The sequence below is a fragment of the Streptococcus suis genome (genome assembly GCF_019856455.1).
GTDB lineage: Bacteria > Bacillota > Bacilli > Lactobacillales > Streptococcaceae > Streptococcus > Streptococcus suis_AE.
Window position 1 is genome coordinate 690,626 of record NZ_CP082205.1, and the last position, 57,671, is coordinate 748,296.

Sequence of the window (57,671 nt, forward strand, 5' to 3'; positions counted from 1 at the left end):
ACAATGGGATACTTTTCTTGGAAGGTAAATTGGAACTGCTGGGCCAATAGAAGGAGCATTAAAAGCATGAGGGCATAGATAGCAACTTGGAGGAGAAGAGCAAGTAAGGTCAGGCTAGAGGCATATTGACCAGGGGATAGTCCGTTGATAAAGAGGAGACCACGATGTTTGGAAAGGTCGGTCAGCAGGAGCCAGACTAAGAGACAGCAGATGACGAGAGGAATCATATAGTTACTAGCTGGGAGAACTTGTAACAAGGTCAGATAAACATCCTTGGGAGCAGTAGGATAGTGAAAGGTCAGATTTTGCTCTAAAACTTTTTTATAGACTGTGATACGTTCTGCCAGTTCGCTGTTTGTAAAATGATTGATATTGTGCCCGTTTGCCTCCCAGTTTTGCATGGTCTGGTAGAGTTCTAACTCCGTTTCCAAGACCTCCTGACTTTTTCCTTGGATATGTTCCTTTTCTAAGTAGGTGGTCGTCAGTTCCAAGAGTTTTTTATAATAATCCATGCTTTCCTGGTCTAAGGCTTGAGCTTCCTTATCGTCAGCATACAAGACAATTTCAGCTTCTTTTTTGACTTGTATGATACGGGTTCGATCCTCAAATCGCAGGTTTTCGGCCTCTAGAACATTCCGATAGGACATGGCAAATGGGATAAGGGCGATAGCGGTTATCAGGGATAGAAAAATAGCATTGCGTTTCAGTCGTAGAATGAAAAGGAGCAGTAGATTCATAGTCAGACCTCCCTATTCAAATAGTTCTTTATAGATTTCTTCGGACTGGTGCTCCTGAACGCTAATATCCAAAATTTCTACCTGACAAGCCATGAGCTGGTCTAGATAGAAATGCAGACTGTGAACACTCGTGTCTACCTGAATGCTATCATTGGCCAAAGTCAGTCCCTTCACTTGCCCAAGTTTCTGATACACTGTCTGATTGTCACTAGTCTGAATGGCATATTGTCGCCCAACCTGTTCCAGTTTCCACTCAATGATTTTTCCCTGTTTAAGAAAGAGCAGTTGGTCGGTTAGTTGGTCTACTTCGTTTAATTGGTGGGAAGACACGATAATGGTTGAACCATTTTTGGCTAGTTTCTGGAGCAATTTTCGGGTTTGAATGTAGCTGGTCGGGTCCAAGCCGTTCAAGGGTTCATCCAAGAGCATGACCTGGGGCTTGTTCATTATACCGATAGCCAGCAGGAGATGTTGCTTCATTCCCAGGGAATAATTTTTGACAGGGATATTCACATAATCACGGATACCGATTTCTTGGATGACTTCCTCAATCCGCTCTTTTGGTAAATCTTGGATAGTTTGGACCAATCGCAAATGCTCTAGCCCAGTCAATTCAGGGTAGAGGACCCGGTTGTCCTGAAGGTAGGCCAAGCTTCGATAGATAGTTGGATCAACGTGCTTTTTGCCATTTATAGAAATCTCTCCTGAATCAAAGGATTGCAGGTTGGCAATGCAGTCTAGGAGGGTTGTCTTTCCAGCTCCATTTGGTCCAATCAAGGCCCAAATTCCAGGTTCCACCAGTTCTAGGTTTAGCTGGTCTAGTATGTTCTTTTTCCCGTAGGATTTGCACAAATTGTGTATGGATAATCGCATGGTTAGACCTCACTTTTTCTTGTCAGGAGATAGAATTGCAGGCAATAGATGAGTAGGTTACTGATGAGCAGGACTGTGAAGACTTTTGGAATGCTGTATCCTGTCAATTGATGGTAGATGATAGCACTTCCGTCTGCCAGATTGCCTGCATTCCAAAGGCTGAATGGATTTAAGATATGGGGATAGAAGTTGGCACTGATAGCTATGCCTAGTGTGACAACCAGTCCAGCCAGTCCATTTTTTAAGACTCTAGCCAAGGTCTGTGCCACTCCCAGCAAAAATAGAAGGTAGAGATAGTGCATGCCACAGGCTAGCAAGATGACCTGGTAAATAGGTTTGATAGCTGTTTGGATCAGGCTGGAATCAATTCTCTTACTAATATAGGTGGTGACGGGATAAATCCAGCTACTATTGCCATTTAGTAAAAAAGCGATGAGCAAATGGCTCAGATAGAGGGTTAGAAAGAGGGCAGTATAGAGTGTTAGGAAGGCTAGGTATTTATTGGTTGTAATTCGGATTCTAGTCAGCCCTAGGGTCTGTAAAAGGCGAATCTGCCGGCTAGTTCCCTGCTGGTCTTTGATGAAAAAATTGGTGAAAGTTAAGAGAAAGAGAGGAAGAGTGATGACCAGGCCTAGCTGTTTTTGACCCTGCCAGATTTCATGACTGGTTCCTTTTAAGGCCTGCTGCCCCAGGCTCTTGACGATTTCTCTATCTGTTGGTGTTTTGGGATTCTCAAAGGCTGTCAGGTAAAGCTCAGTTGGAAAGGCAGAGGGTATCTCCTTTTCTAACAGATACTTGGACATCAAGAAGGTATTTTCGATGGTTTGTGGGGTAAAATCATAGCTTTGGTAGGAAAGGCTGATGTATTGACCATCCTGCTGATAGTGCTGGATATTTTTCTCATAAAAATAGGTCCAGTCCTCCTTCTTGACCGCCTCAATCTCCTTTTGGAAGTTGGCGATATAGTTTGTAAAGAATGTTTTTTCAGCCTGGTAATCCTCTTCACTGAGAGTTTGAGTCTGATACTGTGTTTCTAAATCTTGTATGATATTTTCAAAATTTTGGACAGACTGTTCATAGTGTTGGATGACCTTTAGCTTGGCCTGGCGATTGTGGTAGCCTGCTAGAAAGGAACTAGCTAGGATGGCAATCAGCATGACCAAGATAGCGAACAAGGTTTTCTTGCTACGGAAAAATAGCTTTCCTTCAATTTGAAACATAGATACCTCCAAAAGAGAAGAGATTGTAGGGGAAGATTTTAATTTTTATCTAGAGATAGTTCCTGAATAGTAGGCTAAGTAATAACCGTCACTAGTTTTTTGATAATCAGTTAAGCGTAAATAGCCATCGTACTTTACACCGTGTGGATATTCATCGTAGTATCTAGTTTGAGTTAGATTTTTAACTACGAATAATTTTCTGTCAATATAATAGGAACGAGGGATTGCTGCCACTCTTAGAGAGATTTCAGCATTTACAGATAGAGTTGTAGTTGTTGTTAGTATCGGGCTAATGATAGATAGTAGCAAGGCTGAACGCAAAATAATCTTTTTTATGTTATATTCTGCATTTATTTATAGAAAATATCTTCTCTGTATACTATTATATCAATATTTTTAAATGTAGTCAATATAAAAATGAAAATTTTAATATAAAAATGAATAAATTCATTTCGGAATAGTATATAATATTATTAAATAAATTTGGAGTATGTTATGAATAGTATAAGTGGTAGTCGTTTTAAGCAACGAAGAAAAGAACTTGGACTGACTCAGAGTGCCTTAGCTAAGGATATTTGTGAGCAGAGTTTGATTAGTAGAATTGAAAATACCAACCTTTCTCCCTCATCGGAAATTCTTTTCCTATTGTCTAATAGGCTGGGTGTGACCATGAATTATTTTTTTGAGGAATTTGTTCAAGAAAGTAGACATAGTATAGGAAAAATACGAACTATTTTCTCCCAACAATTGCTTCTCAGAAATTATGAAATTGTAGAGCAATTGTATGTGAAAGAGGTGGAAAGCAGGCACTTATTGAATGAGGAAGATAAGGCTTATTTAGATTATATTTTTATCTTGGTTCGATTTTACTTATACAATGAAAGGGATTTTGCGATAAAAGAGTTTGATAGACTAAATGCTATTATCGCTCCTCATTACTATTTTTATTTAGATTTTTTGAACAGTTACACTATTTTTCTAGGTGAAGTTGGTGAAGATGACAAATATATGGAGTTGGTCAGCAATGTAAAATCAGAGGTGAGTAAGCTTGATTTATCAATCAATGCTGACTTTCAAGCCTATATAAAGATTGGTTACAATTATGCTAGATTTCTTCTAAAACGAAAACAGACGAACGTAGCTTTAGATGAAGTGACAGAGCTGATCAACCAATTGAATGCCTACAACAGTAGTTTTTTATTGCCAGATTTACTATGTTTGTTGGGGAATATCAGCAAAGGCTTATTGAGAGAAGATGAAGTTTTAGATCTGTATGAGCAGGCACTAGTTTTATACAAGTTACAAGGAAATACAAAGTTATATTTGTCATTGAAGAATTTTTTAGTAACAATGGGTAAGGAAATATATTGAAAAATTAGTTATATCAAAAAGGAGGTATGTATGAAACGGATAGTTACAATGATTTGTCTGTTTCTCGCAATCGCAATAGTAATCATTCCCCTTAAACGAACCGTTACGAGAACTTCTGATGGATTTGATCCTGGGGGAATTAATGTTATGAAAAAGTAAGGGACTTGAATATTTTTGTTGAATTTGATATACTAAATTTATCAAAAACAAGGAGGGTCTTTTATGGAAAAGACACAGATTATTCAAGACGTTTTGGCTCTCATTCAAGACTTGAATCGGGCCTTCCAAGCAGATAAAGTAGGAACAGCTGATGAACAGCGATTGCAACATAATCTGACAGAGACGACACGCATATTATCGGAGGCCGAGTCTGTTACCAATTCTGAACTGATTGCGATTGAGAAATTTTATCGTTCGACCAGTTTTCTAGTTGGACTGGGCGACCTGCGATTGAGTGAAACTAGCAGGCAGGCTTGGCAGGCCTTCGATCGCTATTACTACCAAACGATCAGAGAAGAACTCAAACTCTATGGCGGCTCTGCCATTGCCCAAGTATAATAGATGTTAAGGGAGTGGGACAAAAATCGGTAACCCGCAGGGTTCGATGAGTCGTTAGCCCACCCCCGCACAGTTGAGTAGGGCTGTAAAAGCTGATAAAATCAGCTAATTAGAGCCCACTCAACCACTGCGTCAAGTTTAACTATTGAAAAAAACTAAGGAGGCCAGGACTTTTGTCCCAGCCTCTTTATGTTATAATATTACTAAGAAAAGCGAGGTGTACCATGTCCTATATCCAAGTAAAGAATTCTTCGAAATATTATCAGATGGGGGATGCGACCATTGTGGCAAATGACAGCGTGTCCTTTGAGATTGAGCAGGGTGAGTTGGTCATCATTCTTGGCTCATCTGGTGCGGGCAAATCCACTCTGCTCAATATCTTAGGTGGCATGGATAGCAACGATGAGGGGGAGGTTTGGATTGACGGTGTGGATATTGCCAAGCTTTCCAGTCATGAACTGACCAATTATCGTAGAGATGATGTAGGTTTTGTCTTTCAATTTTATAACTTGGTTGCCAATCTGACCGCCAAGGAAAATGTGGAATTAGCTGCAGAAATCGTCAAGGATTCCTTGGATGCCGAGGAAGTCTTGGAACAGGTCGGACTCGGTCACCGAATCAATAATTTCCCTGCTCAGCTTTCAGGTGGTGAGCAGCAACGTGTGGCCATTGCCCGTGCTGTTGCCAAAAAGCCTAAAATTTTGCTTTGCGATGAACCGACAGGCGCTCTGGACTACCAAACAGGTAAGCAGGTCTTACAAATCCTACAAGATATGTCCCGCACACAAGGGGCGACGGTGATCATCGTTACCCACAATAGTTCCCTAGCCCCTATTGCAGACAGGGTCATTCGAATGCGGGATGCCCGTGTGCATTCGGTCGAGCTGAACGCAGAACCGCAGGATATTGCTAGTCTAGAATATTAGTGGGTGAAACTATGAAAAAGAAAATCTACTGGAAGGATATGAGGCAATCTCTGCTTTCTTCCAAGGGGCGTTTTTTGTCCATATTTAGCCTGATGATGCTAGGAGCTCTAGCTTTGACAGGTCTGAAAGTAACAGCTCCAAATATGGAAAAGACGGCCCAAGCCTATATAGCCAGTCATCGAACGATGGATTTGGCAGTAATTTCAGGTCTGGGACTTAGTCAAGCTGACCTTGACGAATTAGAAACGATAGAAGGTGCTACTCTTGAAGCGGGCTACTTTAAAGATGTGGTTACTAATGAAGGACAGACTGCAATTCGGTTGTTTTCAGCACCCAAGACCCTATCGACCTATAAGCTAGTAGCAGGGGAAATGCCCAGCCAAAAGGGGCAAATAGCCCTATCAGCTTCTTTAAAAAATCGTTACAAATTGGACGATACATTTCAAGTAACCGAGCCTGACAAGGATGGCACCATCCTGACCCAAACCACCTTTAAAGTTGTGGGCTTTGTCGCATCAGCAGAAATTTGGGACAATGAAACCATGGGCATGGCTGCAAGTGGTGATGGGCAGTTAGGTGGCTATGGCCTTGTTAGTCAGGATACCTTCAAATCAGAAGTTTACACTATTGCCCGTATTCGCTATGATGATTTGGTTGATTTACTATATTACAGTCAGGCCTATCAAGACAGGTTGGACCAGCACCAAGAAGACTTAGAAAAGTTATTGGCTAACAATGATGAACAACGATTAGCAACTATTCAGTCAGATGGACAGACAGATATTTCAAAAGGGGAAGAGGAAATTGCTCAGGCTCAATCCCAACTTGACCAAGCAGAGGCAGATTTGGCGAAAGGTCAGGAACAAGTCGCAAGTGGTCGCAGTGAGTTTGCGCGTGGTAGAGCCAAACTAGTTCAATCGGAAATGGAATTGCGAACCGTCCTTGCTCAATTGTTGCAAACCAAGTTTCAATTGGATGAAAGTAAAAAAGAGTTGGACAACCAGAAGGATAAACTAGACCAAAACAAATCTTTTTTGGATGTAAGTCACGAGGGACTACTTGAAACTGCTCAACGCTTGGAAAGTGCCAAACAGCAACTGGATTCCCAAAATGCCCAACTGAGTCAAACTGCATCGGAAATTTCAACTGGTCGTGCTAACTGGTACCAAAACCAACAAAATTTGAACCAGCTGATTGCCAATCACTTGCAAGAAGGTCAAACCCTCTCAGACTATCCTGACTTGTTGGCTAGACAGGAAGCCTTGGACGCAGAAAAAGCTCGCTTAGATCAACTTGAAGCTGACTATGAGCAGGCCAACCAAGCCTATTTACAAGGTTATGATTACTATCAAACCCAACAAAATGAATACAATAGCAATCTAGCCCAGTACCAAACTTGGAATCAAGAATATCAGGCAGGTTTGGCCCGTTATCAAGCAGGTTTAAGTCAGTATGAACAAGGCATTGCAGCCTACAATAAAGGAGTAGAAGACTATGAATGGGGACTGAGTCAGTTAGAGTCTTCAAATCAACTGCTCCGTCAGGAAGAACTCCGTTTGGAGGAGGCTGATAAAGAGTTAAGTCAAGCTCAATCCCAATTTTCTGAGAAGAAAGCCACGGCCGATCAAGAAATTAGCCAAGCTCAAACTGAGATTGCTCAGGCTAAATCCGACTTAAGTAAGCTGGAAAAAGCGCCCTATCAGGTCTATACTCGATCAAGCCTACCAGGTGGGGATGGCTATACTACCTACAGCAATGCGACTAGGTCTATTGCTGCAGTGGGCAATGTCTTCCCAGTTGTTCTCTACCTTGTCGCAGCTCTAGTGACTTTTACCACCATGGCCCGTTTTGTCGATGAAGAGCGAACACAGTCAGGTCTCCTCAAGGCCCTTGGCTATACGAATAGACAGATTATGGCTAAGTTCATTCTCTATGGTTTGGCGGCAGGTCTGGTAGGAACAATAGTCGGTATAATAGCAGGCAATCTCCTCCTGTCTCCACTTATTTCTAACATTATTACGCAGACAACCGTGATTGGACCAGCTAAACTTCATTTTTATCCCCTTTGGACAGGTTTAGCCTTGCTCCTGTCTTTGGCTTCCTCGGTCCTGCCAGCTTACTTGGTGGCTCGTCGGGAGCTGACAGAAAAACCTGCTCAGCTACTTTTACCTAAGCCACCGGTTACAGGCTCCAGCATTTGGCTAGAAAAATGGCCAGCTATCTGGTCTCGCCTGAGCTTCACCCACAAGGTGACAGCCCGCAATATCTTCCGCTACAAGCTTCGTATGCTTATGACCATCTTTGGAGTAGCAGGGACCGTCGCCCTTCTTTTTGGAGGACTGGGTATCCGTTCCTCTATTTCAGGAGTTGTCCAACGACAGTTTGGGGAGCTGATCCATTATGATATGTTGGTGGTGGAAAATAGCAGAGCTACTGAGGAAGAGTTGGATAAGTTAACACATTTTCTTCAGTCAAATCAGGTTCGCCAATCCTTGCCAGTGGCTTTTGAACAGCTCAGTCAAACAGTGGAAACTAGTGGCCAGAGAAAAAATATTTCCATTGGACTGTATATTTCAGACCGTCAGGACTTGGGAAATCTAGTCAGTCTTGAAAATTCTTCTGGTAAAGCTATCCAGCTGAGTGGCAGGGGGATTGTTCTCACAGAAAAATTGGCGCAAATCTACGGGGTCTCTGTTGGTGATAAGCTATCACTGACCTTGGAAGATAAGGAAGTTTCAGTCAGGGTAGAGGCTGTGGCTGATATGTATGCAGGGCATTTTATCTATATGACAGATAGCTACTACGAACAAGTGACCAGCAAGCAGAAGACTGCCAATGCCTATTTGGTTCAGTTGAAAGACAGTCAGTTGGGGCATATTCAGACTCTTGCAAGTCAACTCCTAGCGATGCCAGCAGTCAGAAGTTTGGTTCAAAATACTTCTCTTATAGACATGCTTACCACGATTGCGGGCTCGCTTCAGACCATCATGACCATTCTAGTCATTCTATCCATCTTGCTTGGCTTGGTTATTCTTTACAACCTTACAATTATCAATATGTCCGAACGGATTCGTGAATTATCCACCATCAAGGTACTGGGCTTCCACAATAAAGAGGTGACCATGTACATCTATCGTGAAACCATTGCCCTTTCGCTGATCGGTATGTTGGTTGGACTGGTTGGCGGTATTTATCCCCATAAGCTCCTTCTTGCCATGATTGGTTCGGACAGTATCCGCTTTAATCCATCTGTCGGACTAGAGGTCTATCTCATTCCTATCTTAGCCATTAGTGGAATTTTGGCCGCTCTTGGTTGGTACGTCAATCACCATCTGAGAAAGGTGGATATGCTGGAGGCCTTGAAGTCAGTTGATTAGGGAGTGGGAAAGAACTCGAGTGGTCTAAAAAGAGTTCGTCTTCCCACCCCCGCACAGTTGATTAGGTTGGATTTGGAGTGTAAAACACGAACAAATCCGCCAATCAACCACTGCGCTGAGATGTTGACACGAACTCTAAGAAGTGGTGCTGGGCTTTTTGCCCAGCCTCTAACCCGAGCCTAAAAACACGAAAGCGAGGACAGTCTTGGTTTGGAAGGAATTTTAAAAAGAGAATGACAGTCTTGCGATTCAAAAATCCTAGTGTATCTAGGATTTTTCTGCAAATATAAGTCTAGAAATATGCTATAATCATCTCATGAAAAAAATAAGTGATTTAGGATTAACAGGTCGAAAATTAGTTGGAGAAGGTCTAATCTTAGTCTTCATCGGTATTGGATTTTTAATTGCTGGCTGGCAATTTCCGGGTTTGATTCTTCGGTTCATTCATGCAGGTCTATTCTTTTTAGCTTTATATGAATTGAGCATGATATTTTTCAGAAAGAAGAAATCGAGTGAAAGTGTCATTGCGCTAGTTGGGAAGGCTGTTCTTTTCGGGATTCTAGCCAGTCTCGATTTAGCTGTTCAAATTCCCCTCTATTTCGCGGCTATTTTTGTTGGGATTTACCAGCTTTTTACGGCAGTCATTAATTTCATTGCTTTTTATCTATATCGAAAAGATGGGGTACAGCCACGGATTCGCTATTTAATAGATGGAATTTGGTTATCCTTACTAGGTTCAGCTTCCCTATTTGTGTCAGGCACACAGCTGGTTGTTCAAACCATTGTCATCGGAGGTTATCTGGTCTTGTACGGACTAACTAATCTGCGTGATGGTTTCTTGTTTGAGGAGGCTATTGAGCAACAGAGTCTAAAGCGTCATGTCCGTTTGCCCCTACCTTTATTTTTAGCAGCTTTGATTCCTCGTATGACCCTGCAAAAAGTCAATGATTACTTGGCGGATAATAAGGGACAAACGGTTCAGTCTATCTACAACCGCCACAAAGAAATTGCGGAGCTTCCAGCATTAGAAGTCTTTGTACACGTTGGAGAAGAAGGGTTCGGAGCAGTTGGCCATGTTGATTTGAGTTACAAAGGGCAGGTCTACGGTTTTGGTTCATACGATGTCCTGTCAGAGCGTTTGGGTGGTGCGATTGGTGATGGAGTCTTGTTCAAAGCAGAGCGCCAAGCTTATATTGATTTCTGTAACCAGGAAGGTATGACCATGTTGGGTTATCAGCTAAGCCTGACACCTGAACAGGAAGAAGCAGTTGAGGCTCGATTGGCTGAAATTGATAATCTGCTCTTACCTTGGAATCCAAGTCCTGAAAAAGTATCGAAAACGGCAGACGGCCAGCCTATCGAAATGTATGCCTATCGAATGAAAGAGGCAATACATGCGGAATTATTCAAATTTAGAAAGTCTAAATTTAAAACCTACTTTGTCCTCTCAACCAACTGCGTCCTTTTGGCTGATTCTGTGATTGGACAGGCTGGAACTGACATACTTGGTATGCGTGGATTTATCGCACCTGGAACCTATCAATCTTACCTAGATCAAGAATACGAAAAACCTCATAGTTTAGTAGTCGCAAAGAACATTTATTATCGAAAAGAGAAATCCTAGTCACTGACTGGGATTTTCTGTTATTTCAGCTCTCTAAGTCCCACAAAACTCCCCCATCCATGCTATAATAGAGACATGAAAAAAAATAAATTACTACTCATCGATGGTTCTTCCGTAGCCTTCCGTGCCTTCTTTGCACTTTATAACCAAATTGACCGCTTCAAGAATGCCAACGGTCTGCATACCAATGCCATATACGGCTTCAATCTCATGTTGGACCACATGATGAAGCGGATTGAGCCGACCCACATTCTTGTGGCTTTTGATGCTGGAAAGACCACTTTCCGTACGGAGATGTATGCAGACTATAAGGCAGGTCGTGCCAAGACTCCAGACGAATTCCGTGAGCAGTTTCCTTTTATCCGTCAGATGTTGGATGCCATGGGAGTCAAGCATTACGAACTGGATCAGTATGAGGCAGATGACATTATCGGTACCTTGGACAAAATGGCAGAGCGGACAGACATCCCTTTCGATGTGACCATTGTTAGCGGTGATAAGGATTTGATCCAGCTGACTGATGAGAACACCGTAGTCGAAATTTCCAAGAAAGGCGTAGCCGAATTCGAAGAATTTACCCCAGCCTACCTCATGGAAAAAATGGGGATTACCCCCACTCAGTTTATTGACCTCAAGGCTTTGATGGGAGATAAGTCCGATAACATTCCTGGCGTGACCAAAATCGGTGAAAAAACAGGTCTAAAACTCCTGACAGAATTTGGTTCTTTGGATGGAATCTACGAAAACATCGACAGCATGAAGGCTTCAAAGATGAAGGAAAACTTGATTGCTGATAAGGAGAAGGCCTTCCTATCTCGTACACTTGCTACCATTGACACCAATGCTCCAATCGAAATTGGTCTGGATGACATTGTTTATCAAGGTCCAAAGCTAGAAGAACTAGGACAATTCTACGATGATATGGGCTTCAAGCAATTAAGGGCTCAGTTAGGTACGACCAGCTCGCAAGAGGAAGCGGTACTCGATTTCCAAATCGTAACGGAAATCAGCCCCGCTATGCTCAAACAAGACCAGTTTTTCTATTTTGAAATCTTGGGTGAAAATTATCACCGAGAGGATTTGGTTGGTTTAGCTTGGGGAGATAAGGATAAAATCTATGTCGGAGGGCCTGAGCTACTTGATAGTCCAGTCTTGCGTGACTTTTTAGAAAACCAAACCATAAAAACCTATGACTTTAAGCGTGGAAAAGTTCTTCTCGACCGAAAAGAGATTACGCTACCTCCAGCTACTTTCGATAGCCGTCTAGCCAAATACTTGCTTTCCACCGTTGAGGACAATTCCCTAACAACCATTGCCAATCTCTATGGTCAGACTAGTCTTGTTCCAGATGAGGCAGTTTATGGCAAGGGTGCTAAGTTAGACTTGCCAGAACGCGAGATCTTTTTCCCACACTTGGCACGTAAGGTTCAGGTTTTGATTGAGACAGAAGAGCCGATGTTGACCAAATTAGAAGAAAATCAGCAATTAGATCTTTTGTTTGACATGGAGTTGCCACTGGCAAATGTTTTAGCTAAGATGGAAATTGCTGGTATTAAAGTGGAAGCTGAGACTCTCAAAGCTATGCAATCTGAAAACGAAGTTTTGATTGACCAGTTGACCAAGGAAATCTATGAACTAGCTGGTCAGGAATTTAATATCAATTCGCCTAAGCAGCTTGGGACCATTCTCTTTGAAGAGATGGGACTACCATTGGAATATACCAAGAAAACCAAGACAGGCTATTCAACAGCAGTAGATGTCTTAGAACGATTAGCGCCAATTGCACCAGTTGTTTCAAAAATCTTGGAATACCGTCAGATTACCAAGCTTCAATCAACCTATGTAGTCGGCTTGCAGGATGCCATTTTAGAAGATGGTAAGATCCATACCCGCTATGTACAGGATTTGACACAAACAGGTCGTCTATCTTCGACGGACCCTAACTTGCAAAATATCCCTGTTCGTCTGGAACAAGGTCGCTTGATTCGCAAGGCCTTTATCCCATCGCTTGAGGATAGTGTCCTCTTGGCATCGGATTATTCCCAGATTGAATTGCGGGTCTTGGCCCACATTTCCCAGGACCAGCACTTAATCGAGGCCTTCCAGCAAGGTGCAGATATTCACACTTCGACAGCTATGCGGGTCTTCGGTATCGAAAAAGCTGAGGATGTGACACCAAATGACCGTCGGAATGCCAAGGCTGTAAACTTCGGTGTCGTCTATGGCATTTCAGATTTTGGTCTATCCAATAACTTGGGGATTACACGTAAGGAAGCTAAAGCCTATATCGATACCTATTTTGAACGCTTCCCAGGAATTAAGAATTACATGGAAACCATTGTTCGTGAGGCACGTGATAAGGGTTATGTAGAGACTATTTACAAACGCCGTCGTGAATTACCAGATATAAACTCTCGCAATTTCAATGTCCGTAATTTTGCGGAACGAACAGCCATCAACTCACCAATTCAAGGTTCGGCTGCAGATATTCTCAAAGTAGCCATGATTAATCTTGACAAGGCTTTGACTGAAGCAGGTCTTGCGACACGTATGTTATTGCAAGTACACGATGAGATTGTTTTGGAAGCCCCAGTGGCAGAGCTAGAAACGGTAAAAGCCATGGTAAAAGAGACCATGGAATCGGCGATTAGCCTGTCTGTACCATTGATTGCGGATGAAAATGAGGGACCGACATGGTATGAAGCTAAGTAAGAAAGGAAGAGTATGAAAAAGATAGTTCTTTGTATTGGTCTATGTAGTCTTCTGCTCGCAGGTTGCGGAAAAACAGCGCAGAAGGCAGAGAAAACACCAGCTTCCTCAGGGGAAGAGTTTTCAACCACTTTACCGATTTTGCAAGAAAAGCAGGATACTACGAACGAACAGTTCAATGTTCTAGCAAATGCAGAGCTTGTAGCTGTTAATAGTACACCACCTGCTGACGAAACGCAAAAAGGCCACAAGATTTATGCGGCCAATAATGGTGTTGCTGAAAAAGATGAAAATGGGAATATCAAGGAATATTTCCGTTATTATGATGTGCCATCTACTTGGACAATTAATGCAGAAAATACTCAGGATGAGACAGTCGCTGCAGTCTATGATGTTAAAGAAGGTTCCAGCAATTACATGGTCCAACTCTATAATATCAATGCTTTTAATCAGTCTCCATTGGAAGACGGTCGCAATATGACGCCGGAGGAATTAGAAGCACGGATGCTTGAAACAAATCATTCTTTCAGTGAAAAGACGGTTGTCACAATCAATGGTCAGGAATGGCAGGTTGGGCGACAGTTATTAACAGATCAAAAATTAGCTCGTCTGACTTTTTATCGGATGGAATCAACAGCTGCTTATGATGACTCCGTGGTTGTGGGTTCAATCTATTATTCCTTAGATCCAGGAACCGATAAAGATCGGACCAACCTTAAAAAGGTTATCGGGCAAGTTAAGGATGTCGTGTACCAAATTGCTAAAAAATAATCAAGGTAGACAAGCTATAATCAGTAACGAGTTAAAACTGACAAGATTGTGTTATAGCACACCTTATTCATTAAGCTTTTATTGAGTCTAACATTTAATATACATTAAAGGAGGTCTCTATGTCTTATTCCTTCCAAAATCCTAGTCAGGACATTATCTTTGACTATCTGAAAAATGCTAAGACCATTGCAGTGGTCGGTTTGTCTAGTCGAGAAGAGACAGCAGCCTACCGCGTTTCCAAGCTCATGCAGGAAGCGGGCTATAAAATTATTCCAGTTAATCCCAAGGCTGCTGGTGGGACTATTTTAGGCGAGTTGGTCTATGGTAGTCTAGCAGAGATTGACCAACCTATTGATATTGTAGATGTTTTCCGCAGAAGTGAATTTTTACCAGAGGTAGCACAGGAATTTATCCAGTCGAACGCCAAAGTTTTCTGGGCTCAACTTGGTTTAGAAAGTCAAGAAGCAGAAAAACTATTGCGTCAGGCAGGTCGTAACGATATTGTCATGAATAAATGTATCAAGATTGAATATCTTGAAATGAAAGAACAATACTAATAGAGGCTGGGCAGAAAGTCCATCCTCGCTTCTCAGAGTTCGTGTCAACATCTCAGCGCAGTGGTTGATTGGCAGATTTGTTCGTGTTTCACACTCCAAATCTGACCATTACGACTGATGCGAACAGAGTTCGCTTCATTTCCAACCTCCAACAGTCACTACTCTGACTGTTGGAGCTGTGCGGAGGTGGGAGTGAAACAGTCTGGGAATAGACTGTTTCAGCTCAACAACTAGAAATAAAGACTTGTTGACGAACTCTTTTTCTACCATTTGTCAAGCCTATCAAGGTATTTGATGAAAAATATATCGAGTTCAATAGTCAAAATAAAGAAATTGTTTTCTTTTGGACTAAAGTTACGTGTAAAAAAGGGTACACGAAATTAACACCTTATGTTGAAAATTTTTGATAAGGTGTTACAATAATATAGCATAAACAATTTTACTGATTTTGGGTTAAAATGTAATCGTAAAGTTTGTTATGCGTTATGAGGTAATACATTGTCCGAATGAGACGATGTATGGAGGCAATCGTGTGTGGCTTCGTAGAAGTCGTTTGCGATTGTCTTTTTCGTTTCTCATAAAAGTCGGCGATATGGCAAGGCTTGGTGTGACTGGCTGAAGCGATATTGTGAATACATTTGAACAGAATCTTTCTAGCGTAGGGATTGCCACGCTTGGTAATGTGTTCCTTAGCGAGGAAGTTGCCAGATTGTAACCGCCCAATAACAAGGTATCTATCCACCCACTCCCTCCTCCAGTATACTGTTAGAAAAACAAAACTGGAGGATTTATTATGTCACACCCCATCATTCCATTGACTGTTCCCCAATCTCGCCGCTTTGAGAAGCGAGGCAGAAACGATATTATGATGAAAATTCGTCTCGGAAAAGTGGAGCTCACAGTCTTTCACACTATCAATCAAGAAACACTAGAAACAATCTTAGATAAGGTACTGTTCTATGACCATCCAACTCAGTGATTTAGGTCAAGTTTACTTGGTCTGTGGAAAAACAGATATGCGTCAGGGAATTGATTCCCTGGCCTATCTTATCAAAAGTCAGTTCAACCTGGATCCCTTCTCCGGTCAGGTCTATCTCTTCTGCGGAGGTCGAAAAGACCGGTTCAAAGCTCTTTATTGGGATGGACAGGGATTTTGGTTATTGTATAAACGTTTTGAAAATGGGAAATTGACCTGGCCAAACAATGAAGAAGAGGTCAAGGCTCTAACTTCCGAGCAAGTCGACTGGCTCATGAAAGGATTTTCTATCATTCCAAAAATAAATGTTTCAAAAAGTCGTGATTTCTATTGAAATCATGGCTTTTCTTTGTGTATAATGAGATAAAAAGAAGGAGATTGGTTATGTCATCACTAGAAAAAATTATTGAAACACAGTCAAAAACGATAGAGATGATGGCTAATGAACTCACTCTCCTTCGAGAACAGGTTGACTATCTGAGACAGAAACTCTACGGAAAATCATCAGAGAAGGTCGTATATCAACCAGGTCAGCTGAGCTTGTTTGGGGAGGAAAGTCTCCCTGAAGAAGAAGCTGACTTACCCAGTTGAAACGGAGACCATCACCTATAAACGCAAGAAAGCTAAGGGAGTTCGTCAGGCTATTTTCAGCCAGTTCACTCCAGAGATTGTGCATCACGAATTGCAGGGCGAAGACTGCACTTGTCCAGACTGTCATGGTCAGCTGAAAGAGATTGGCTCAACTGTTCAACGACAAGAGTTGGTCTTCATTCCTGCACAATTAAAGCGGATTGACCATGTTCAACACGCATACAAGTGTCAGGCATGTAGTCAGAAGAATCTAAGCGATAAGATTATCAAGGCTCCTGTTCCTAAGGCACCTTTGGCACACAGCTTGGGTTCAGCCTCTATCATCGCTCACACCATTCACCAGAAATTCAATCTGAAGGTACCCAATTACCGTCAGGAAGAGGACTGGCATAAACTTGGCCTGCCCATCAGTCGGAAGGAAATAGCCAACTGGCACATCAAGTCTAGTCAGTATTATTTCGAGCCGATTTATAACCTGTTGCACGAGAAATTGTTGGAGCAGCCTATTCTTCATGCGGATGAGACTTCCTACAAGGTCTTAGAAAATGATAGCCAGTTGACCTACTACTGGACTTTCTTGTCTGGGAAACATGAGAAAAATGGAATTACCCTCTATCATCATGACAAACGACGGAGCGGCTTAGTTGTGGAGGAGTTTCTTGGGGACTATGCGGGCTACGTTCATTGTGACATGTGGAGTGCTTATCGTCAATTAGACAAGGCTCAGCTCGTTGGCTGTTGGGCTCATGTTAGACGAAAATTTTTTGAGGCGACTCCTAAGAAGACAGATAATACTTCTTTAGGAGCCAAGGGATTAGCCTATTGCGACCGCCTGTTTGCCTTGGAGAGTGACTGGGCTGACCTGTCTACTGAGGAACGGCTACATAAACGGCAGACAGAGTTAACTCCCTTGATGGACGAGTTCTTTGATTGGTGCCGTGAATAGGCTGTCTTGCCAGCTTCCAAATTGGGTACTGCAATAGAGTATAGCCTCAAATACGAAACCACCTTCCGAGCCGTTCTCTCGGACGGTGACCTAGTCCTGTCCAACAATATGGCTGAGAGGGCTATGAAGACCTTGGTGATGGGCAGAAAAAATTGGCTTTTTTCTCAGAGCTTTGAGGGAGCCAAGTCGACAGCTGTCATTTTGAGTCTTTTAGAAACAGCTAAGCGACACGGACTTGATGCAGAAAAATATATGACCTATCTTCTAGAACACTTACCTAATGAGGAGTCGCTCGCAAAAAAGGAGGTTTTAGAAGCCTATTTGCCATGGGATAAAAATATTAAGAGAGCTTGTAAATAGAAAAAGGTTCCAGAGTCGACAGGACTTTGGAGCCTTTTCAATATACCTTGTTATTGGGCGCTTACGCCAGATTCATAGTGTCTCAGATCAATACCGATAAAGGCATTGATTTGATTGGCAGACTGAAAACGGCGAATATCTCCCAGTTCACCAATAATACTTGTTGCAGTAGTCTCAGCTATTCCAGGAATAGAGAGCAGAATGTCATATTCAGGTAATGGCTGAGCTAGTTCCACCATTTGGTCTAGAACAGTTTGTCTCTGTTCAGAAAGTCTAAGCAATTCTTTTGCATAGTAACGAACCTCTTCCATGATCGGAGAGGTTTTCTTAACGGCACAATAAGATTGATTAGCTAGTGCTGTCAGCTTCTCAACTAAGTACGCCACACGCTTATCCGAAATCCGTTTTGAAGTGGACTGACGGATGCTCTCTGAGAGTTCATCCTTGCTTATACTGTTCAAAAAACAAAAACTAACGTATAATAGATTTATGAAACTTACTATCGAACAAACAAACGAATTAAAAACTTATTTGAAAGATAAAACCTATTCCCCATTTCATAGACGACTTCAAGTAATCCTGTTCAGAGCCGAAGGTCTCAGTTATAGAGAAATCACTAACCTTATCGGCTATTCAAAGTATACAATCTGGTCCTTACAAGGCAAGTATGAGCTTGGTGGGATTTCAGCTCTAGTAAGAGAAACGCGAGGTGGACGGAACCGTCAATATTTAACCCTTCAAGAAGAGGAAGCATTTCTAAAAGAACAGTTAACAGCTTCACTAAATGGCGAATTTGTGACCATAAACTCTCTCTACGAAACTTATCAGAAACGGGTTGGACACCCTACGACCAAGGAAGGATTCTATGCCCTTCTGAAACGCCATGGTTGGCGCAAAGTGACGCCAAGACCAGAACACCCTAAAAAAGCAGACGCCGAAACGATTCTAGCGTCTAAAAATAAAATCTTCATTCACGAAAATAGGAAAGCGCTTCAAGAATAGTCGTCGCTATCATAAAGTCAGACTAATGTATCAAGATGAGGCGGGTTTCGGTCGGATTAGTAAAATTGGAAAGGCCTGGGCACCAAAAGGGGTGAGACCGCATGTACATAGCCACTATATTCGTGAGTATCGCTATTGCTATGGTGCTATTGATGCCCATACAGGAGAGTCCTTCTTCATTATCGCTGGGGGTTGCAATACAGATTGGATGAATGTTTTTCTCAAACAACTATCTGAAGCTTATCCTGACGATTATATTTTATTAGTGATGGACAATGCCGTTTGGCATAAATCAAGTACCTTAGAGAAACCACATAATATTGGTTTTGAGTTTATTCCTCCCTATACTCCTGAAATGAATCCAATTGAACAAGTTTGGGCTGAGATTCGAAAGAGAGGGTTTAAGAATAAAGCTTTTAAAACACTAGATGATGTGATAAACAAGCTTCAAGAAGTGATACGAGAGTTAGATTGGTCTATTTTAAAACCAATTGTTAGTAGACGATGGTTAAAAAACACTTGATTGGTTTGATTTTGATTTTTGTTGAGTATTAACTCAAGCACGAAGTCCTTGCAAGGAAAATCTATGACTAGGTTCCAGTATTGTTGGCCAGATGGTGTTGATAAGATAGTTTCCAATTCAGGAAAAGTGACTTGTAAGACCTTGTGCAGACGGTTTTTAGCTCGAACGATGTCCTCAGTTAAGTTCTGATAGAAGCGACTTAAATCTCGCAGTTCTTGATAGACTTCTTCTTGGACATAAGTGGGTTTACGATTCAGCACAAATTGAGATTGAGCCAGTTTTTCAGCGTCAATTTGATCTGTTTTCCTCACACGCAAGCTATCCAGTTGCTTCTTAGCTTCTAAGGGATTAAGCCTTGTATAAGCATAGCCATTATCTTCTAGAAAAGTTTGGAGACGGCGAGAATAGACACCTGTTGCTTCAAAGATGATTTCTGGTTTATGGACGGTTCTCAAATCGCCAAGTAGCCGAGCAAAGCCTAAGGCGTCATTGGACATGGTATAGCCATGAACTTTCTCACCATTGACTAGAATGGCCACTTCTGAACTTGCCTTACTCACATCAATCCCAAAAACTGCACGCATGATATTACCTCTTTGTCTTGAATGATTCCTTGTTTTAGTGATGTCATTTTCAATACTCGACGTCTGGCGTCCCACATACTTTGATAACATTCTTTCTAAAACAGGTGTCTTGCCAGTTTTCGATGCGACGTCTAGCGTCAAAAGAGTTCTCGACTTAACAAGACACCTCTACTTTAACATAAAGAAAAAGTAGTGACTACTCTCTCCCGTCGGAGATTTCCTCACTACTAATCTTAGTATGTTTTAGACTGGTCGAGTTCTTTCCCACTCCCTTTTTCATCGAAAAAGCAGTTCAATGAACCATTGAACTGCCGGATGACTCTAAGGAGGAGCGCTTAGAATTGGAACAAATTACTACACATGGCGTAAAAAATAGAAAGGAAGAAATCTGCTCCAATACCAAGCAGGCTAAAATAGTCCTTTGTTGCTCCTCAGTCATAGTATAACACAATCCAAATGTTTTTACCAATTATTACTATATTTTTTTCTTAAATATAGACATAAAAGTGTATATAAAAATAAGAGCATATATCGCTCTTATTTTTATACGTAACTCATTTTCTTAGCCTGCTCATCTAAAATTTCTTCATGGAAGTGTATTTGTGCAGCATAGTGATACGGCCATACATATAAACCAGCCAGGCCAAATGTAATAATGACAAGAAGGAACCAGCCAATGAAGGATAAATCAAGTGTAAAGCGTTTAAACTTGTAGCCTTTCATCAACTTTCGACTAGACCGAATGATTGAAAAAGCGCCTGTATATTCTTCGCGTTCTAATTGATCAAACAAGATATATTCTACCTGTGAATAAGCATAGAATTGTGGAATATAAAGAGCAATTCCTAAAACCATAAGTAGGATACCTCCCATGGCCATTAGCCCTAGTATGGCAAGGATTTCCATAGGAAGTGCATCAGGGTCTAAGGATTGACTGGATGCAGCTATGATTGTAATCATCGTTCCAGCACCGATAAGTAAACCAATACCAAGGTAAAACAGTAGTCCCCAAAGGAAGAGCAAGAAACTTGTTAAAATGTAGGTTCGAAAGATTTTCCAGAAATCTTTATGATTGAAAATCATCAGCACATCGTTAAATGATGTGGAAGTTTTTACCCCTTTGATAAGATGAAATATAGTGCATATAATGGATAAGTGCAGTAGTCCTAATAGCAATCCGTAAAATATTGGAAACAAGGAGGTAGAAATAAAGTAGCTAGGACTGGCAAGTTCCTCAGCTGACACTCCAGCAAGGCTATTGCGAGAGAAAGAAATTAACTGAACGATAACAGAAATAGTGACGGGGATGACAGCCACTTGATAGATACCAGGTGTCTCGTTTAGTGTTTGGCGAGCCCGCTCACGTATATTAGAAATTGTAAACATCTACATAACCTCCTTGCTGAATATTGTAACATAATTCTAGATGACAAGCTAGGCTTTTTTTGATAGACTGGAAGGTGCTGTGGTAATTTGTCAGTTTGTTGTGATGCGCCTATCTATTTACTATTAAATAAGTAGAAGACAAGGTAAATATCGCTGAAATAAGCGAGAACATTTAAGACATTCTGATGGATTAGACCATGCAAGATTGAGAAACTGTATTTCCAGGTAAGGTACTTTTATGGATGATATGAAAGAGCTGAACTGTGAATCCAGAACTAATATCCTAGGACTGTTTTTCCTAGCGGGAGGTAAATAAAACATGACAGATGTTCCAATCAAGTATCGCTTGATTAAGAAAGAAAAGCACACAGGTGCACGTTTGGGCGAAATAATTACCCCACACGGGACCTTTCCAACCCCCATGTTTATGCCAGTTGGAACTCAGGCAACGGTAAAAACCATGTCACCTGAAGAATTGAAGGCGATGGGTTCAGGAATTATCCTATCTAATACCTATCATTTGTGGCTTCGTCCAGGTGACGAATTGGTGGCGCGTGCAGGTGGTTTGCACAAATTTATGAATTGGGATCAACCGATTTTGACTGACTCAGGTGGTTTCCAGGTTTATTCTTTGGCGGATAGTCGCAATATCTCAGAAGAAGGAGTGACCTTCAAAAACCATCTCAATGGTAGTAAGATGTTCCTGTCACCTGAAAAAGCTATTTCCATTCAGAACAATCTTGGCTCTGACATTATGATGAGCTTTGATGAGTGTCCGCAGTTCTACCAGCCTTATGACTATGTAAAAAAATCCATCGAAAGAACAAGTCGTTGGGCAGAACGTGGTCTCAAGGCTCACCGCCGTCCGCATGACCAAGGTTTATTTGGTATTGTCCAAGGTGCTGGTTTTGAAGATCTTCGTCGCCAATCAGCCCATGATTTGGTTAGTATGGATTTTCCAGGATACTCTATTGGAGGATTGGCTGTTGGTGAAACACACGATGAAATGAATGCTGTACTGGACTTCACGACCCCTCTTTTACCGGAGAATAAGCCACGCTATCTCATGGGTGTTGGAGCACCAGATAGCTTGATTGATGGCGTGATTCGTGGGGTTGATATGTTTGACTGTGTATTACCAACACGTATTGCGCGTAATGGAACCTGTATGACCAGTCGTGGACGTCTTGTGGTGAAAAATGCCCAGTTCGCTGAGGATTTTACACCGTTAGATCCAGAGTGCGATTGCTACACATGTAAAAACTATACACGTGCATATCTCCGCCATTTACTTAAGGCCGACGAGACGTTTGGTATTCGTTTGACAAGTTATCACAACCTCTACTTCCTAATCAACCTGATGAAAAATGTCCGTCAGGCCATTATGGATGATAATTTATTGGAGTTCCGTCAAGACTTTATGGAAAAATATGGTTATGGCAAGAATGGTAGAAACTTTTAACGTTGAAAATAACCCTAAAATATTTGAAAATGAACTTTCGATAATAAGCATGATTAAAATAATTTGGCTCTATAATTTCTAACTTAATTTCATAAGAAAAACACCCCAATCGTTAGATTTTGTGTCTAACTTTTGGGGTGCAGTTCATTTTTGGAAATCGCTTTTTTTTATTGTCTAAACACTACGTTTTGTAATTGGTGTTAACTGAAAGTTAATTCTTCAAATTTTGTACAAAAGTTTTCTGTAACCTTCTTGAGATTAATTGTAAGTATGCTGGCTACACGATCGCTGTGAATCAGAGGTGTTGCACCTGGATTTAGCTCCAATGCCTTCTTAATGGTCTTCATATCTAGTGGGCTAACATTATGATGACAATTCTCATAAGAGATGATAGAACACAATCATATTTCTATTTAATAGCATTGAGATAAGTTCTGACACCTAAACTGTATTGTAATTATGTGATATCATTATTCAATATTTGGTTTTGGGCTGTGAATTCTCGATTGATCAAGTAATCTACGTAGAATCTCTCACCAGCTTTTGTACAAGACTGTCTTATACGACGTATTACAAAGTTTGAGCCTTTTGATGGGGCTAAGTTGTTATTCCGAATTTATTCTGAATTTTCTTAGGTTTATTGGTATATAGTGTCCTGTATAGAATTCAACCAATATGGATTACTGGTAGACATCAATGTTACAGCAGATTTCAATCATGATTTCCATTTGGAAAGCCTACTATTTTTTCTACCATTTGTCAAGCCTGTCAAGGTATTTGATGAAAAATATTTTGAGTTCAATAGTCAAAATAAGGAAATTGTTTTCTTTTGGACTAAAGTTTCGTGTAAAAAAGAGTACACGAAATTAACACCTTATGTTGAAAATTTTTGATAAGGTGTTACAATAATATAGCATAAACAATCTTACTGATTTTGGGTAGAACGATAATCGTAAAGTTTGTTATGCGTTATGAGGTAATACATTGTCCGAATGAGACGATGTATGGAGGCAATCGTGTGTGGCTTTGTAGAAGTCGTTTGCGATTGTCTTTTTCGTTTCTCATAAAAGTCGGCGATATGGCAAGGATTGGTGTGACTGGCTGAAGCGATATTGTGAATACATTTGAACAGAATCTTTCTAGCGTAGGGATTGCCACGCTTGGTAATGTGTTCCTTAGCGAGGAAGTTACCAGATTCATAGTGTCTCAGGTCAATACCGATAAAGGCATTGATTTGATTGGCAGACTGAAAACGGCGAATATCTCCCAGTTCACCAATAATACTTGTTGCAGTAGTCTCAGCTATTCCAGGAATAGAGAGCAGAATGTCATATTCAGGTAATGGCTGAGCTAGTTCCACCATTTGGTCTAGAACAGTTTGTCTCTGTTCAGAAAGTCTAAGCAATTCTTTTGCATAGTAACGAACCTCTTCCAGCATTGGAGAGGTTTTCTTGACGGCACAATACGATTGATTAGCTAGTGCTATCAGCTTCTCAGCTAAATACGCCACACGCTTGTCCGAAATACGTTTTGAGGTGGACTGACGAATGCTCTCTAAGAGTTCGTCCTTGCTTAAATCAAGCACGAAGTCCTTGCAAGGAAACGCAGTAACTAAGTTCCAGTATTGTTCCCCAGTTGGCTTTGATAAGACAGTCTCTATCTCTGGAAACGTGACTTGCAAGACCTTGTGCAGACGGTTTTTAGCTCGAACGATGTCCTCAGTTAAGTTCTGATAGAAGCGACTTAAAGCTCGCAGTTCTTGATAGACTTCTTCTTGGACATAAGTGGGTTTACGATTCAGCACAAATTGAGATTGAGCCAGTTTTTCGGCGTCAATTTGATCTGTTTTCCGCACACGCAAGCTATCCAGTTGCTTCTTAGCTTCTAAGGGATTAAGCCGTGTATAAGCGTAGCCATGTTCATCCAGAAAAGCTTGAAGACGACGAGAATAGACACCTGTTGCTTCAAAGATGATTTCTGGCTTATGGACGGTTTTCAAATCGCCAAGTAGCCGAGCAAAGCCTAAGGCGTCATTGGACATGGTATAGCCATGAACTTTCTCACTATTGACTAGAATGGCCACTTCTGAACTTGCCTTACTCACATCAATCCCAAAAACTGCACGCATGATATTACCTCTTTGTCTTGAATGATTCCTTGTTTTAATGATGTCATTTTCAATACTCGACGTCAGGCGTCCCACATACTTTGATAACATTCTTTCTAAAACAGGTGTCTTGCCAGTTTTTGATGCGACGTCTAGCGTCAAAAGAGTTCTCGACTTAACAAGACACCTCTACTTTATCATAAAGAAAAAGTAGTGACTACTCTCTCCCGTCGGAGATTTCCTCACTACTAATCTTAGTATGTTTTTGTGCAATAGAATAAAAGACTACTTGTAATTTGAATTTCAGGCTTTTAAGCATATCTGAGTTTTTCCATGACTCATATTTTTGGATAGAATGGATAAAGCTCTATTAAATACCACGTAGTTATAATTTTCCACCCTATTATATATTGAAATCCTTTTACTGTAATTTGTTAGCTGGTGTAACCTACTTAGTTTTTTTGTTTCTTATCTAGGAAACGTTAAATCCGGTATATGTAAAAACTGTTGAACAGCTGTAGCAATACCTCCATATAGTGTTGCTGTATCACCTAGGTTCGAAATTGTTAAGGAGACCTTTTGTGCAAATTGACTATTAATTTCTGATTCCAATTTATCTAGAAGTTTGGGTATCTTAGCATACAGCGAGCTATTGATAATTACTAGTTGAGGATCACAAAGCATGATGAGATTATTAATACCAATAGCTTGATGATAGATCTGTTGGTTTATGAGTTCCTGAGTGAAGGAATCTGAGCAAAGATAATATTGAGAAATTAGGTCCGAATTAGCATGCTTAAGGTTATAGTGTTTGGAGAATTCTTGATATACGACTAGATTTGATGCATATTTCTCTAAGCATCCCAAATTACCACAATTACAAGCCTTGCCTTTGGGGTGTAAAATGGTATGTCCAATTTCACCAGCTTGTCCATGAGCTCCAGTCTGCAAGCGTTTATCCTGAATAATACCTGCTCCGATACCGCTATGGATACTGATGCTGATAAGATTGTCTCTGGATTGTGAGAAGGTAAATTCTCCTAATGCCGAAAGATTAGCCTCATTTTCCAAGTAGATAGGGAAATAGAACCGTTTTTCCAGTTCTTTTTTTAAAGGAAAATCTTTCAAATCATAAGAAGGGGTGAAACGGATGTGATTATCCACCACAATCCCATGAATGGCCAGAGTCATGCCGACCACATCGTGTAGGGTCAGTGGCGCTGCTGACAGTAATTCTTTGCTGTATTGTTCGATGTAATCGATAATATTTTCTCTGTTTAAGAGATGACGTTCTCTAAATTGACGAATAATAGTGCCGTCAAGGTAGCTGATTGCTCCACTGATGTAGTTATAGCCCAAGTCAAAGGCAATCACCAGACCAGCCTTGCCACAAAAATTGACAAAAATAGGTTTTCGTCCCCCGGTCTTACCAGATTGTCCAATTCCTGTTTCTTCCACAAGGCCACTATCGATGAGAGAAGTAGTAATAGACGAGACGCTAGCCTTATTGAGTCCGGTTTCCTTAGCAATTTGAGCTCTAGACAGGCCTTTGTTTTCAATAATAGTTTGAAGCACTAAGGCTTCATTTTGTTCACGAATTAAGTATTTATCTGTAGTCATTCTCATTTCCTTTTGACGAGATTATTTCTAGATGTTTTTACTGTTATTATGCCACAAAAAGGGGAATAAGCCAAAAATAAAAAAAAATTTAAAAGCGCTTGACAAAGAAGTGTTGATATGTTACTCTCTCTGTGTAAGTTAGTTTAACAAAAAAACTAACAAAAGTCAATACATATAAGGAGAATATTATGTCATATTTCCCACATTTATCACCAATTAAATATGAAGGTACAGCAACAACAAATCCTTTTGCTTTTCGCCATTACAATCCTGACGAGGTGATTGAAGGTAAAACAATGAAAGAGCATTTGCGGTTTGCTCTTGCTTATTGGCATACCATGACACAAGATGGTTCAGATCCATTTGGTTATCCAACAAACGAGCGCACATGGTTTGGGGAAACTGTTATGGAGACAGCTCACAATCGAGTGGATGCGTTTTTTGAAATTCTTGAAAAACTTGGAGTGGATTATTTCTGTTTCCATGATATTGATATTGCTCCGGCGGGGGATTCTTTAGAAGAATTCTTTTCTAACCTTGATGAAATTACAGACCATATTAAAGCAAAAATGGAAGAGACGGGGAAAAAACTTCTTTGGAATACAGCAAATATGTTTTCTCACCCTCGTTTCAACAATGGTGCAGCCTCCTCAAATAATGCAGAAGTCTTTGCCTATGCAGCTGCTCAAGTTAAGAAGGGGTTGGACATTTCTAAAAAACTTGGTGGCGAAAACTATGTCTTCTGGGGCGGACGTGAAGGGTACGAATCTTTGATCAATACTGACATGAAGTTTGAGCAAGAAAACATTGCCCGACTCTTCAAAATGGCGATTGCCTATGGTGAAAAGATTGGTCATAAGCCACAGTTCTTGATTGAGCCAAAACCAAAAGAACCGTCAAAACATCAGTATGATTTTGATGCGGCGACTACCATGGCCTTCATTCTCAAACACGGTCTTGAAGGAGATTTCAAGTTGAACCTAGAAGCTAACCACGCGACCCTTGCAGGGCACACCTTTGAACATGAGCTAAATGTGGCGCGTGACTTTAATGCTCTTGGGTCGATTGACGCCAACCAAGGCGATATGCTTCTGGGCTGGGATACGGATGAGTTCCCGACAAACATCTACGACACCACCTTTACCATGCTTGAAATTTTGGCAAATGGAGGTCTAGCACCAGGTGGCATCAACTTTGATGCTAAGGTCCGTCGTTCATCCTTTGAAATGGAAGACCTTCTTTTAGCTCATATTGCTGGTATGGATACCTATGCGCGAGGTTTGAAAGCGGCAGCCAAAATTCGCTCTGATCGTTTCTTAGAGAACTTGAAAGAAAAACGCTATGCGAGCTATAAAGAAGGCATTGGTGCCAGCATTCTTGCAGATAAGGAAGACTTAGAAAGTCTCACTGCATATGCCTTGGAACACGACAATCCAAAATTAGAATCCAGCCATTTAGAGTTAGTCAAATCGCAATTAAATGATTATTTAGTATAAGGGGGGGTGTGGGGGATAGATGCCTTCCCACTTGTAGAAAGTAGGTTCGTATGTCTTATGTTTTAGGTATTGATCTTGGAACCAGTTCTTTAAAGGGGCTTTTGGTTACCAAAGAAGGAGAGCTTGTGGCGTCTGTCTCTGCTGAGTATGATTTGATGCATTTGCAACCAGGATTTAGTGAGCAGAATCCTAAAGATTGGCTTCTAGCTTGTGATAAGGTCTTTGATGCGTTGACAGATAAGGTAGCAGATTTTACCTCTCAATTAGAAGGTATTAGCTTTTCTGGCCAAATGCATAGTCTAGTCCTTTTAGATGGACGTGGCCATGTTTTACGACCGGCTATCTTGTGGAATGATACACGAACAAGTGCCCAGTGTCGTCAAATTGAAGAAAAACTTGGTAATCGCTTATTGGCGATTACTCGAAATAGGGCGCTTGAAGGTTTCACCCTACCAAAAATTCTTTGGGTACAGGAAAAGGAACCCGAAATTTGGGCTCAGGTGCGTCAGTTGATGCTACCAAAAGATTATTTGGGCTACTATTTGACAGGTAACCATCATACTGATTTTACTGATGCCGCAGGTACTCTCTTGCTTGATATCGAAAATGGAGAATGGTCTGCTGAAATTGCCGATACGTTTGGTATTCCTATCAGTTATTTACCAAAAGTTGTCGCTTCTTCCGTTCAAATTGGCACCGTTAGAAAGGAACTTCAAGAACGTTATGGTTTAGAAAATGCCGTCCAGGTCTTTGCGGGTGGTGCTGACAATGCTTGTGCAGCGGTGGGAGCAGGAATTTTATCTAGTCAAGTCGGTATGGCAAGTATTGGGACATCAGGTGTTTTCCTCTCTTATGAAGGAAATAAGACACTTGATTATCAAGGAAAACTCCACTTTTTTAACCATGCTTTGAGTGGTAGTTACTATTCCATGGGTGTGACGTTGGCTGCTGGTCATAGTCTCAACTGGTTCCGTGATACCTTTGCCAAAGAGCAGAGCTTTTCGGATTTGTTAGCAACTATCAGTTCCATCTCTCCAGGGTCTAACGGCCTTCTCTTTACACCATATATTGTTGGAGAGAGGACGCCCCATGTTGATAGTCATATTCGTGGCTCATTTATCGGTATTGATACCAGCCATAGATTAGCACATTTTACAAGGAGTGTACTTGAAGGCATTACATTTTCTTTGAAAGATGCTCAAAGTCTTATGACAGAAGTGGCAGGAAAAACTTTTACCCGCATTGTTTCTGTCGGTGGTGGTGTTAAAAATAAAGATTGGCTCCAGATACAGGCAGACGTCTTTAATGCAGAAATTGTAACCTTAAAAGCTGAACAAGGACCAGGCTTAGGTGCGGCGATGCTAGCAGCTCTTGGTTTAGGATGGTTTGAGAATATGGAATCCTGCGCAGACCACTTTGTAGCATACACTGACGCCATTCAGCCAATTCCAGAAAATGTCGCTGTCTACGAAACCATCTATCAGCACTATAAAGCCATTTACCCAAATGTCAAAAATATTAAGTGAGGGTTTTTATGGAAAAATCGTATATGAATAACTGTGAGATGACATATATCGAAAAAAGATTGGAAGATGAACTGTTACGAATTGAAGCTTGGGGAAATAATTCATTACGCATACGGGCATTTCCTACAGGTATAGTTGAAGAACATGTTAATGCCTTGACAGAACCAGTTCCGAATCCGCACTGTAAAGTAATTATCCATGAAAATGGCAATCAAGAAATAAGAAACGGGAAAATTAGTGCTATTATTGACCATCGTAATAAAATCAGTTTTTTTAATGAAAAAGGAGCATTAATATTACAAGAATTTATTCGCTTACGTGCAGTTAAACATGATGATGGTAGTGAAGATATCAGTACTATTAGTGTCACAAAGGATTTCAATTCTACTTTAAAGTTAAAATCGAGAGAATATCAGGCCAATAATCATGGCTCGGATTTTGCGGTAAAAGCAAGATTTGAGTCGAACCCCAATGAAAAAATTTTTGGTATGGGACAGTATCAGCACGAATTTCTCGATTTAAAAAACACGGTTCTTGAATTAGCACAGCGTAATTCTCAATTTTCAACTCCATTTTATCTATCTAGTCTAGGCTATGGTTTCTTATGGAATAATCCGGGTATAGGTAGTGTTACATTTGCCAAAAATTTGACAGAATGGTCTATGCGGGCTACTACTTATATTGATTATTGGATTACGGTAGGCGATACTCCTAAAGAAATATTAAATCAGTATTGTTTGGTTACAGGTTTTGCCCCTTTGATGCCGAAACGCTTACTTGGTCTTTGGCAAAGTAAGTTGAGATACAGAACTCCCCAAGAAGTGTTGGATGTTTTAGAAGGTTATCGTCGGAGAAACATTCAATTATCCACAATTGCAATTGATTACTTTCATTGGCCAAAGCAAGGAGAGTATCGATTTGATGAAAAATTTTGGCCGAATGTCAAAGAACTTATTAGCGAAATAAAAAATCATTATAATGTGGAACCTATTATTTCAATCTGGCCAACTGTGCAATCGGATGCCAATAATTTTCAGACCTATCAGCAGAATGGATATCTTATTGGTATTAATAAGGGAATTCGCTTTTCGATGAATATTCAAGGGCAGACTACTTTTATTGATACAACTAACCGAGAGGCTTGTCAATATGTTTGGCAACAGATAGAAGCAAATTATAAGAAAAATGGCATTAACTATTACTGGATTGATGTAGCTGAACCAGGTTATGCAGTCTATGATTTTGATAATTATCGATACCAAAAAGGTCCAGTTCTTCAATGTGGGAATCTCTATCCTATTGGTTACTTGAAAATGATTTTTGATGGCAATAGTCAACAAGATTCAGAAGTTATTCTAGTTAGGGGGGCTTGGGCTGGAGCACAAAAATATGGTGCTTTACCTTGGTCAGGTGATATTGACTCTAGTTTTGAGTCTTTAAGAAATCAGGTCAATACAGGATTAAATGTTGGAATGGCTGGTTTGCCATGGTGGACAACAGATATCGGAGGGTTTCATGGAGGAAATGCTGACGATCCAGAATTCAGAGAGTTGATGATTAGATGGTTTCAATATTCTACCTTTTCACCGATTTTGAGAATGCATGGAGATCGCTTACCACATTCAAAATCTCTTTCTAACGAAGGTGGAGGGAAAATGCCTACAGGAGCACCTAATGAAATTTGGTCGTTTGGTAGGGAGGTGGAAAACATAATGATGCGATTCATCCGTATACGCGATGGGTTGAAGGAATATCTTTATCATCTAATGAAAGAAGCTCATGATTTTGGTTACCCGGTGATGAGATCCTTATTTTTTGAATATCCAAATGATTCAATGGCATGGGATGTGGATAACACTTATATGTTGGGAGACTCTATTTTAGTAGCCCCTATTGTAGACTATCAACTCAGAGAAAGGATAGTTTATTTACCTGATGATAGAGAGTGGGTGCATCTGTTTAGTGAAAAGGAGTATCAAGGCGGTAGTTCTTACCTAATTCAAGCTCCTCTTGATGAGATTCCAGTATTTATTGTAAAAAATAAGTGGAGAGAAATTTCTACATATTTAGGCTCAATATAAGACTTTTATAACTAGTGGGGATGTATAAATGGTCGGTATGGAAGATATACATTTTATTGACGGAGGTTGGGAGTATTCAGATGAAAATCTTCAACTCAGGGTTCTTTTCTATGAAACTAATCTTATTTATGTCTCATGCTCCCCAATCAATGTTGCGCTTACACGGGAAAAATCTTTAGAACGATTAAGTGTCCCCCCCTACATAGAGCATTTTTTTCAGAATGGAATACTACATTCAAAAAATAGGCAAATACAGGTTGAATTTGATGGCTGGCATTTAACCTTTTATGATGGCGAAAAAAGATTATTAGAGGAGTATTTACGTAAACTCTCTCCAGTAAGGCGAATGATTGGGGAAGAATATGGTAACGTTAATATTCAGGAGCAACGTAGCTCTGCTCTGAATATATTACCTAGGGAGTTTATTTCCTTATCAGAAGAGAACTACCATGCTTATGCAAGATTTGAAGCAGATCCTAGTGAAAAAATAATAGGCTTAGGTGCTTATCAAGATTCTCTATGGAATAAAAATGGAGGAGACTATGAATTAGCTCAAAGAAATTCTCAAAATGCACTACCATTCTATATTTCAGATAAAGGCTATGGATTTATTTGGCATTCTTCAGCAATTGGTAGAGTGACCTTAGGAAATAACAGGTATACTTGGGAATCTCAAGAAACGAAAGAAATTCACTATACAATATTTTGTTCAGACAGCCCCAAGGGTGTACTACAGACCCTGACCAGTTTCACTGGAAGAGCTCCCATGATCTAGGATTGTGGCAGAGTAAATTACGTTATCAAACTACTCAAGAAGTCAATGAGGTATTTACTGGATATAAGTTTAGAAACTTACCACTATCAGTCATTGTTATCGACTATTTTCACTGGACAGAAGAAGGTGACTACTATTTTGATCAGACTTACTGGAGAGGCATTGAGAGGCTTGCTACAAATTGTAGAGAGGCTGGAGTCGAATTAATGATATCTGTTTGGCCAACAGTAAGTAAAGAGTCACGGCACTTCAAGTGGTTTAATAGTGAGAACCTGTTAATACAAAATAATACTCGGACAAAGAAATCAGTCGCCTTATTTAACGGGTCATATCTTTTAGATTTATCCAGATCGTGGATGAGAATAATCCTGAAATACCTATTATTAAAAAATTATAGGAGGAAAGGTATACAATTATTTTGGGCAGATCAAGCGGAACCCGAGTTAGATAGCTATCACCATAATCGATATAGTATATCAGGCATTAACTTTGCAAGTTGTGCTAATCGTTATTCTTTATGGTATTTGGAGGCCATTCCTAAATATATAATTAATGATAAAAAGATAATATTTCCAACATTGATTAGGAATGTTTGGTTTGGAAGTCAAGAACAAGGAGCCTTGGCATGGTCCGGTGATATAGAAGGATCATTTGAATCATTAAGAGAACAAATAAGAATTGGTTTATCTATGGGAATCTGTGGACAAAGTTGGTGGACAACAGATATCGGAGGATTCCATGAGTATAAAAATGATGCGAACTATTTTAGAGAACTATTAATCAGATGGTTTCAATTTGCGACATTTACTCCAATTTTACGAATGCATGGAGATAGGCAACCCCACACCCCATCAATCGGGAAATCTGGTGGAGGGATTAGAACGAGTGGGGCATCAAATGAAATCTGGTCCTTTGGAGAAAAAGTTGAACAAATTTTAACAAAATTCCTTCATATTAGGGAAATATTACTACCATATTTAACTGTTATCTATACAGAATGTCATTTGACAGGTCTCCCTTTGATGCGACCACTATTTTTAGAGTTTCCTAGTGAGCCAGGAAGTTGGGAGATATCTGATTTTTATATGTTTGGTTCGGATTTACTAGTTTGCCCAGTTACTGACGAAAACTGCAAATTTCTGAGAGTCTATTTACCTCGAGGATACGAATGGGTTCACTTATTCACTAAAGAAATATTTATAGGAGGAATGTGGTATGACATAGGTGTATCGCTTGAAAATATACCAGTTTTTAGAAAAAGTACTAGTTCTTTTCTAATGGGCATTGAAGATAAAATTTCAAAAATAGGAGGATAGAATGGGAATTGTTTTAGTTAGAGTTGATCAGCGATTAGTTCATGGTATTGTAGTCACTCAGGTTACTAAAAGTGTTAATGCTAAGCGTATAATGGTCATAGACGATCAGATTAGTCAGGACGAGAATCAAAAAGCTATAATGCGTATGAGTAAACCAGCTGGAACAGGGATGTCTATTATTAGTGTAGAAACAGCAGTTCAAAACATTTTAGCAGGGAAATACGAAGATCATAACGTTTTAGTTGTTGTACGAGACATATCAGTAATCGTTAAGCTAGTTGAGAGAGGTGTTTTCCTTCCAAAAATTCAGTTAGGAATTATCTTTGAGAGAGAAGATAGAGAAAGGTTTACAAAGAGTGTTTCCTTGAACCCGCAAGAACAGTTAGAGTTACAGGCACTTTCTTTAGAAGGGGTACCTATAATATTCCAGTTCACTCCTACTGACAAAGAAGAAGCTTTTGATAAATATGTAAAAAAATAATTATGGAGAATAACTATGGCAGAAATAATACAAAATGTTTTAATAATTCTTCTACCGGCATACGCCTTAATTGACAATAGAGGAGCAACTATTATCAATCACTGGCCGATAACGGTTGGTTTGTTTGCAGGCATCATAATGGGAGATGTTCCTGCTGCTATGACTATTGCTGGAACTTTTCAATTAATGAGTTTAGGGGTTGCAGCTTTGGGAGGATCATCTGTTCCGGACTATGCACTAGCAACAGTAGTATCTATTTTTCTTCATGCTAGAACCAATGTTGAACTAGGGACAGCAGTAGTAATTGGACTACCAGTAGGTATTTTAGCGCTCAACCTTGATGTTCTTACCCACACATTGAATTCTTTTGTAGCAAATAAATCTAAGAGTTTCATGCTTGAAGGAAAGTTTACATCAATGAAATTGGTAAACTGGATTAGTATTTTGATGGTTGCTCTGCAAGCTATTATTCCTATGGTCATTTTGGTAGCTTTTGGTCCGAAATTGATTAGTGGAATTGTTGACTCAGTACCAGCTTGGATTACTACTGGTTTAAATGTTGCAGGAGGAATGCTTCCAGTTATTGGGGTAGTAATGTTGATGAGATATATGCCACTAAAAAAATTCTTTTGGGCGGTACTAATTGGTTTTGTTTTTAGCGGATATGTCGGACTTCCGATTTTAGCGATATCTATGATTGGTCTTGCGATGGCATCTATTTATTACATGAATGAGAAGAAGCTATCATCACATTTAACATCGGAGGCTAAATTTGACGAAGGGGGACTTTTCGATGAATAAGAAAATAGATACCAAATTAACTAGAAAAGATCATTTACGAACTGCACTAAGATGGACATTTATTGGAAGTAATACAGTAAACTTTGGTACATTGCAGGGTGCTGGTTATGCTTGGGCAATCGCTAATATTTTGAGGAAACTGTATCCCAATGATGATGATTACAAAAAAGCAATGGAGGTCGAATTTGAATATTTCAATACTACTCCATATATGGCTCCTGCAGTTTTAGGTGCTGATGTTGCAATTCAAGAACATGGAGGTATTGAGTCCCTAGATGCAGTTAGATCGGTAAAAACTTCTTTAATGGGACCGTTGGCGGGGATTGGAGACTCTATATTGTGGGTCCTATTTCCAACGATTATGGGGTCAATCGGTGGCTACATGGCATTAGAAGGGAACCCTCTTGGAGCAATTATTTGGATTTCATTAAACCTTCTTTTAGTCTTATTCCGAATTAAATTATATGACTTAGGTTATAAATCAGGTGTACGTCTGGTTACAGATTTAGCAAGCCAGTTGAATCTATTCACGGAATCTGCCTCAATTATAGGTCTAACGGTAGTGGGAAGTATGGTTGCTACTGCTGTCAAACTTTACACGCCAATAGAATTTCATTTTAAAGATGTTTCAATAGGTTTACAATCAGAAATTTTTGATCGTATTGTTCCTGGGTTATTACCAATTTTACTAACTCTTTTGGTTTACTGGTTGATGGAGAAAAAGAAATTAGGGTTCTTACATCTAATAATTATTCTTCTTGTTTTTTCTTTAATTGGCGCATATTTGGGAATTTTAGGTATTCAACCATAGCGAAGGAGACATATGCAAAAAATTGTTATTGCGACTCACGAAAGATTGGCAGAAGGTTATTATAGAACATTGAATTATCTTATCCCAGAGATGCCTGAAATAATAATTCTCTCCGCTTATATTGAGACTAATTCTATACAAGAACAAGTAGATGATATCTATCAAAATTTGAAGGATGAGGATAAACTTATCGTACTTACAGATATTGCTGCTGGATCAGTTAATCAAAGCTTTTGTCGCTATATTTCAAGGCCAAATACACTAATAGTTTCAGGAATAAATTTACCCTTGGTAATGAGCATTATTTTGGAGGCGATGCATACTGAACTAGACTTACCTAAAATACGAACATTAGTCAGTGAAGCTCAAGAGCAGTTACTTGTTGTTAATGATGTCCTACGAAATTTTGAGATAGAAACAGATGAGTAACATTAATGATATCAATTTTACTTCTCATCTATTTCAGTTCTTTGTTGCTTAGACCTACAAATGTTAAAAACCTCCTAAAATTGTTAGGAGGTTTTTTGGTATCGACTTTTTTAGTCTCTACAACTAGCGCAATTTTAAAAAGTTCTTTAAAGGTTTTGGAAGGAGAATACTGTATTGAATCAAAAATTTCGGTCATTTCAGGAACTTAGTAAAGTAAGATAACGAAGTTATGAAAAAAAAGAATATATGACTCACTTTAAAAATACAAGAGTTCTTTCGGCGTCTGGGTAAAGACTTCAAAGCCATTTTTGGTAACGTAACCACTATCCTCGATACGAACACCAACTTTTCCAGGGATGTAAATACCTGGCTCGACAGAGAAACACATACCTTCTTCGATGACTAAATCATTGCCTTCCATAATCGATGGGAATTCATGGACGCTCATTCCCAAACCGTGACCGAGTCGGTGGTTGAAGTACTCGCTATAACCTGCTTTTTCAATCACAGAGCGAGCGACATAGTCAATCTCGCCAGCAGTCACACCAGGCTTAATCATATTGACCGCGGCCATGTGAGCCTCCAGAGTCAAGTTGTAAATATCTTTTTTAAACTGATCAGGTTTACCGACAGCGACAGTCCGTGTCATATCAGACGTATAACCCAAAGTTTCCACGCCTAGGTCGAACAATAGCAGAGCGTTATTCTCGATTTTGTTTGTTGAGGGAATACCGTGTGGATTTGCGGCATTGTCGCCTGTTAAGACCATGGTCTCAAAGCTCATTTTTGAGATGCCTTGTTTCTTCATTTCAAATTCAATCTGAGCAATAATATCAGTTTCGGTCACATCGAGTGAGATGTTATTGAAACCAACCTGCATAGCCTTATCTGCAAACTCTCCAGCAACCAGCATTTTTTCAATTTCATCACGAGACTTGATCAATTTCATAGTATTAATCAGAGGCGTAATGTCTGAAAATGGTTGGCTAAAGATAGACTGAAGACCATGGTAGCGGGTTAAATTCAAATTATCAAATTCTGCACCGATTGCTGAGAAAGATTTTTGTGGTAATTTGCTCTTGATAATCTGCCATGGATTTTCTGAGTCCATATAGCCGGCTACAGGAAAATCAACAGTGGCAACCGCACGCTCTACATCCAAGGCAGGGAGAAAGAGTAGTGAGTCGTGGTCAGGCATAACAAAGAGCATCATGTGGCGCTCATGAGGATCACTATGATAGCCAGTCAGATAATAGATGCTAACTGGATCAGAGAAGATTGCCAAGTCCATTTTGTTGGCTTCTAAGTAGGATTTAACATGATGTAATTTTGACATAGTGGAGCCCTTTCTAGCATGTAGTGGTAAAAAAAGTGAAAATTTCGTTTATTATATAGACTATTGTTCCAAAAAATGAAAAAAATTGCAAGTATTATCAAAAAAATGGCGTTTTTCTCTTGAAAGTGGTTTCAAAAAGTGATACACTATTGTTGAGTGAAAGCGTAATTTTCATAGAAATAGAATATTGAAAGGGAGTACAAAAGTTATGTTAAACACTGATGATACGGTTACGATTTACGATGTCGCCCGTGAAGCAGGTGTATCCATGGCGACAGTATCGCGCGTGGTAAATGGGAATAAAAACGTAAAGGAAAATACTCGTAAAAAAGTATTAGAAGTCATCGACCGTTTGGATTATCGTCCAAATGCTGTTGCACGTGGATTGGCCAGCAAGAAGACTACCACTGTGGGGGTTGTGATTCCAAATATTGCTAATGCTTATTTTGCAACCTTGGCCAAAGGTATCGATGATATTGCCGATATGTACAAATACAATATCGTCCTAGCAAACAGTGATGAAAATGATGAGAAAGAAATCAATGTGGTAAATACCCTATTCTCAAAACAGGTGGACGGAATCATTTTCATGGGCTATCATTTGACAGACAAGATTCGTGCGGAGTTTTCACGCTCACGTACACCGATTGTTTTAGCTGGTACCGTGGACTTGGAGCACCAATTACCTAGCGTCAATATTGACTATGCTGCCGCTAGTGTTGATGCAGTCAATCTATTAGCTAAGAACAACAAGAAAATTGCCTTTGTATCAGGGCCGCTTGTAGATGACATCAACGGTAAAGTTCGTTTTGCAGGCTACAAACAAGGCTTGAAGGACAACGGAATCGAGTTTAACGAAGGATTGGTTTTTGAATCCAAGTATAAATACGAGGAAGGCTATGCTCTAGCAGAACGTATTTTGAATGCCGGAGCAACTGCAGCTTATGTTGCAGAAGATGAGATTGCTGCAGGTCTATTGAATGGTGTCAGTGATATGGGCGTCAAGGTTCCAGAAGACTTTGAAATCATTACAAGTGATGATTCCCTAGTGACCAAGTTTACCCGTCCAAACCTGACCTCTATCAATCAGCCACTATATGATATTGGTGCAATTGCTATGCGCATGCTTACCAAAATCATGCACAAGGAAGAGTTGGAAAACCGTGAGGTAGTTCTTAACCACGGAATCAAAGTACGGAAATCAACTAAGTGATAAATATGGGAGTAGCCGGATAAGATATCTTATTACTCCGCCCCTCACTCTATCAAACATTATAATCATTTAGTTTATCTTTTATTGCTTCGACGAGCGAGGAAATATTTCCAACCTAGAACAGCCTGTAGCTATTGAGGCAAACTTGCTTCGACTTATCTCCAGCCTTCAAAGGTTCCCCGAACCTTTGAAGCGAGTACTAAAAGCAAACGAAATGGCTATACTAACCGAAAACTAAAAGATTATAAAAAATAAATATAAAGCCCTCGCTAGATGTATAAGCTTAGCGAGGGCTTTGTGGTTGATTTTAAGTCTGTCACACTCTGGAAGTTGTGGAGATGTTGATGCGAATCTAGAGAAGCAGTACTGGGCTTGTTCTCATCCTTTAGAATTGTATCAGTTAGGTGATTATTATAATTTACGTTTACGTGTAAATAACGTAATTGCAAGCCCGATAATACCACTTGTCAATAACCATAAACTTCCTTTCTCACCAGTTACTGGTAAGATTTGCTTAGCAGTTTCGGTTTTAAATGTTGAAGTCTCCTGCTTGTCTGTTTTTTCAGTTGTTGGTTTAGTGTTTGAATTTTCTTCGACTGTACCATTTTGGTTGTTCTCATTAACAGGTATCTGTTTTTTAGAGGTTTCGATATTTTCCTTCTCTGTATTAGCCATTTGCTTTTCAGGTGTTACGGCATTGTCCTTCTCATTAACAGGCATCTGTTTTTCAGAGGTTTCAACATTATCGTTCTCTTTATTAGCCATTTGTTCTTGAGGTGTTGCGACCATGTCGTTCACAATGCTTGGCATTTGTTTTTCAGAGGTTTCAATATTATCGTTCTCTTTATTAGTCATTTGCTTTTCAGGTGTTACGGCATTTTCGTTCATAACACTTGGCATTTGTTTTTCAGAGATTACAATATTATCGTTCTCTTTATTAGTCATTTGCTTTTCAGGTGTTACGGCATTTTCGTTCATAACACTTGGCATTTGTTTTTCAGAGATTACAATATTATCGTTCTCTTTATTAGTCATTTGCTTTTCAGGTGTTACGGCATTGTTCTTCTCATTAACAGGCATCTGTTTTTCAGAGGTTTCAACATTATCCTTCTCTTTATTAGCCATTTGCTTTTCAGGTGTTACGGCATTTTCGTTCACAACACTCGGCATTTGTTTTTCAGAGATTACAATATTATCGTTCTCTTTATTAGTCATTTGTTTTTCAGGTGTTACGGCATTTTCGTTCACAACACTCGGCATTTGTTTTTCAGAGATTACAATATTATCGTTCTCTTTATTAGTCATTTGCTTTTCAGGTGTTACGGCATTTTCGTTCACAACACTCGGCATCTGTTTTTCAGAGATTACAACCTTATCGTTCTCTTTATTAGTCATTTGCTTTTCAGGTGTTACGGCATTTTCGTTCATAACACTCGGCATTTGTTTTTCAGAGATTTCAATATTATCGTTCTCTTTATTAGTCATTTGCTTTTCAGGTGTTACGACCATGTCGTTCACAATGCTTGGCATCTGTTTTTCAGAGGCTTCAATATTATCCTTCTCTTCATTAGCTATTTGCTCTTTAGGGGGTTCGATATTTCCCTTCTCTTTATCGGTCATTGCTTCCTTAGAGACTTCATTATCAGTAATAACGCTATCCGTGGTTGGCGCTATTAACTTCCCAGGATTCAAAATATTCTCGAAGATTTGAACGCTATTTTCATAAGTCACTGTTGAGACTAGTTGTCCGTGATTGTTATCTTTCACAGTGACAGTGGCCTTAATATCTGATTTGTCATAGATAATATCGCCAAGTCCACCATCAACTTCTGAAACAGTGTAGGTATAGGTTCCCTCTTTTGTAAATGTTAGGGCACTAAAGTTTACAGAACCATCTGCTTGATTGCTTACCTTTTCGATTTCATCGCCTTTTTCATTTTTTAAAACAAATTCGAATTCACCGGTGTTTAAGGTACGTCCCTCGAGGACTTTTTTTATCGAAAGACTAGCAGCAGCTGGAGCAGGTGTATAGAAATTGTTAAAGACATTGTCATCAGCAATAAATTCAATCATTGCCTGTAATTGTCCGTTGTTTCGATCTTCTACAGTTATTTTTGCTACAATATATTTTGAATCATACTCAACACCACTAAGCTCATTTTTTACTTCTGAAATTGTATACCAATATTCGCCGGGCTTATCGAATGATAGATTTTTAAATCTAACTTGACCCTCTTTTGTATTTTGAGTTGTATCAATAAGTTTCTCACTATCCACTTCTCTAAGCTCAAATTTAAATTCATTTTCTAGAAGCTCACGACCAAATAGTCGTACTACTGCTGGTATTTTGACATTAACCGTCTTTGAAGTAGCCTGTCCCCCATCAGGTTGTTTTGCGCTGATGATGGTATTTTTTACTTCTTGTGCCGATACATTATTCACTAGAGCAACAGTTCCAAATAATACTATTCCTGGTATTAGGAGCGATGTTCTCCATTTCTTAGTATTCATTATCCTTTTTCCTTTCTCAAAGCATGATTTATGTAGCTAATCTGTGTCGTTATAACATGCAAATTTTACATCTAAAGTCCTCAATAAATTTTGAACGCTTAGTGCCAGAATGTGCACCATTCGTAAATTATAACATCTTCTAAAAAACATTCAAGCTGTCCTTCTGCTTTTAAAATCTGTTTTATATGTTTTTTATGTAATCATAGATTTGGGATTATATTCTTTAGTATTGGTTTTAATTGATACAAAATTCGTGTAGAATACAGTTTAAAATATGAAAAAATGTAAAAAAGGGCTATAATGGTATTATGAAAGTACTATTGTATTTAGAAGGTAAAACTGTTTTAGAGAAATCAGGAATTGGCCGGGCGCTTCAACACCAGATGGAAGCGCTAGATATGGCAGGCATTCCGTATACGACAGACCTGTTGGGAGATTACGATGTCATTCATATCAATACCTATGGTCCACGCTCCTGGTTACTGCTACATGCAGCCAAACGGAGTGGAAAAAAGGTAATCATGCATGGACATTCCACGAAGGAAGATTTTCAAAATTCCTTTATCGGTTCGAATACCCTAGCTCCTTTTGTGGGGAAATATCTAGCAAGCATGTACCAAAAGGCAGACTTTGTCATCACTCCTTCAGAGTATTCAAAAAAACTCATCCAGTCTTACGGTGTGACAACGCCAATTATAGCCGTTTCGAATGGTATTGATTTAGATAAATATAAGAAGGATGAACGTAAGGAAGCAATCTTTCGAGAGCATTTTAAAATTGAAGAAGGTCAGCCAGTTGTTGTCAGTGCAGGACTCTACTTCCGACGTAAAGGAATTGAAGACTTTGTCAAGGTAGCCGAAAAGATGCCGCATGTCCGCTTCATTTGGCTCGGTTCAATCAATAAGTGGCTGATTCCGTCATATATTAGAAAAATTGTTGAGGGAGATCATCCAGCGAATGTCGAGTTTCCAGGTTATTTTAAAGGTGCTGTTTTTCAAGGTGCAATGAGCGGAGCGGATGCCTTTTTCTTCCCATCGTATGAGGAAACAGAAGGGATTGTTGTTCTGGAAGCTCTTGCTAGTCATCAGCATGTTGTTCTACGAGATATTCCAGTTTACGATGGTTGGATTGACGAAAACGTTGCCGAATTGGGACATACAGTGGATGATTTTGTCGATTCTATTCAGAAAATCTTAGACAAGCAGGTTGATAAACGTGAGGCGGGCTACCAGGTTGCGGTTAGTCGCTCGATTGACAATGTTTCCCACCAATTGGTGGATGCCTATCGACAAGTATTGGAGATGTAAATGCGGATTGGATTGTTTACGGATACCTATTTTCCACAGGTTTCAGGAGTCGCGACTTCGATTCGGACTCTTAAGACAGAGTTGGAGAAATTGGGACATACGGTATTTATTTTTACGACGACAGATGAGGATGTGAATCGCTACGAAGATTGGGACATTATCCGAATTCCTAGCGTACCTTTTTTTGCCTTTAAAGATCGTCGAGTGGCCTACGCAGGTTTTACAGATGCCTTAAAAATTGCAAGTCGCTATAAACTAGATATTATTCATACTCATACAGAATTTTCTTTGGGGATTTTGGGGAAAATGATTGCCAAGGAACTAGATATTCCGGTGGTACATACTTATCACACCCAGTATGAAGACTACGTACACTATATTGCCAAGGGTAGGATTATTCGTCCCGGGATGGTTAAATATTTAGTACGGGCATTTTTAAAAGATTTGGATGGGGTAATTTGTCCTAGTGAAATCGTTGAAGATCTGTTAATGAGTTACAACGTTCCGATTTCTAAACGAGTAATTCCGACAGGAATTGACTTGGCAAAGTTTGATAGACCAGAAATTGGCAAGGATGAAACAGATGAGTTGCGGGAACAGCTAGGAATTGCTAGTGATGAAACGATGTTGCTAAGTCTATCTAGGATTTCTCACGAGAAGAATATCCAAGCAATCGTTCAGGCAATGCCAAAAATTTTGCTGGAAAATCCAAAGGTGAAGTTGGTCATTGTCGGAGGTGGACCTTATACAGATGATCTTCAGGAAATGATAGCGGAGCTTAATCTAGATGAACACGTCCAGCTGACGGGAATGATTGCACCAAGTGATACAGCACTTTATTATAAAGCTGCGGATTTCTTTATTTCTGCTTCGACCAGTGAAACACAGGGACTAACTTTCTTAGAAAGCTTAGCTTCGGGAACTCCTATTTTGGCACATAGCAATCCCTATTTAAAAAATGTTGTAACAGATAAGATGTTTGGGACACTCTTCGTTCGAGAACAGGAGTTGGCAGATGCCGTCGTTGAGGCGATTGTTGCTACGCCACCAATGAATCCGTATGTACTTGATAAGAAGCTCTATGAGATTTCTTCTACGAATTTTGGACGCAAGGTTTTTGAATATTATCTAGATTTGAAGATTTCGTATGATTTTAGAAAAGAACATACTAATCAAGATAGCGTAGCAGAAGCTTTGATAAAAGAAGCTATTTACCTACCGCAAAAAGTAGTAGTTAAATCAACAGACACGACAGCAAAAATATTGAAAAAATCAGTCGAACAAGTAAAATCAATCCGGAATTTCTTTGAATAATTTGGAGGTTTCAAATGGAAAAGCTTCGGAAAGAGAGTTGGAAGAATCTGGTTTTGGCAACTCTTATTATTCTGTCCATGTATGCAGGTATTTATCTGATTGCCTTTCATCTGATTAGTGATACTATGCTTTCTAAGGAACTGGTGGTCGGGAATATATTGCTCTATACTCCCATTGTACTATTCCTAACAGGTCTTCTTTATGGATTTTTTCACGGCTTTTCTCCTAGCCTTCTTGCCTTGGTTTTACTGCTTTATCCTGTAACCATCTTTTTCTTTAAGGAATGGATTATTCTCTATCAGATTGTCTACACCTTATGTGCTCTGATTGGAAATGGGGTAGGAGCTCTGCTATTTTACCTAAGAAAGAAAAGTAAGAAAAATCCTTGAAAAATCAGGAAATCCTGCTATAATAGTGCGTAGAGACTTATCAATTCTAGGAAATCTTTGAGAGAGTGTGCGGTTGGTGCAAGCACATAGAGGATAGGATTGACACTACTCGGTATGATTTTATGCAAACATAAAAGGGTGGTTCCCTTATCGCCAATCTGAGGTAGTCAGGCTTTTTTGCGTGACTGCGAATGAAGGTGGAACCACGTTACGACGTCCTTTTGTGAGGGCGTCGTGTTTTCTTTTTTGACAAAATAAGGAGATGAAGTTGACCAGCATTCCACAAGAAACGATTGACCGTTGCCTAGCCGTTCGCAAGGCTTACAGAGAGTTGGAACTCAAGTACCACGACAAAGAGTGGTCCATTGAGGAAGACCTCTTGGCTTTGACCAATGATATTGGCAACATGAACCGACTGATTATGACCAAGCAGGGTCGTTACTATGACGAAACACCCTATACTTTGGAGCATAAAATGGCTGAAAATATCTGGTGGTTGATTGAACTGGCTGACCGCCTGGATATTGACATTCAAAAAGAAATGGAAACCTTTTTAACTCAGAAAGAAGAGTTATTGGGGATTAAAAAATAAAAATAGAAAGGACTAGGGTCTCCGTATTTGGTTGAACTGAATACGGGCTACGGACTGGGCCAAAAAGATAAACGAGAACTGGACGCTTGCGTCGTCGTTCTGTTTCCTATTTTGTCTGTGTCCGCTTAACGCCCTTTATATCTTATATTATGCTTAAAATTACTTTCCCAGATGGTGCTGTTCGTGAGTACCAGGCTGGTGTGACAACTTTTGAAATTGCAGAGAGCATCAGCAAGTCTTTGGCGAAAAAGGCGCTTGCTGGTAAGTTCAATGGTAAATTGATTGACACTACTCGTGCTATTGAAGAGGACGGCACGCTTGAAATCGTAACACCTGACCACGAGGATGCCTTGGACATCTTGCGTCACTCAGCTGCCCACTTATTTGCCCAAGCGGCTCGTCGTCTTTTCCCAGACATCAAGTTGGGGGTTGGTCCAGCTATTCAGGATGGTTTCTACTATGATACGGACAATGCAGCAGGTCAGATTTCAAATGAAGACCTGCCACGTATTCAGGAAGAAATGATGAAGATTGTCAAGGAAAACTTCCCTTCTGAACGTCGTGAGGTGACCAAGGAAGAAGCTCTTGAAATTTTCAAAAATGATCCCTATAAGCTTGAGTTGATTGAGGAACATTCTGATGATGAAGGTGGTCTGACTATTTATACGCAAGGTGAGTACGTTGACCTCTGCCGTGGTCCACACGTTCCGTCAACAGGCCGTATCCAGATTTTTGAATTGCTCAATGTGGCTGGTGCTTACTGGCGTGGTAAGAGCGAAAATCCAATGATGCAACGGGTTTATGGTACAGCTTGGTTTGACAAGAAAGACCTCAAGGCTTACCTTCAAATGCGTGAGGAAGCCAAAGAGCGTGACCACCGTAAACTTGGTAAGGAATTGGATCTATTCATGATCAGCCAAGAAGTTGGTCAAGGTTTGCCATTCTGGTTGCCAAATGGAGCGACTATCCGTCGTACCTTGGAGCGTTACATCACAGACAAGGAATTGGCTTCAGGTTACCAGCACGTTTATACACCACCTTTGGCTTCTGTCGAACTCTACAAGACCTCAGGTCACTGGGAGCATTATTCAGAAGATATGTTCCCAACTATGGACATGGGTGACGGTGAGGAGTTTGTGCTTCGTCCGATGAACTGTCCGCACCACATTCAAGTTTATAAAAACCATGTGCGTTCTTACCGTGAATTGCCAGTACGTATCGCTGAGCTTGGTATGATGCACCGCTATGAAAAATCTGGTGCATTGACTGGTTTGCAGCGTGTACGTGAGATGACTCTTAACGACGGTCATATCTTTGTCACACCTGAGCAAATCCAAGAAGAGTTCAAAAAAGCTCTCCAGTTGATCATCGATGTGTACGCAGATTTCAACCTAAACGACTATCGTTTCCGTCTGTCTTATCGTGACCCAGAGGACAAAGAGAAGTACTATGACAACGATGAGATGTGGGAAAATGCCCAGCGGATGCTGAAAGGTGCCATGGATGAAATGGGTGTGGACTACTTTGAGGCTGAGGGTGAAGCAGCCTTCTACGGTCCGAAGTTGGATATTCAGGTGAAAACTGCCCTCGGTAACGAGGAAACTCTATCAACCATTCAGTTGGATTTCCTCTTGCCAGAACGCTTTGGTCTGACCTATATTGGTGCTGACGGTGAAGAACACCGCCCAGTCATGATTCACCGTGGTGTCATCTCGACTATGGAACGCTTCACGGCTATCTTGATTGAAACCTACAAGGGTGCCTTCCCAACTTGGTTGGCTCCAACCCAAGTGACTATGATTCCAATCTCTGTGGAAGCTCACTTGGACTACGCTTGGAAGGTTGCTAAGGAATTGCAAGACCGTGGCGTTCGCGTACACGTGGATGAGCGGAACGAGAAGATGCAATACAAGATCCGTCAGAGTCAGACCAGCAAGATTCCATACCAGCTCATCGTCGGTGACAAGGAAATGGAAGACAATGCTGTCAACGTTCGTCGTTACGGAAGCAAGGCAACACAAACTCAGTCTGTATCAGAATTTGTGGACCATATCCTAGCAGATATTGCCCGCAAGTCGCGTCCAGCTGAAGCTGAATAATAATTAAAAGGAGAAGTCCGAAAGGGCTTCTTTTTTGACAGCAAAAACTCCCAACCAATTGGCTGGGAGTGCTAGTATCACTTATTAGTTACTTTTCTTTTTAGGGTAGGAAATCACCTTCCCTTGAAATACTTTATCCAGTATAGGAATTCTTTTGACAATCATCAAGACTAGGGAATTGATGATAAGAAGTAATCCAAAACTTATGAGCAGCAGCAGAGGTGTAGAAAAATCTATAAAATATTTCTTTATGAAAAGAGTAATAATTGTCAGGATGTAGGTATGTACCAGATAGAAGTAAAGTGAATACTGGCCAAACCAAGCTATAATAGAGGGTAATCTTCTTTCCAGAGTGATTATGATAGAAACAATCAGGTAGGTCATAGCTAGTCCGTTTGCATATCGTAGGAAGGTATGAAATGGCAGGTGCTGACTTGGGTAGGTTTGGTAGGACTGTAAATAGATGAGATAGAAGACGGTGACCAGACCGGCTAAACTGTGAAAAACGGCCTGTCTAACCATTTTCTTGTGAATTTCTTTCTTGGCAAAATAAATACCTAAAAAATAAAATAGTGGTAAAGAAGTCAGGTGTTGTAACCCAATTGGTAACTGACTGATATTTAATGGACCACCAAATAGTGTAGCGAATAGTGTAAAAAGACCAATGCAAATCAGTGAAACTGGTTTTGTTAGTTGCAATTGATGGAGAATAAGAGTTGCGGAGGCCATAAGGATTAAAAACCAAATATACCACATAGACGTATCTGGCAGGAGAAAATTAGAAACGAGGTGACTAGGTTGTATTTTATCAACAGTGTAACTTGAAAAGAGGATTTTGCTAATTACAATACTACTGCCAAAGACTGCGTATATTTGCAACAGTCGAAATATATATATATATATATATATAAGTATTATTTCTAGGTTTTGGTTTTAGGTAAAAATGATAGAAACTAAAGCCACTGACAAATACAAAAAATGGCATAAGGAAAGAGTGTAGCCAGGCTTCTAGTCGCCAAAGAGGGATATCGGTATATGGAAGAGCGTTTCGGATATAACCGACTGTATGCAGAAATAAGACAGCTAAAATTCCAAAACCTTTCAGCTGGTCAATATAGATGAGTCGTTTCATAAGTTTCTCCTTTATTTAACTCTAAACTATTTGGGAACAGAGGCATTTCCAAAATGGTTTGAGTACATTTTCTTTGATTATATCATAAAACCAGCTTTCTCGAGAAAACTGGTTCAGATTGTTTATTCAATACTGCTCGCCCAAGACTTAGCCACATAACGTGACAGGCTTGAAATGGTGAAATTGATGACAAAGTAGATGAGAGCAACCATGAGATAGAGAGCAAAAACTTGCTCCGCCTCAAAGTAGCGTCCCATGAGGATTTGACTAGAACCAAAGAGTTCTTGCAAGGCGATAACGGAGTAGAGGAAACTAGTGTCCTTGATGACCGTCACAATCTGTGAGATGATGGCTGGCAGCATCTTGCGAATGGCCTGCGGCATGATGATATAAACCATGATTTGCACTGGGGTAAAACCCTGTGATAAACCAGCTTCGGTCTGGCCCGGTCCGATGGCGTTTAGACCACCACGGATAATCTCGGCCATGGCTGCTGTGGTAAAAATAGTAAAAGCAGCAATACCAGCAGGCGTTGACTTCATTTGGAAGACCAAGAAAACGGTGAAAATCCAAAGTAGGTTTGGTACATTTCGCACAAATTCGATATAGATGGTTGCAATCCACTTGAAGAGTGGATTTTTTCCATTTCGCATGATGGCTAAAATCATTCCGAAGAGAACTGAAAGAACCACCGAAATGCTTGAGATATAAAGGGTTAATTTCAATCCGCTCCACAAGAGTTGGAAGGTTGAAGGTTTGAGTAATTCTAAAACATAATTCATCGTTCAACCTCCTTTTAGTGTGAAAAAGCAGACTTATTCTTTTCTTCAATGCGACGTCCCCAGCTTGCAACAGGGAAGCACATGATGAAGTAAAGGAAAGCAGCACCAGCAAAGGCTGGGATGTAGTTGGCATTCATGGCAGACCAAGATTTTGTCATAAACATAATATCAGCTCCAGAAATGATGGCAACAGTAGCCGTATTCTTAATCAAGTTTACTACTTGGTTAGTTAATGGAGGTAGGATTGTTGGAATGGCCTGTGGCAAAATGATAATCCGCATGGTTTCAGCTTGAGTAAATCCTTGTGAGAGTGCGGCTTCAGTTTGCCCAGTAGGCACAGCCTCAATCCCTGCACGAATGACCTCTGCGATATAGGCACCGTGATAGAGTCCGACGCAGATAACAGCTGTCCAGTAGATGGACGGCATGAGAACATAGTTTGAAATCAGTGGAAGTCCATAATAAACAATCATGAATTGAACCAAAAGCGGTGTATTCTGATAGTATTCAACATAGACACGTGCGATGATTTTTAAAACTTTATTTTTACTTGAAGAGAGACTACCAAAGACAATTCCTAAAAACATGGCCATGATAAAGGCACCGACAGAAATGGCTAAGGTAAAGAGAAAACCTTGGAAAAAGGTTGGAAAATCCTTGAAATAACTGACCCAATTCTCCCAAGCGTAAGGACTAGTTGTTAAAACTGTCATATTGTTTCACCTTTCTATTCGTCAGTTTCTGTGACTGGTTTGAGGCCATTGGCATCATAGATGCTTTGTAGGCTACCATCGGCAGTCCATTTTTTTACGAGACTATTTAAGTAGTCGTTAAGGTCTTTGTTAGATAATTTAGTAACAATTCCATAGTCAGAAGCTGAGAAGCTAAAGTCCATGAGTTCAGATTTAGAGCTGATATACCCAGAAAGGATAGATTGGTCTACAGAAAATGCGTCTGTACGGTGAGCACGTAGCGAGACAGAGAGTTCTGGATAAGAACCAAGTTCTGCAAAATTGACAGAGATACCATATTTGTCTGCTAGTTCAGAGATGAGGGTACGTGTAATGGAACCCTGAGCTACACCGATTGTCTTTCCATCCAGGTCGGTAAATGTCTTAATTCCACTATCCTTATTGACCAAGAAGCCAACGGCATCTGTGTAGTAAGGAGTTGTGAAATTGTAGAGGAGTTTACGTTCCTCAGTGATGGTGAAGGTTGCGATGACCATATCTACTTGACCGTTATCAAGAAGTGGTCCGCGAGTTTGTGCAGTAACGGGAGTAAATTCGATATCTACACCTAATTCATCTGCAATTTTTCGAGCAATGTCAATTTCCATTCCCTCGAATTCACCAGTATCAGGGTTCTTGTAGCCAAAGTTTGGGACGTCTTGTTTCACTCCGACGCGGAGCACGCCTCTATCGATGATAGCTTGAACTTGATTACTATTGGTAATGGATGCGGGTGTTTCTGTTTGAACTACTGGTTGTTTTGCGAAAACGAGAAGAATAAGTCCGAAGACCAATAATCTAATTGCAAAGAAAATGTTGATTTTTTTCTTATCCATAGACTTCCTCCTAGAGTTTTACTTTGTCAGATTCGTGGTTGATAATCTTACTGAGGAATTGTTGGGCACGAGGCTCTGTCGGATTGTCAAAGAAGCCATTCACATCTGTTGTATCAACTAAAACTTCTCCCTCAGCCATGAAGATGATGCGATCAGCTACTTCACGAGCAAAGCCCATTTCGTGTGTTACGACAATCATGTTCATCCCGTCACGTGCCAATTTTTGCATAACTACAAGTACATCGCCGATAGTTTCTGGGTCCAAGGCAGATGTTGGTTCATCGAAGAGTAGAAGCTCAGGTTTCATAGCTAAGCCGCGAGCGATGGCGACACGTTGTTTTTGGCCTCCGGATAGCATAGCAGGGTAGGAATCCTTCCGATCCCAGAGGTTAACAAACTCAAGATATTTTTGAGCGGTTTTTTCAGCCGTAGCCTTATCGATTCCCAAAACCTTAATCGGTGCCAAAGTGACATTTTCTAACACGGTTTTGTGTGGGTAAAGGTTGAAATGCTGGAAAACCATGCCAACTTCTTTGCGAAGTGATACGAGCTCTTTGATAGAAGTAGAGGAAATATCATGTCCATTGACGATGAGTGTTCCTTCATCAATTGCCTCTAAACCGTTAATCGTGCGAATGAGAGTAGATTTTCCGGATCCGGAAGGTCCAAGGAGAACGACAACCTGTCCAGGTTCGAATTCCAAGTTGATATTGTGTAGGGCGTGGTAGTCGCCATAGTATTTGTTGACATCTTTAAATTCTACTAAAGCCATAAAATTCTCCTTGCATAGTGTTTTTTAGGTATTCCCATCTTAGCATTGCCTATATACAATGTCAAGTAAATTCTGACAATTTAATGTATTGTATGTAATAAAATGTGACATCGCTGTGTCAGGTGGTTTTGAAATATGAATTTTTTAGGTAAGTCTGATATAATAGAAGAAATAAAGCAAAGGTAAGATACTAATGAAAAAAATATTAATTGTAGATGATGAAAAACCAATCTCAGATATTATTAAGTTTAATATGACGCGTGAGGGATATGAAGTTGTGACAGCTTTCGATGGACGTGAAGCCTTGGAAGTATTTGAGGCTGAGTTTCCTGACATTGTCATTTTGGACTTGATGCTGCCAGAATTGGACGGACTAGAGGTTGCTCGAACGATTCGTAAGACCAGCAATGTTCCAATCTTGATGTTATCTGCTAAAGATAGCGAATTTGATAAGGTTATCGGGCTTGAAATCGGGGCGGATGATTATGTGACCAAGCCCTTCTCTAATCGCGAATTGCAGGCGCGTGTTAAGGCTCTTCTTCGTCGTAGTGAATTGGCAGAGACGCAGACAAATATTGAGTCAACAGGAACTCCAGAGTTGGTGATTGGCGATTTGGTCATTCTGCCTGATGCGTTTGTCGCTAAGAAGCATGGCAAAGAGCTGGAGCTGACCCATCGTGAGTTTGAATTGCTCCACCATCTGGCCAAACACTTAGGTCAGGTTATGACTCGAGAACATCTATTGGAAACAGTTTGGGGTTATGATTACTTTGGTGATGTCCGCACGGTGGATGTAACGATTCGTCGTCTGCGTGAGAAAATTGAAGATACACCAAGCCGACCAGAATACATTCTTACTCGTCGCGGAGTGGGATATTTTATAAAAGGAAATGATTAATCAATTACGTTATTTAATGACCACAGCAGAATTTTGGTTTGTTGTCATTTTGATTGGTTTTCTAATTGCTCTGACGGTCCTTTTGATTGAAAACTATCGGGATAATAAGCAAATTAAACAACTCAATCAAAAAGTCAATGCCTTAATTGAGGGGAATTATGCAGATGTGTTAGACATGAGGGGAAGTCCTGAAATCACAGACATGGCGAATTCCCTCAATGATCTGTCCGAGGTCATCCGCTTAACTCATGATAATTTAGAACAAGAAAAGACGCGTCTGACGTCCATCCTGTCCTATATGAGTGACGGTGTTATTGCTACAGACCGTATCGGACGGATCATCATGATTAACGATATGGCCCAGAAACAGTTGGGATTATCTAACCCAAAGCAGGAGCAGTATCACCTGCTAGAGGTTTTAGATTTATCAGACCGTTATACATTGAGAGATTTGTTGGCTCAGACACCTGAGATTGTGATTGATCACACCAATGAAAACGAAGAATTTTTGACTTTACGTGCTAATTTTGCCACGATTCGTAGTGAGAGTGGTCTGATTTCTGGTTTGGTTGTCGTCTTGCATGATATGACCGAGCAGGCCAAGGAAGAACGGGAACGTAGGCTGTTTGTGTCAAATGTAAGTCATGAATTGCGTACGCCATTGACTTCCGTTAAATCCTATCTAGAGGCTCTGGATGAGGGAGCGCTGACGGAGTCTGTTGCACCGAGTTTTGTTAAGGTATCCTTAGATGAGACCAACCGCATGATGCGGATGATTACAGACCTCCTAAGCTTATCGCGTATTGATAATCAAGTTGGTCAGATAGATGTCGAACTGATAAACTTTACTGCTTTTGTGACCTTTATTCTTAACCGTTTTGACCAAATGAAAAATGCTGATTCTGATAAGGTCTATACGATTGTTCGTGACTATCAAATCAGTCCTATTTGGGTTGAGATTGATACAGATAAGATGACTCAGGTTTTAGATAATATCTTAAATAATGCCATTAAATATTCGCCAGACGGCGGGACAATTACCTTCAGCATGAAGACCACAGATAGCCAGTTGATTGTATCCGTATCAGACGAAGGTCTGGGGATTCCGAAAGCAGATTTACCTAGAATTTTTGACCGATTTTATCGCGTGGACAAGGCACGATCTCGTGCCCAAGGCGGTACAGGTCTTGGTTTAGCTATTGCAAAAGAAATCGTGAAACAACATAAGGGCTTTATCTGGGCTAAAAGCGAATATGGTCATGGCTCAACGTTTACAATTGTCTTGCCGTACAGCAAGGACATCGCACTAGATGAGTGGGATGATTCAGATGAGGAAGAATAGGAGAATATGATCGGAAAAGGTTTTAATTATAGTATTTTAGCTTCGGGGTCCAGCGGGAATTGTTTTTACCTAGAAACAGATAAAAAGAAAATCTTAGTGGATGCTGGCTTATCAGGGAAAAAGATTACCAGTCTTTTGGCGGAAATTGACCGAAAGCCTGAGGATATTGATGCTATCCTGGTAACGCATGAACATAGCGATCACATCCATGGTATCGGTGTTCTAGCACGTAAGTATGGCATGGACATTTATGCCAATGAATTGACCTGGCAGGCTATGGAGAGCAAATTGGGCAAGATTGATGTGGCTCAAAAACATATCTTCGAATTGGGGGCTATGAAGACCTTTGGCGACCTAGATATTGAGTCGTTTGGAGTTAGCCATGATGCTGCATGCCCGCAATTTTACCGTTTTATGAAGGATGACAAATCCTTTGTTATGTTGACGGATACAGGCTATGTCAGTGACCGCATGGTTGGAATTGTAGAAAATGCCGATGCTTATTTGATTGAATCGAACCATGATATTGAAATTTTGCGCTCAGGCTCTTATTCATGGAATTTGAAGCAACGGATTCTATCCGATAAGGGACATCTTTGTAACGAAGATGGAGCTGATGCCATGATTCGCTCGTTGGGAAATCGGACCAAAAAGATTTACCTAGGGCATTTGTCAAAGGAAAACAATATCAAGGAATTGGCTCACATGACCATGGTTAATCAATTGGCTCAGGCTGATTTAGGAGTTGGAGTGGATTTCCAAGTCTATGACACATCGCCAGATACAGCGACTCCCTTGACCAAGATTTGACAAATTCATTGAACTTGTTTAGAATAAATATATAAAATACGTGAGGTGAAGTTACATGAATAATTAATACTCTTCGAAAATCAAAAGCAGACGTTGTTGACTTGATTTGATGAACGTCAGTTCTATCTGCATCTGCGTCGCCTAGTCTGTTTTTGATTTTCATTGAGTATAACGCTACTTATTAGTTGTTCTTAAAACTTGTAGTGAGGTTATATGAACCGATTATACAAGGGATAAGACTGCTCATAAGGGCTTACTATTCGTGTGACTTTTTACCATAGGGAATGGTCATGTTTTGCATGGCTTTTTTCTTGTTCATTGAGCAGAGTAGGGGCCCTTTTTGTGAAGAAAAGAGGTCTATATGGAAGTAATGAAATGTATTCAATTAGAGAAGGAATTTGCGGGACGTAGTTTGTTTACAATCCAGCAGTTGAGCCTTCAAGCTGGTCAAAAGGTTGGTTTGGTTGGAAATAACGGTGTTGGTAAGTCTACTTTTTTGAAAATCTTACTGGGACTGGATAGGGATTTTGCTGGTCAGATTGAGGTAAAAGCAGACTGGGCCTATGTACCCCAGTTACAGGAAAGGAGCTCGCTTTCAGGTGGGGAACGGGTTTGGAAGTCTATTCAAGAGGCTTTTGCCCAAAGACGACAGTTGTTAATCATGGATGAACCGACTGCCAATCTGGATCAAGAACACCAGGAAAAGCTAATCAAACAAATCAAACGCTATCGAGGTAGTCTACTAGTTGTTAGTCATGATCGGCATTTTCTCAATCAAATAGCCAGTCACATTTGGCATTTAGAAGAAGGAAGTATTCAGGTCTATACAGGGAATTATGAGGCGTTTGTAGAAAGTCGCCGGGCTAGGCGAGAAGGGCAGCAGGAGGCCTATGAAGCCTATCAGAAAAAAGTTGCTCAACTGAAAAAAGCCCAACATGAACGTCAAGCCAAGGCTCAGAAGATGGGGAAGAAAAAGAAAGGTATTTCTTCCTCAGAGTGGAAGGTTAGTGCTATGATGGGTTCCTATGATAGTCAAGCCAAGTCAATGGCTAAGTCTGCTAAACAGTTAGAGAAAAGGATTGAGAGGTTGGAAAAGGTTGAACAACCTAGAAAGGAAACGTGGGTAAAGATGGAAGCGAAAGGTGCCTTGGATACGGGTCTCCACTGTCTCTTTCGGTTGCAGGCTGGTCAGCTCTGGATTGAGGAAAATTATCTATTTGATTTCCCTCAGATAGGGATGACGTTTGGAGAGAAGTTAGCCTTAGTGGGGGCGAATGGTTCTGGAAAGACTAGTTTTGTCCGAAAATTATTAAGGAAAGAATTAGCAGGCTATTACAATCCAAAATTAAAAATTGCTTATTTTGCACAGGATTTGATAAACCTTGATGAAGAAAAGACTGCTTTGGAAAATGTTAGTTGTACCTCTCTTCAAGATAAGATGACGATTCTCAATTTATTAGGTATGTTAGGACTTTCTTACGATAAGGCTCAGCAGAAGGTAGCAAATCTGTCTGGTGGTGAGCGTGTTCGTCTCTCCTTAGCTAAGGTATTGTTGGCGGATGCAAATCTTTTGATATTAGATGAACCGACAAATTTTCTAGATATGGCAGCTATCGAGGCTTTGGAAACATTCCTGAAAGAATATGAAGGAAGTGTCCTCTTGGTTTCCCATGATCAACAGTTTGTGGAAACATCTGTTCACAGTCAATGGGAGATAGTGCAAGCTTGTCTCGTAAAGAAATCATAAGGAAATATTTTCTGAAAAGGAGGCTCTGTCTAAAAAATATTTTTTGCCTGTGGTATAATAAGAAAGATATTTCTAGAATGAGGTCTTTGAAGTGAAAAAAAGAAAGAACAAGCCTTTGGAACACGATGGAAATTTTATTTCCCTTCGTTTAAATATTTTATTTTCTATCGTGATTTTCCTTTTCCTAGTTTTGATATTGCGTCTGGCAGATATGCAGATCATCAATCATGATTTTTATAGTAATAAGCTGTCTACTGCCAGTCAGAAAATCATTAGCAATGGCTCTATCCGTGGGCAGATTTACGATGCGCAAGGAAAACCTTTGGTTGAAAACGAGATTCAGCAGGTTGTCTCCTTCACACGTTCCAACAAGATGTCTGCTCAAGAAATGAAAGAAGTAGCTAACAAACTCTTGCAGTGGGTCAATGTGTCGGACGTAACAATTACTCAACGTGACAAGGCTGACTATTATTTAGCGGATGAAGAAGTTTATCGTCAGGTAGTCGAGGCCTTGCCAGAAGATAAAAAATACGATTCTGATGGCAACTACCTGAGTGAATCGACAATTTATTCTAATGCGGTTGATAGTATCCCTGCTGAAGCATTGCAATATTCTGAGCAAGACAGCAAGGCGATTGAATTGTTTAAGCAGATGAATGGAGCTACTTACTTCTCTACTGTTAATTTGGTAACAGATACTCTAACTGCTGAACAAGTTGCTCATATCGTAGCCAATGAAAGTCAACTTCCAGGCATTTCAACAACTAACAACTGGCAACGGACGATTTTACCAACTTCTCTCAGCTCTATTATTGGTACAGTAACGAGTGAACAGGCTGGTTTGCCTGCTGAAGATGCGGAATACTATCTCTCCAAGGGCTACTCATCAAATGACCGTGTGGGAACTGCCTACCTCGAGAAACAATATGAAGAAGTATTGCAAGGTCAACGTGAGAAAAAACAAATCAACCTTGATAGAAATGGCAATGTCGAAAGTATTGAGACAATCCAAGAAGGGCAGCAAGGAAATAATATTAAACTGACTATTGATTTAGCCTTTCAAGATGGGGTCAATGCTATTTTGAAAAAATACTTTGAAAGTGAGCTGGCTACTGGTAGTGCACTTTACTCGGAAGGAGTTTATGCAGTCGCATTGGAACCTTCAACAGGTGCGGTGCTTGCCATGTCTGGATACAGTCATGAAAAAGGAGCAGGTAGTATAACAGAAGATGCCCTCGGTACTATTACAAGTGTTTTCACACCAGGTTCCATCGTCAAAGGAGCGACAATCAGCTCTGGTTGGGAAAATGGAGTTATCAGTGGCAATCAAGTGCAGTTAGACGAACCAATCTATTTTGCAGGTTCAGCACCAATTACATCTTGGTGGGCCTATGGTAGTTTTAATATTGATGCGACAGAGGCTCTAGAATATTCTTCTAACGCCTACATGGTTAAGATTGCTTTGGGACTACTTGGTCAGACCTACTCAGCTAACATGTATTTGAATGATGGCGATACATTGACAAATGCCATGACTAAGCTTCGTTCGACTTTTGCAGAGTATGGTTTAGGTGCGTCAACAGGTATTGACCTTCCACTCGAATCTATAGGATTTTTACCGGAAGAGTATTCGACAGCCAATTTTATTACCAATGCTTTTGGACAGTTTGATAACTATACACCGATGCAGATGGCACAGTATGCAGCGACCATTGCGAATAACGGGACACGGATTTCTCCACACCTCGTTGAGGGAATTTATGGGAATAATGCCCAAGGTGGTTTGGGAGAATTAATTGAAACCGTATCTGGTAAGGAGATGAATCAGGTTAATATTTCCGCTGAGGAAATGTCTCTTCTTCGT

46 protein-coding genes and 5 pseudogenes (2 of these 51 running past the window's edge) are annotated in these 57,671 nt (G+C 40.2%); 34 read left to right on the forward strand and 17 right to left on the reverse strand.

Features of this window, described 5'->3' with window-relative positions:
• The 3 genes in view from K6969_RS03515 to K6969_RS03525 are tightly spaced (at most 12 nt apart) and all read right to left on the reverse strand, a layout consistent with a single transcriptional unit that may run on beyond the window.
• Positions 1 to 737: the 5' portion of a hypothetical protein gene (locus K6969_RS03515; protein ID WP_171942850.1), read on the reverse strand. It extends 145 nt beyond the left edge of the window; 737 of the gene's 882 nt are visible here — the first part of the coding sequence; the start codon lies at positions 735 to 737; the stop codon falls past the left edge of the window.
• A 12-nt stretch (positions 738 to 749) separates the two neighbouring features.
• On the reverse strand, positions 750 to 1,610 hold the full coding sequence (locus K6969_RS03520) for an ABC transporter ATP-binding protein (RefSeq protein WP_171942849.1): 861 nt from the start codon (positions 1,608 to 1,610) through the stop codon (positions 750 to 752).
• Between the two features lie 2 nt (positions 1,611 to 1,612).
• The gene (locus K6969_RS03525) at positions 1,613 to 2,830 is read right to left on the reverse strand and encodes a hypothetical protein (RefSeq protein ID WP_171942848.1); all 1,218 of its coding nucleotides are present in this window, start codon (positions 2,828 to 2,830) and stop codon (positions 1,613 to 1,615) included.
• 495 nt (positions 2,831 to 3,325) lie between these two features.
• Between K6969_RS03525 and K6969_RS03530 the strand changes: the two genes are divergently transcribed.
• The 8 genes from K6969_RS03530 to K6969_RS03565 all read left to right on the forward strand — a co-directional run bounded on the left by K6969_RS03530 (position 3,326) and on the right by K6969_RS03565 (position 14,723).
• Positions 3,326 to 4,201 (forward strand): helix-turn-helix domain-containing protein, encoded by an 876-nt coding sequence (locus K6969_RS03530; protein ID WP_171942846.1) that lies wholly within the window; start codon positions 3,326 to 3,328, stop codon positions 4,199 to 4,201.
• A gap of 222 nt (positions 4,202 to 4,423) precedes the next feature.
• Positions 4,424 to 4,759, forward strand: coding sequence for a hypothetical protein (locus K6969_RS03535; protein ID WP_029178158.1), 336 nt, complete (start codon positions 4,424 to 4,426; stop codon positions 4,757 to 4,759).
• A 224-nt stretch (positions 4,760 to 4,983) separates the two neighbouring features.
• Positions 4,984 to 5,685 carry an ABC transporter ATP-binding protein gene (locus K6969_RS03540; protein WP_105151619.1) on the forward strand — a complete coding sequence of 234 codons (702 nt, stop codon included), beginning with the start codon at positions 4,984 to 4,986 and terminating at the stop codon, positions 5,683 to 5,685.
• Positions 5,686 to 5,696: 11 nt separating this feature from the next.
• Positions 5,697 to 9,062: an FtsX-like permease family protein gene (locus tag K6969_RS03545; RefSeq protein WP_216661456.1), complete on the forward strand. Its 3,366-nt coding sequence runs from the start codon at positions 5,697 to 5,699 to the stop codon at positions 9,060 to 9,062.
• 316 nt (positions 9,063 to 9,378) lie between these two features.
• Positions 9,379 to 10,686 (forward strand): hypothetical protein, encoded by a 1,308-nt coding sequence (locus tag K6969_RS03550; protein WP_216661455.1) that lies wholly within the window; start codon positions 9,379 to 9,381, stop codon positions 10,684 to 10,686.
• A gap of 75 nt (positions 10,687 to 10,761) precedes the next feature.
• On the forward strand, positions 10,762 to 13,398 hold the full coding sequence (polA, locus tag K6969_RS03555; protein WP_029174316.1) for a DNA polymerase I: 2,637 nt from the start codon (positions 10,762 to 10,764) through the stop codon (positions 13,396 to 13,398).
• Positions 13,399 to 13,410: 12 nt separating this feature from the next.
• Positions 13,411 to 14,166 carry a hypothetical protein gene (locus tag K6969_RS03560; RefSeq protein WP_024376622.1) on the forward strand — a complete coding sequence of 252 codons (756 nt, stop codon included), beginning with the start codon at positions 13,411 to 13,413 and terminating at the stop codon, positions 14,164 to 14,166.
• A gap of 119 nt (positions 14,167 to 14,285) precedes the next feature.
• On the forward strand, positions 14,286 to 14,723 hold the full coding sequence (locus K6969_RS03565) for a CoA-binding protein (RefSeq protein WP_014637666.1): 438 nt from the start codon (positions 14,286 to 14,288) through the stop codon (positions 14,721 to 14,723).
• Between the two features lie 439 nt (positions 14,724 to 15,162).
• Here the strand turns inward: K6969_RS03565 and K6969_RS03570 are convergent.
• Positions 15,163 to 15,435 (reverse strand): annotated as a pseudogene (locus K6969_RS03570) (IS110 family transposase); the annotation flags it as partial.
• 81 nt (positions 15,436 to 15,516) lie between these two features.
• Here K6969_RS03570 and K6969_RS03575 point away from each other — a divergent pair.
• From K6969_RS03575 to K6969_RS03590, 4 genes and pseudogenes are all read left to right on the forward strand, one after another.
• A complete protein-coding gene (locus K6969_RS03575; protein ID WP_029188188.1) occupies positions 15,517 to 15,702 on the forward strand; it encodes a hypothetical protein in 186 nt (61 codons plus the stop codon).
• On the forward strand, positions 15,683 to 16,033 hold the full coding sequence (gene tnpB, locus K6969_RS03580; protein WP_029188189.1) for an IS66 family insertion sequence element accessory protein TnpB: 351 nt from the start codon (positions 15,683 to 15,685) through the stop codon (positions 16,031 to 16,033). The genes K6969_RS03575 and tnpB overlap by 20 nt, the downstream gene beginning before the upstream one ends.
• A gap of 50 nt (positions 16,034 to 16,083) precedes the next feature.
• On the forward strand, positions 16,084 to 16,290 hold the full coding sequence (locus tag K6969_RS03585) for a transposase (RefSeq protein WP_029178852.1): 207 nt from the start codon (positions 16,084 to 16,086) through the stop codon (positions 16,288 to 16,290).
• Positions 16,244 to 17,596 (forward strand): annotated as a pseudogene (locus K6969_RS03590) (IS66-like element short variant transposase). The gene K6969_RS03585 and the pseudogene K6969_RS03590 overlap by 47 nt, the downstream one beginning before the upstream one ends.
• A gap of 65 nt (positions 17,597 to 17,661) precedes the next feature.
• Here the strand turns inward: K6969_RS03590 and K6969_RS03595 are convergent.
• Positions 17,662 to 18,060 (reverse strand): annotated as a pseudogene (locus tag K6969_RS03595) (transposase); the annotation flags it as partial.
• A gap of 202 nt (positions 18,061 to 18,262) precedes the next feature.
• Between K6969_RS03595 and K6969_RS03600 the strand changes: the two are divergent.
• Positions 18,263 to 19,121: pseudogene (locus K6969_RS03600) on the forward strand (IS630 family transposase); the annotation flags it as partial.
• A gap of 29 nt (positions 19,122 to 19,150) precedes the next feature.
• On the opposite strand, the pseudogene K6969_RS03605 reads toward K6969_RS03600, so the two are convergent.
• A pseudogene (locus K6969_RS03605) lies at positions 19,151 to 19,705 on the reverse strand (IS110 family transposase); the annotation flags it as partial.
• Between the two features lie 543 nt (positions 19,706 to 20,248).
• On the reverse strand, positions 20,249 to 21,091 hold the full coding sequence (locus K6969_RS03610; RefSeq protein WP_029173996.1) for a DUF975 family protein: 843 nt from the start codon (positions 21,089 to 21,091) through the stop codon (positions 20,249 to 20,251).
• Between the two features lie 319 nt (positions 21,092 to 21,410).
• Between K6969_RS03610 and tgt the strand changes: the two genes are divergently transcribed.
• A complete protein-coding gene (gene tgt / locus K6969_RS03615; protein ID WP_002935810.1) occupies positions 21,411 to 22,553 on the forward strand; it encodes a tRNA guanosine(34) transglycosylase Tgt in 1,143 nt (380 codons plus the stop codon).
• Positions 22,554 to 23,478: 925 nt separating this feature from the next.
• Here tgt and K6969_RS03620 read toward each other — a convergent pair.
• Positions 23,479 to 24,681 carry an IS110 family transposase gene (locus K6969_RS03620; RefSeq protein ID WP_321537498.1) on the reverse strand — a complete coding sequence of 401 codons (1,203 nt, stop codon included), beginning with the start codon at positions 24,679 to 24,681 and terminating at the stop codon, positions 23,479 to 23,481.
• A 447-nt stretch (positions 24,682 to 25,128) separates the two neighbouring features.
• Positions 25,129 to 26,280: an ROK family transcriptional regulator gene (locus K6969_RS03625; protein ID WP_171942720.1), complete on the reverse strand. Its 1,152-nt coding sequence runs from the start codon at positions 26,278 to 26,280 to the stop codon at positions 25,129 to 25,131.
• A gap of 188 nt (positions 26,281 to 26,468) precedes the next feature.
• On the opposite strand from K6969_RS03625, the gene xylA reads away from it, so the two are divergent.
• Genes xylA through K6969_RS03670 form a run of 9 tightly spaced genes read left to right on the forward strand, consistent with a single transcriptional unit; the run spans position 26,469 to position 35,996 of the window.
• Positions 26,469 to 27,776 carry a xylose isomerase gene (xylA, locus tag K6969_RS03630; protein WP_024382207.1) on the forward strand — a complete coding sequence of 436 codons (1,308 nt, stop codon included), beginning with the start codon at positions 26,469 to 26,471 and terminating at the stop codon, positions 27,774 to 27,776.
• Positions 27,777 to 27,826: 50 nt separating this feature from the next.
• A complete protein-coding gene (gene xylB, locus K6969_RS03635; RefSeq protein WP_171942721.1) occupies positions 27,827 to 29,302 on the forward strand; it encodes a xylulokinase in 1,476 nt (491 codons plus the stop codon).
• Positions 29,303 to 29,325: 23 nt separating this feature from the next.
• Positions 29,326 to 31,383 carry a TIM-barrel domain-containing protein gene (locus K6969_RS03640; RefSeq protein ID WP_171942728.1) on the forward strand — a complete coding sequence of 686 codons (2,058 nt, stop codon included), beginning with the start codon at positions 29,326 to 29,328 and terminating at the stop codon, positions 31,381 to 31,383.
• Positions 31,384 to 31,411: 28 nt separating this feature from the next.
• Positions 31,412 to 32,158, forward strand: a complete 747-nt coding sequence (locus K6969_RS03645) for a hypothetical protein (protein ID WP_050572183.1) — start codon at positions 31,412 to 31,414, stop codon at positions 32,156 to 32,158.
• 2 nt (positions 32,159 to 32,160) lie between these two features.
• On the forward strand, positions 32,161 to 33,474 hold the full coding sequence (locus K6969_RS03650; protein WP_050572182.1) for a TIM-barrel domain-containing protein: 1,314 nt from the start codon (positions 32,161 to 32,163) through the stop codon (positions 33,472 to 33,474).
• Position 33,475: 1 nt separating this feature from the next.
• A complete protein-coding gene (locus tag K6969_RS03655) occupies positions 33,476 to 33,955 on the forward strand; it encodes a PTS sugar transporter subunit IIB (RefSeq protein WP_029173687.1) in 480 nt (159 codons plus the stop codon).
• A gap of 15 nt (positions 33,956 to 33,970) precedes the next feature.
• A complete protein-coding gene (locus K6969_RS03660; RefSeq protein WP_029173686.1) occupies positions 33,971 to 34,756 on the forward strand; it encodes a PTS mannose/fructose/sorbose/N-acetylgalactosamine transporter subunit IIC in 786 nt (261 codons plus the stop codon).
• Positions 34,749 to 35,567, forward strand: coding sequence for a PTS system mannose/fructose/sorbose family transporter subunit IID (locus K6969_RS03665; protein ID WP_029173685.1), 819 nt, complete (start codon positions 34,749 to 34,751; stop codon positions 35,565 to 35,567). The genes K6969_RS03660 and K6969_RS03665 overlap by 8 nt, the downstream gene beginning before the upstream one ends.
• Positions 35,568 to 35,579: 12 nt before the next feature.
• Positions 35,580 to 35,996: a PTS sugar transporter subunit IIA gene (locus K6969_RS03670; protein ID WP_024382209.1), complete on the forward strand. Its 417-nt coding sequence runs from the start codon at positions 35,580 to 35,582 to the stop codon at positions 35,994 to 35,996.
• A 256-nt stretch (positions 35,997 to 36,252) separates the two neighbouring features.
• On the opposite strand, the gene K6969_RS03675 is transcribed toward K6969_RS03670, so the two are convergent.
• The gene (locus K6969_RS03675; RefSeq protein WP_171942722.1) at positions 36,253 to 37,332 is read right to left on the reverse strand and encodes a M24 family metallopeptidase; all 1,080 of its coding nucleotides are present in this window, start codon (positions 37,330 to 37,332) and stop codon (positions 36,253 to 36,255) included.
• Positions 37,333 to 37,540: 208 nt separating this feature from the next.
• On the opposite strand from K6969_RS03675, the gene ccpA reads away from it, so the two are divergent.
• Complete coding sequence (ccpA, locus tag K6969_RS03680) at positions 37,541 to 38,545, forward strand: catabolite control protein A (protein WP_002935813.1); 1,005 nt, start codon at positions 37,541 to 37,543, stop codon at positions 38,543 to 38,545.
• Positions 38,546 to 38,956: 411 nt separating this feature from the next.
• Here the strand turns inward: ccpA and K6969_RS03685 are convergent, their stop codons facing one another.
• Positions 38,957 to 41,056: a Spy0128 family protein gene (locus K6969_RS03685; RefSeq protein WP_321537468.1), complete on the reverse strand. Its 2,100-nt coding sequence runs from the start codon at positions 41,054 to 41,056 to the stop codon at positions 38,957 to 38,959.
• Positions 41,057 to 41,364: 308 nt separating this feature from the next.
• Here K6969_RS03685 and K6969_RS03690 point away from each other — a divergent pair, with 308 nt between their 5' ends.
• The 5 genes from K6969_RS03690 to thrS all read left to right on the forward strand — a co-directional run bounded on the left by K6969_RS03690 (position 41,365) and on the right by thrS (position 46,757).
• A complete protein-coding gene (locus tag K6969_RS03690; RefSeq protein WP_029174353.1) occupies positions 41,365 to 42,363 on the forward strand; it encodes a glycosyltransferase family 4 protein in 999 nt (332 codons plus the stop codon).
• On the forward strand, positions 42,364 to 43,677 hold the full coding sequence (locus tag K6969_RS03695) for a glycosyltransferase family 4 protein (protein ID WP_009910256.1): 1,314 nt from the start codon (positions 42,364 to 42,366) through the stop codon (positions 43,675 to 43,677).
• A 14-nt stretch (positions 43,678 to 43,691) separates the two neighbouring features.
• On the forward strand, positions 43,692 to 44,066 hold the full coding sequence (locus tag K6969_RS03700) for a hypothetical protein (protein ID WP_029174355.1): 375 nt from the start codon (positions 43,692 to 43,694) through the stop codon (positions 44,064 to 44,066).
• Between the two features lie 262 nt (positions 44,067 to 44,328).
• Positions 44,329 to 44,658, forward strand: coding sequence for a hypothetical protein (locus tag K6969_RS03705; RefSeq protein WP_029174356.1), 330 nt, complete (start codon positions 44,329 to 44,331; stop codon positions 44,656 to 44,658).
• A 149-nt stretch (positions 44,659 to 44,807) separates the two neighbouring features.
• Entirely contained in the window at positions 44,808 to 46,757 is a 1,950-nt protein-coding gene (gene thrS / locus K6969_RS03710) for a threonine--tRNA ligase (protein ID WP_029174357.1), read from the forward strand.
• A gap of 84 nt (positions 46,758 to 46,841) precedes the next feature.
• On the opposite strand, the gene K6969_RS03715 is transcribed toward thrS, so the two are convergent.
• From K6969_RS03715 to K6969_RS03740, 6 genes are all read right to left on the reverse strand, one after another.
• Entirely contained in the window at positions 46,842 to 47,636 is a 795-nt protein-coding gene (locus tag K6969_RS03715) for an acyltransferase family protein (protein WP_004298841.1), read from the reverse strand.
• Positions 47,608 to 47,889, reverse strand: coding sequence for an acyltransferase family protein (locus K6969_RS03720; protein WP_105096634.1), 282 nt, complete (start codon positions 47,887 to 47,889; stop codon positions 47,608 to 47,610). The genes K6969_RS03715 and K6969_RS03720 overlap by 29 nt, the downstream gene beginning before the upstream one ends.
• Before the next feature lie 122 nt (positions 47,890 to 48,011).
• The gene (locus K6969_RS03725; RefSeq protein ID WP_029174360.1) at positions 48,012 to 48,671 is read right to left on the reverse strand and encodes an amino acid ABC transporter permease; all 660 of its coding nucleotides are present in this window, start codon (positions 48,669 to 48,671) and stop codon (positions 48,012 to 48,014) included.
• Positions 48,672 to 48,685: 14 nt separating this feature from the next.
• Positions 48,686 to 49,384, reverse strand: coding sequence for an amino acid ABC transporter permease (locus tag K6969_RS03730; protein WP_004298848.1), 699 nt, complete (start codon positions 49,382 to 49,384; stop codon positions 48,686 to 48,688).
• Between the two features lie 14 nt (positions 49,385 to 49,398).
• The gene (locus K6969_RS03735; RefSeq protein ID WP_029174361.1) at positions 49,399 to 50,238 is read right to left on the reverse strand and encodes a transporter substrate-binding domain-containing protein; all 840 of its coding nucleotides are present in this window, start codon (positions 50,236 to 50,238) and stop codon (positions 49,399 to 49,401) included.
• Between the two features lie 10 nt (positions 50,239 to 50,248).
• Positions 50,249 to 51,010 carry an amino acid ABC transporter ATP-binding protein gene (locus tag K6969_RS03740; RefSeq protein ID WP_171942725.1) on the reverse strand — a complete coding sequence of 254 codons (762 nt, stop codon included), beginning with the start codon at positions 51,008 to 51,010 and terminating at the stop codon, positions 50,249 to 50,251.
• A 193-nt stretch (positions 51,011 to 51,203) separates the two neighbouring features.
• Here K6969_RS03740 and yycF point away from each other — a divergent pair, with 193 nt between their 5' ends.
• From yycF to pbp2b, 5 genes are all read left to right on the forward strand, one after another.
• A complete protein-coding gene (gene yycF, locus K6969_RS03745) occupies positions 51,204 to 51,908 on the forward strand; it encodes a response regulator YycF (RefSeq protein ID WP_004298854.1) in 705 nt (234 codons plus the stop codon).
• Positions 51,901 to 53,250, forward strand: a complete 1,350-nt coding sequence (vicK, locus tag K6969_RS03750) for a cell wall metabolism sensor histidine kinase VicK (RefSeq protein WP_024379730.1) — start codon at positions 51,901 to 51,903, stop codon at positions 53,248 to 53,250. The genes yycF and vicK overlap by 8 nt, the downstream gene beginning before the upstream one ends.
• A gap of 6 nt (positions 53,251 to 53,256) precedes the next feature.
• A complete protein-coding gene (locus K6969_RS03755; protein ID WP_002935843.1) occupies positions 53,257 to 54,060 on the forward strand; it encodes an MBL fold metallo-hydrolase in 804 nt (267 codons plus the stop codon).
• 361 nt (positions 54,061 to 54,421) lie between these two features.
• Complete coding sequence (gene vga(F) / locus K6969_RS03760; RefSeq protein WP_253911801.1) at positions 54,422 to 55,807, forward strand: ABC-F type ribosomal protection protein Vga(F); 1,386 nt, start codon at positions 54,422 to 54,424, stop codon at positions 55,805 to 55,807.
• Positions 55,808 to 55,898: 91 nt separating this feature from the next.
• A protein-coding gene (pbp2b, locus tag K6969_RS03765; RefSeq protein ID WP_171942726.1) for a penicillin-binding protein PBP2B crosses the window boundary here: on the forward strand, positions 55,899 to 57,671 show its 5' portion. 300 nt of this gene lie beyond the right edge of the window; only the first 1,773 of its 2,073 coding nucleotides appear in the window; it begins with the start codon at positions 55,899 to 55,901; its stop codon lies off the right edge, out of view.

Bases quoted from the DNA above. Each gene is read 5' to 3' on its own strand.
- K6969_RS03520 (WP_171942849.1), bottom strand. From the start codon at position 1,610: ATGCGATTATCCATACACAATTTGTGCAAATCCTACGGGAAAAAGAAC.
- K6969_RS03525 (WP_171942848.1), bottom strand. From the start codon at position 2,830: ATGTTTCAAATTGAAGGAAAGCTATTTTTCCGTAGCAAGAAAACCTTG.
- K6969_RS03530 (WP_171942846.1), top strand. From the start codon at position 3,326: ATGAATAGTATAAGTGGTAGTCGTTTTAAGCAACGAAGAAAAGAACTT.
- K6969_RS03535 (WP_029178158.1), top strand. From the start codon at position 4,424: ATGGAAAAGACACAGATTATTCAAGACGTTTTGGCTCTCATTCAAGAC.
- K6969_RS03540 (WP_105151619.1), top strand. From the start codon at position 4,984: ATGTCCTATATCCAAGTAAAGAATTCTTCGAAATATTATCAGATGGGG.
- K6969_RS03545 (WP_216661456.1), top strand. From the start codon at position 5,697: ATGAAAAAGAAAATCTACTGGAAGGATATGAGGCAATCTCTGCTTTCT.
- K6969_RS03550 (WP_216661455.1), top strand. From the start codon at position 9,379: ATGAAAAAAATAAGTGATTTAGGATTAACAGGTCGAAAATTAGTTGGA.
- polA (WP_029174316.1), top strand. From the start codon at position 10,762: ATGAAAAAAAATAAATTACTACTCATCGATGGTTCTTCCGTAGCCTTC.
- K6969_RS03560 (WP_024376622.1), top strand. From the start codon at position 13,411: ATGAAAAAGATAGTTCTTTGTATTGGTCTATGTAGTCTTCTGCTCGCA.
- K6969_RS03565 (WP_014637666.1), top strand. From the start codon at position 14,286: ATGTCTTATTCCTTCCAAAATCCTAGTCAGGACATTATCTTTGACTAT.
- K6969_RS03575 (WP_029188188.1), top strand. From the start codon at position 15,517: ATGTCACACCCCATCATTCCATTGACTGTTCCCCAATCTCGCCGCTTT.
- tnpB (WP_029188189.1), top strand. From the start codon at position 15,683: ATGACCATCCAACTCAGTGATTTAGGTCAAGTTTACTTGGTCTGTGGA.
- K6969_RS03585 (WP_029178852.1), top strand. From the start codon at position 16,084: ATGTCATCACTAGAAAAAATTATTGAAACACAGTCAAAAACGATAGAG.
- K6969_RS03610 (WP_029173996.1), bottom strand. From the start codon at position 21,091: ATGTTTACAATTTCTAATATACGTGAGCGGGCTCGCCAAACACTAAAC.
- tgt (WP_002935810.1), top strand. From the start codon at position 21,411: ATGACAGATGTTCCAATCAAGTATCGCTTGATTAAGAAAGAAAAGCAC.
- K6969_RS03620 (WP_321537498.1), bottom strand. From the start codon at position 24,681: ATGCGTGCAGTTTTTGGGATTGATGTGAGTAAGGCAAGTTCAGAAGTG.
- K6969_RS03625 (WP_171942720.1), bottom strand. From the start codon at position 26,280: ATGACTACAGATAAATACTTAATTCGTGAACAAAATGAAGCCTTAGTG.
- xylA (WP_024382207.1), top strand. From the start codon at position 26,469: ATGTCATATTTCCCACATTTATCACCAATTAAATATGAAGGTACAGCA.
- xylB (WP_171942721.1), top strand. From the start codon at position 27,827: ATGTCTTATGTTTTAGGTATTGATCTTGGAACCAGTTCTTTAAAGGGG.
- K6969_RS03640 (WP_171942728.1), top strand. From the start codon at position 29,326: ATGAATAACTGTGAGATGACATATATCGAAAAAAGATTGGAAGATGAA.
- K6969_RS03645 (WP_050572183.1), top strand. From the start codon at position 31,412: ATGGTCGGTATGGAAGATATACATTTTATTGACGGAGGTTGGGAGTAT.
- K6969_RS03655 (WP_029173687.1), top strand. From the start codon at position 33,476: ATGGGAATTGTTTTAGTTAGAGTTGATCAGCGATTAGTTCATGGTATT.
- K6969_RS03660 (WP_029173686.1), top strand. From the start codon at position 33,971: ATGGCAGAAATAATACAAAATGTTTTAATAATTCTTCTACCGGCATAC.
- K6969_RS03665 (WP_029173685.1), top strand. From the start codon at position 34,749: ATGAATAAGAAAATAGATACCAAATTAACTAGAAAAGATCATTTACGA.
- K6969_RS03670 (WP_024382209.1), top strand. From the start codon at position 35,580: ATGCAAAAAATTGTTATTGCGACTCACGAAAGATTGGCAGAAGGTTAT.
- K6969_RS03675 (WP_171942722.1), bottom strand. From the start codon at position 37,332: ATGTCAAAATTACATCATGTTAAATCCTACTTAGAAGCCAACAAAATG.
- ccpA (WP_002935813.1), top strand. From the start codon at position 37,541: ATGTTAAACACTGATGATACGGTTACGATTTACGATGTCGCCCGTGAA.
- K6969_RS03685 (WP_321537468.1), bottom strand. From the start codon at position 41,056: ATGAATACTAAGAAATGGAGAACATCGCTCCTAATACCAGGAATAGTA.
- K6969_RS03690 (WP_029174353.1), top strand. From the start codon at position 41,365: ATGAAAGTACTATTGTATTTAGAAGGTAAAACTGTTTTAGAGAAATCA.
- K6969_RS03695 (WP_009910256.1), top strand. From the start codon at position 42,364: ATGCGGATTGGATTGTTTACGGATACCTATTTTCCACAGGTTTCAGGA.
- K6969_RS03700 (WP_029174355.1), top strand. From the start codon at position 43,692: ATGGAAAAGCTTCGGAAAGAGAGTTGGAAGAATCTGGTTTTGGCAACT.
- K6969_RS03705 (WP_029174356.1), top strand. From the start codon at position 44,329: ATGAAGTTGACCAGCATTCCACAAGAAACGATTGACCGTTGCCTAGCC.
- thrS (WP_029174357.1), top strand. From the start codon at position 44,808: ATGCTTAAAATTACTTTCCCAGATGGTGCTGTTCGTGAGTACCAGGCT.
- K6969_RS03720 (WP_105096634.1), bottom strand. From the start codon at position 47,889: ATGAAACGACTCATCTATATTGACCAGCTGAAAGGTTTTGGAATTTTA.
- K6969_RS03725 (WP_029174360.1), bottom strand. From the start codon at position 48,671: ATGAATTATGTTTTAGAATTACTCAAACCTTCAACCTTCCAACTCTTG.
- K6969_RS03730 (WP_004298848.1), bottom strand. From the start codon at position 49,384: ATGACAGTTTTAACAACTAGTCCTTACGCTTGGGAGAATTGGGTCAGT.
- K6969_RS03735 (WP_029174361.1), bottom strand. From the start codon at position 50,238: ATGGATAAGAAAAAAATCAACATTTTCTTTGCAATTAGATTATTGGTC.
- K6969_RS03740 (WP_171942725.1), bottom strand. From the start codon at position 51,010: ATGGCTTTAGTAGAATTTAAAGATGTCAACAAATACTATGGCGACTAC.
- yycF (WP_004298854.1), top strand. From the start codon at position 51,204: ATGAAAAAAATATTAATTGTAGATGATGAAAAACCAATCTCAGATATT.
- vicK (WP_024379730.1), top strand. From the start codon at position 51,901: ATGATTAATCAATTACGTTATTTAATGACCACAGCAGAATTTTGGTTT.
- K6969_RS03755 (WP_002935843.1), top strand. From the start codon at position 53,257: ATGATCGGAAAAGGTTTTAATTATAGTATTTTAGCTTCGGGGTCCAGC.